The sequence below is a fragment of the Sulfurimonas sp. genome (assembly GCF_041563035.1).
Classification (GTDB): domain Bacteria; phylum Campylobacterota; class Campylobacteria; order Campylobacterales; family Sulfurimonadaceae; genus Sulfurimonas.
In genome coordinates this window covers 288,358-346,028 of record NZ_JBFFNS010000001.1, presented here as the reverse complement: position 1 = coordinate 346,028, position 57,671 = coordinate 288,358, and the positions used below count along the sequence as shown (strand labels likewise).

The window sequence follows — 57,671 nt, the reverse complement described above, 5'->3', positions numbered from 1 at the left end:
GAGCAAAAAGCATTGACTAATCTCTTTATGCATACAGCAAACTCTGAAATGCAACAAGCATATAACACAACAAAGTCTGACAGTTCATTTGCAGAAGTAAATAAGTTCAGGGAAATAGCCTCTTCAAAAGAGAGTGAGTTTGGTGTAGACGCTACCGTATGGTTTAAAACTATCACTAAAAAAATCAATAAGCTAAAACAGTTTGAAGATACTTTGGCAAACTACACTTTAGATATGGCAGCGTCTATGGTTTCTAATTCAATGATGTCTCTTCTTTTTGTATCGATGATTTCAGCTCTTGTGGTCTTGTTTGCTATGTATCTGACAAGGGATGTATCAAATGGTATAACTAACTCTATAAACAGGGTTAAAAGAATAATTGGCCAGATTACAACTGAAGGTGATTTATCTATTGACGTAGACAGAAGAATGATTGTTAGGAATGAGATGGACGAGATCACCCACCTTCTTGCAACACTAGTAGACTTAATCAAAGATTTAACAGGCAGAATAAACACTTCGGTTCATAAAGCTTCACAAGGGGACTTTAGCTATGAACTCAATGATAATGGGCTTCACGGTGATTTTGCTGAAGCAATTCATAATGTAAAAGATGGCATCTGTGCCATGAAAGAAGCACATGAAAAGCAAAATATTATCAATTTTAATTCAAATGTCAGATCAATCGGTAGCGTTGGAGATGGGCTTGGGCTTATACAAGGTGAAATGTCTAGCGTAATCCAAGAACTAAGTGAAGTTCAAACTACAACTAAACATACAGCTCAAACTTCAAATGATTCAATGAGTGCAGTAGAAAATATTTTAGAAAAACTACAAGTACTTGTGGAACAGATTAATGATAGTAATACATCTATAGAAGGCTTAAATGATAAAACTAATGAGATTACATCCGTAGTTGACCTCATTAAAGATATTGCAGAACAAACTAACCTTCTTGCACTAAATGCGGCTATCGAGGCGGCACGTGCCGGTGAACATGGACGTGGTTTTGCGGTTGTTGCAGATGAAGTCCGTAAACTTGCAGAGAGGACTCAAAAAGCCACTAGTGAGATAACTATCTCAATTAACTCAATGAAACAAGAGTCAAGTATCATCTTGGGAAAATCAGAAACAATGACTACTATTGCAGATGAAGCTTCTACTTCTGTTGACAACTTCAACACTACTATGAGTGAAATGAATACAGATGCTGTAGAGATGGCTAAAGTCATTAATGATATGGAGAACAAAGTATTTATAGTTTTAGCAAAAATCGATCATATTATCTATAAAGCAAATGCTTATGACTCAATTGTAACAGCTGATAATAGCAAATCATTTGGCTCACATGTAGAGTGTAGACTTGGAAAATGGTATGAGGGTAATGGCAAAGAACGTTTCGGAAATACGAATGCTTATAAAGCAGCTCTAGAACCACATAAACAGGTTCACAACAGTGTACATAATTGTATTATTTATTTCAAAGATGAAGATAGCAGAATAGAAAATGAAGATAATATTTTAGATAATTTAAGAACGATGGAAGCAAACAGTGATAAACTATTTGTTCTACTAAATGAGATGCTTAACCAATATCAAGACTAACCGACCACAAGAAGAACTTCTTTATTACAAAGTCATAGAAGTTCTTTCAACCATTATTTTTGAGAAAGCTCTAAAATAATTTCCCTTAGCTCATCTTTATCAAAAAAGATATTTAGTGAAAGCTCATCACTAAACTTTTTTAGCATCTCATTCTTTTTAGCAACTCTTGCTTTCACGTCATCCTCTAATGGTTCTAACGCAGCTTTAAGTTCTCTTTTATATCCATTGATGATGTCTGCTCTCTTTTCTTCTTTGCTTTGAACTATCTCAACCACATTGCTACGCATAGTCATAATAACAATAATGACAAATATAACGACACCAAGAGCGGAGTAAATTATTTCACTATCCACATAAAACCTTTAATAAAAATATTAATCTAAATTTATCACAAGTATATCAAATTTTAACACTATTATGATGGCTTTTACGATACCCTTACAAATATTTTTTGACAAAATGAAATATATTTATAAAAGTTTAAAAAAGTATGTAAAAATATAACAAATATTAAAGGAGTAATATATGTCTCATGCAAATCATTCTGAAACAGACACTTACACATATAATGATTTACAAGTAAAAATAATCACCGTATTTACAGAAGACGGAAAAGCCACTGCCCTTGTTGAAGACGAGAATGGAGAACTGTTTGAAGTAGATAAAGATTCGCTTAGATAAACTTAGTTAAACAAACAGTTCTAATCTCTAAACTTATCTCTTATCTCTAAAAACTGATCTAAATTCTCAAAAAAGATATCAACTAGCTTTGGATCAAAGTGTTTTCCTCTTTCACTTTTAAACAAGTCAAATATTCTTCCATCACTCCAAGCCTGTTTATACACTCTATCACTACCTAATGCATCAAATACATCAGCTAGCGCTGTTATTCGACCATATATGTGTATTTCTTCACCTTTAAGCCCTTTAGGATATCCACTGCCATCATATTTTTCATGGTGCTCATAGGCAACTGTAGCAGCTGCTTTAAGTATTGCTCTATTTGATCCGCTTAAAACATTAAAACCTATCTCGCTATGTGTTCTCATAATGACCCACTCATCAGCATCTAGTTTTCCAGGCTTTTTCAAAACATTATCAGGTATTCCAACTTTTCCTATATCGTGCATAGGGGAAGCATCGTATAGTAACTCTGACTCTTCTTCTGGTAGTCCATATTTACAGGCTAAAAGTCTAGAATATTCAGCAACACGTTTTACATGATTTCCTGTCTCTTTAGAACGAGATTCACCTATCTCCCCCATTTTGTAGATAACTTCACGTTGTGTCTCTTCTATCTCTTTATGTACATTTATAACATCACTAATATCATATTGGATACTCATATACTCGACAATATTATCATTAAGATCTAAAATAGGGACGATAAGAGTATCTAGATATATTATGTCTCCACTTTTTGTTTTATTTGTAATAACACCATTGTAGTTCTTTTTAGAAGTAATAGTCTCCCATAGCTCTTTATATACTTCACTAGAAATATTTTCATCTCTAAGAAGTGGAGTATGTTTCTTTCCTATAAGTTCCTCTTTTAAAAAACCTGTCAATTTTTCATGTGTATCATTTAAGTATGTAATAGCACCATTAGTATCTGTTCTTGTAAATGATGCAGCACTCTCAATGGCTTTTTCATACTGAGAAAGCAAGTTCATCTTCTCTTGCAGACTCTCATTTGAACTACTAAGTTCTTTTTGCAGAATCTCTTTTAACTCTTCAAGTTCTGTAATATCATGTCTAATAGCTATATACTCTACAATAACGTTATTTTCATTTTTAATAGGAAAAATACTCACGTCTACAATATATGAATTACCATCTTTTTTTCTATTTTTTATTTTTCCATGCCAGATATTTCCTGACTTTATAGTCTTCCACATATCTTTGAAAACTTTTGATGAAGTATCACTATGCCTTACTACGGAGTGAGGTTGTCCTAACAATTCTTCTTTAGTATATCCAGAGAGTTGAACAAAGGCTTCATTAACATAAGTGATCTTTCCTTTTAAATCTGTTTTAGAAACCAAAGTCGTTTTATCTATTGCATTTTGCAACTGTTCAATAGTATTAGTTTTTTCTCTACTTTGTCTATAAAAATAAAAGATGAGTAATGTAATCAATATTCCAATTAAATACTTGATTGACTGTAAAATGACAAGATCATATATTGAGTTGTCATTTCTAGCTGAAATAATATATCCGGCAGTATTACCTGATACATTTTTTATAGGTACAAAAATAAATATTTTGTTTATTCCATGATAAAAACTGTCTTGAGCAAACGCCTTATCTTTATCTATATGTTCACGTATATAATCAATGATTTTTTTCATTGGTTCAGAATTATCAGAGTGGGCACTGTTTGACATAAAGTAGTTGTCACTAGCACAAAATTTATGGTAATATTTTTTCAGATGATCTTCTACTACTGTTGCTTCCATAATATCTTTTTTTACTATCATAGAGTAGTCAGCGTCTAAAGACTCTTTCATCTGTTTTAAAACAGAGTTTACGCTTATAGACAGCTCTACACTACCGACATATATCTCATCTTTAAAAATAGGATATACATACCTAAATCCATCAAAAAATTTACCTACTTCAAATCCATATGCAGGTTTTTTGGTATTTATAACTTTCTTGATGCTATCTCTGAAAAGTAGACTGTCTCCACTCTTTTTAAGTTTATGAAACCTTAAGAAACTATCACCATTTGCTAAGTGAAAGTGCAACTGCAATATTCCTGATTTTTTCATTCTTTCATATTTGCTATTTAGCATAGTATAGAGTCTAATTCTATTTGGGACAATATTTGTGTCACTATTAGCTTCATTTAATATATGAGCTATTTGATTGTTTTCTAAAACTTCTCGAAAAAGTGTTTCTGCAACTCTTTTGTTTGATATAACTTTTTCATTGTATTGAAGTTCTAAGTCATATATCTTTTCTTTAAGATAATCATTCTTTTTATATGAGAACTCAAAGTGTAGTAATAAACCAACAGCTAAAATAGTTAAAAGTAAAACTATATTTTCTATATTTAAAATCTTTTTCATAAAATTGTTTCCTTATATTTTTCACACTAAAATTTATTAGTTTCTAAATCATATGCTATTATAATAAAGCTAAGTGAAGAAATAGTGAATATTTTAATAATATCAGATACAATTTCATATGAAATTGTTAATAATAAACTCTAATAAAGTCTTTAACCAAAATTTTAAAGAGTATTTTTCAAAAAAAAGCTTTAGTGTAGATAGTTATGAAAACTGCGATACCTTGCTAAACTATAAAAATATTAACCACATAATCGCTCAATATGATGTTATTTTTTTATCAATAGAAAAAGACAAGCTATTTGCGCTTGATGTACTTGATCATATTAACGTTCTTGGTATTCATGCAGCAGTTATATTTTTGAGTTATGTAGACTCCATAGATCTTATGTCAAAAGCCTTTGCCAGAAACTGCGAAGATTATATACTTCATCCATTCTCACTTAAAGAGATAGAACTACGCGCAATGAAAGCAGTTAGAAAAAAAATGAAATCTGATGAGATATCTCTTGTTGGAGACTACACCTATACACTATCTCAACATGCTGTTTTCAATGACCATCAATATATAAAACTAACAAAAATAGAACTAAGTATTTTATACCTTTTGATTATTCATAAAAATCAAATTGTTTCGCATGAAAAAATTGTAAACTTTGTATGGAAGGGAAAAGATATTTTACAAAACACTCTATCTGTTCATATAAAAAATCTAAAGAAAAAGATAACAGGTCTACCTATAGACTCAATAAAAGGTATTGGATATTCTATTAGACTAGATCATTGATTATTGACTAATAGGTATGATCAGATGCTCTACATCCTCATGTTTACTTAAATAGTGTTTTGCACTCCAGTGAAGTACACACTCAGACGTAATATATAGAGTTTTTTTCTTGTAGTTGTTTGAGTCAAACATAGGGTTATCTTCTAAAAAATCTAAAACTTTTTTTCTTGTTTTTTTAATATGTTCATCTGTAATTTTGCTATTTGAATTTGCATCCCAGTTCTTGCACTGAATAAAAAATATTTCTTTATCTTTAATTGCTATAAGGTCTATAGCACAATCTTTTTTACTATTGTCTTTGCCATGTGAAGCAACTATATAGTTCATTTGCTTATATTTGTTGTATATAAACTCTTCATAAAGATCGCTTTTAGCTTTTTTTTGCTCATCACTCACTATTTGAGATTGGTTTATCTCTTTAAAGTGCTTTATATATTTTATGAGTTCAAAATTATTTTTTATGTTTTCATTCCACATAATATACTTTTGATTACTTTTGTTATTGTACTTTCCTACAGCAGCTTTTGATTTTCCAAGTGTAGTTGGAATCCATCCATTATCTGTTTGCTTAGACCATTTTAATTCTAAAAATATTTTGTTTAGTTCTTTTGATGTAATTTTAAAGTAGTCGGATAAGTTAGCAACACTCATATAAGTTGATCTACTTTTTTTCTTTTCACCAATCATTTTTTTATTTAATAATCCAAACATAAATATTCCTAAAATTGGTTTGCCTTGAGTCTACAAATAGATTATCATAATTTTTAACTATATTATTGTATGTATAATTAATAAATTAATAAAATTATAAATTGTTACTTTTTTACATATTTTACAGACTTATTTAAAAATAAGGCAATGACAAAACAAAAAATAACCGCTATAATATTTAACCAAAATTCTTTATAGTTAAGTCTTTTATTAATATTGGAGAGCTAGATGCAAATAATCGAACAATATTCTCAAGAAATCCAAGAATGTGTACAAGACTTTAATATCAGTCTTGAAAGCCTACAGGATGATTATTCTAAAGATCTCCTCTATACGCATGCATTAAATGAATATAAAAGACTATTTCTAAACCTGCTTTTATCTGTTTCAGATGAAGAGATAGAGCAGAACACGAAGGTATTAGTCAACTTTACTATAGAGCATGAAATATCATACCTATTTTTATATAGTGAACTTATAACCGTTGTGCGCAAGCTTCTTGGGATACTTTTAGAAAAAAATGACTTAGAACATATAAATGAAATAAATATTTTTTTCACAGAACATGAGAACAGAATCACATCTTTGTATCTACACAGGTTTCTAAAAAAACTAAAGCTAAAAAGTGAACTTCGTCTATCTCATATATCTATAATGCCTGACAAGAAATTTATGGTGCATTACGAGAGTCATATCAAATGGATTCTAAATCTTATTCTATACATAGAACGAAGTGTCTATGATGACAACTATCCTGAGCTAAATCCTAACCTGTGTGAGTTTGGAAAGTGGATGCATAGTGCTACTACTTCTTACCTTATCTCTACTACTCACTTTAAGGTCATAGAAAAACTTCATATGAATCTTCATGACTTGGCTTCCAATGTCATAAACCAGTGTCAAAATAGTAATGATCCACGTCCATCAACACTAATACATCTTATGCAGCGTATAGATTACTATTCGCTTGAGATAGGAAATGAAATAGCCTTTCTAAATGAAATTGAAGAGAGTGCAAAAGATCCGCTTACGCATCTGCTAACAAGAAGACTATTTAATAAGATCATGCTAAATAAGTTAGATATTGCAAAGGCTACCGGTAGAGAATTTGCTCTTATGATGTGCGACCTAGACCACTTTAAAAATGTAAATGACACCTATGGTCATGCAGTCGGAGATATTGTACTAAAACACTTCTCTAGTATTTTAGAAAGTGTACTTCGTAAGTCAGATTATATATTTAGATTTGGTGGTGAAGAGTTTATGGTTTTACTACCTATGACAGACAAAGAAGAAGCTGTAATACTGGCTCAAAAAATTTGTGTCGCAATAGCCACATCTGAAGTAATAGTAGATGATATAACAATAAAATATACTGTAAGTATTGGCACAATATCAATAACAATTGACAACACGGTACAAATAAGCCAAGAATCTATAGACAAGTATATAACTCAAGTTGATGAAAGGCTATATCTTGCAAAAGATCGAGGAAGAAACCGCGTAGAATAATGATATATAAATCTTACACAAATCTAACTTCGTATGAACTCAATTGTTATATAATATCTTACAACATCCAAAGAGGCTAAGACAATGATATCTACTAAGTATCTTGCTATTGATAAAGAGATTATTTCAGAGGGAATGAGTTTTGAATTTAATGTATTTGTACAATCTTCAGATAAAAGAATGGACTGCTTTAAAGAAAATGGCAGCTGCATTACAAGTGATGATAAAGTAGTTATCGACACACTTCACGCTTTATATGTAGAAGAAACTGAGCATCCAGAATATGAACTCTTTTACAAAAACTTTTTAGTTACTCAACAAGATCTAAAAAATATCAAACTTGACAATAAACCTTCAGCTGTATATGAAAATGCTTCAAATGTACTAAATGACCTTTTTTCAAACCCTGAAGGGCTAGGCAACTATGAATCTTCAAAAGAAGTAGTACATGATATGATAGATACTATTTTAGACGATAGTTTTACTATTAAATCTTTGATGGATATTGCTACACATGACTACTACACACATACACATTCTATAAATGTTTCCATATATGCACTAAGTTTGGGTTCTTATATGAAGATGCAGCCTGAGACTCTTTCAGAACTTGGCGAAGCAGCTCTTTTGCATGATCTAGGAAAAAGTAAAATGGACCTTGCTATACTAAACAAAAATGGAAAACTTACTGATATAGAGTTTCATGAGATAAAAAAACATCCTGATATTGGCTACAAGATAGGGCTCAAGTTAGGTATAGATAACCAAAATGTGCTAGATGGAATCAGACATCACCATGAGAAGATGGACGGTACAGGTTATCCTGCCAAACTAAAAGGTTCAAACATACCTCTTTTCGCTCGTATCATAGGAGTATGTGATATTTTTGATGCTCTTACAAGTAGAAGAAGTTATAAAGAGGCGATGAGCTCATTTGATGCAATAAAATTAATGAAGTTAAAAATGAATAATCATGTGGATGTTAAAATACTTGATAAAATGATTATGATGTTTAGATAATGAGTAAAGAGAGTTAGACTAACTCTCTTACTTTATAGTCTAAAGAGTTAATTTCCCTCTAGCATTCTTTGACGCGCTAATTTCAGAACTCCGATATCTGGATTTTTAATATATCTTATCGCATAGTGACTATTATTTACAGCAGCTAATTGAACTTCTACCGATGGATTTTTGATATCTTGTATTATCTGATAGCTTTGTTTAACAGCAGCAAGTTGAGCTTCTATATCTGGATTTTTGATGTATTTTATTGCATGATAACTTTGTTCTACAGCAGCAAGTTGAACTTCTTTATCTGGATTTTCGATGTATTGTATTGCATAATAACTCTTGTTTACAGCAGCCAATTGAACTTCTTTGTCTGGATTTTTTATCGTTTGTATAGCACGATAACCACCCTCTACTGCGGCTAGTTGTCCTTCATGATCCAGAGAAGCTCCAGAACATTCAGTTAAACCTAAAATCACCAGTCCTATTACAGCACCATTTATAATATTTTTTTTCATTAACTCACTCCCATATTGTGTTACATAAATTATATATAAATTAAACTTATTTGCAAGTTAAATATAATATAATTTAAACTAATATATCACTTGATTTTCAAGAACTCATTAAAATATTTATTAACCAGTTATATTTAGAAAATCACACTGAAATGTGATATGCATAGCGACTTGGAAAATTAAATAATTAGTAAAAATATAATGAAATATATAATTAACTTGGAAGTTTTTTAAGTATTTGGTAGTAGAAAAAAGTTCTATAACTAGATACTTCCAAAATAAAGAAAGTATCTAATAGTTCTTTGCACTATATCAGTGTTTTACTTACTTTGAGTTATTTATTTTGGATTCTTTTTTGCTTATGACACTAATAGTTAATATACCAATAGATACTACAAACACAGTTATTGATGCGATAAGAGTACCTATATAAAACACAACATTTTCTTGTTCTAGATTCATACCATAGACGCTATATATTATCCCTAGAATAGATAAGATTGTTATTAATTTAGAAAACTGTAACATATTATTTCCTTTTTATTATTCTTAAAATTATTTTTGTATTAACTTTATATTATTAAAATTGGAGGTTTTTCAATATCGATAAAATTATCACGTAGAAAAAAAGATGGGTCATAGACAATTGCATATGAATCAAGAGTGACATATGATAATAAAAAAATGGGTTGTAAAGAATTTCGGTTATCTTCAGTCTCTTCAACCTGTTCTGAAACTTCTACGGATAATTCATAGGCAATAACACTTATATCCGATGATTTCAGAGCACCGCTTTGAGTTCCCAGAAAAAGAAGTGACAAGATAAAAAGGACTAAAAGACTTTTATATTTCATGACAATATTATAGGATTATTACAACAAACAAAAGTAAATGCGACTATCAACTTTTTTATTGTGTATACTTTAACTGCAGAGCATAAATTAACTGGAAAATTCAGAAGGATTATTAATTTAGAGAAACGCTAATATGTATTTATTAGCGTTTTACACTGCTTTTTAAACTTTGGAAGACCATTTCTAATAATCCATTCTACTATGGCTAGATTAACACCTTCATAGTCATGAGCTATGTAGGTTCTAACATCATACATACCTTTGACATCATTATCGTCGAATGCACTTAGAATATCATCTGCATGTTCTTTTTTTAGTTTGTTAAATTGTTCAGCAATTGCAGTAAGATGCATCAATATTGCTGGTCTGTCTGTTACATAATCTTCGAGTGCTCTTGTAATGCTTCCAGAGTTATCTACTATTTGTTCTATATAGTCAATTTTCTCAAGGATGAGATAGACTTTACTAATAGATTCTTTAGACATATATCGCTCTATCTATAATAAACTTCTTACCTGTTTTTCCCATACCTGTACTATCTGCTAGATCAACAGGCAAGCCTAGCGCTAAGCTTAGCTCTGCTTGTATTTCATGGATACGTTTGATAGAACCAAAACCGTATTTACTTGCAAAGGCTGGTGTTGCTTCTACAAGAATATCTACATCACTGTCCGCATTCTCTTCATCACGAGAATAAGAACCGAAAAGTGCTTTAATCAAAAAACCTTCTTTTTGGTATTTAGCTTTAACATTTGTAAGATAATTAAGTATTGATTCTTTATTCATAATTAGGATTATACCATTTTTTTATACCATTAAAAAACTGGTATATCAACTACCTGTGTTGTCTGTGTAATATTCGACATATATACTAAAAGTACTAGTTGACAGCTACAAAAATTTAGTAATACCCTTATAATTAGCTCAGTTGTTAGGTCACGCAAATACACAAATGGTTTTTGATGTTTATGTGAAATATCTAGACAATTTTAATAGTAATTTTGATAGAAGTATAAATATTTATAAATAGATAGTTTAGGGTGTGCAAGAAATTTTCTTAAATTTTAGAAGGTGCTTGAAAGTGCATAAAATAGGTCTTCAGTGGTGGACGAGACCACTCACACATAGCTCTACAGCACCTCAGAATAGGCACTTTAAAGAAAAAATTTCAAAAAAAGGTAACACATAGGTAACACTACGTAAGTTTTAGATACATCCATTCATGCTTATCGGTCATATACTTAAAGTGCATTGACTGATAAAAAGAGATTAAACTTTCATGTTCTTTACCACCGTCAGGACGCAATATTAAATACCTTACTCCAGCAAGTCTTGCTATCTCTTCAGCCGTTTGTATCGCGTAATAAAGAAGTGATGTAGATACCTTTTCTTCTAAATGTTCATATATTTTATTTCTATGTTCATAATCTACAAAAAGGTAATCAATAATTACAGAGGGGAATGACTTTTCATCAAGTTCTAACTTTCCAACAGACAAAGCAACTAAGCCTAACGTTCCTTTAATACTTTTTGTTGAATCAGTAACTTTTGTAACAAGTGTATTTCCTAAAGATGCATCAGATAAAGTTTGCAATAAAATAGCTTTTTCTCTTTGACCTCTAGTCGGATGATAAGAAAAAGAGTCAGATATTATTTGTTTCGATTTTTTGCAACTAGCGGATGTAAGTTGCTTGAACGTGTATTGCAACAATTACTAAACTCTTTGAATATTGAGTTTAATACCCATGACTTTTTTTAAAAACTCTCTCGGAACGTCAGCATTCTCAATTCTTTGAGCATCACCACCTTTAAGCTTAGGTACTTTTACTAATTTAACTTGTTTTTGTTTTTCATCATAAGAATATACCATTTCAGTGAGCCTCCATTCAATTAAATAAATTACAAAACTTTGTAACTTTGTAACTTTGTAACTTTGTAACTTTGTAACTTTGTAACTTTGTAACTTTGTAACTTTGTAACTTTGTAACTTTGTAACTTTGTAACTTTGTAATTGTATCATATTTTTATACCATTTAAAAACTACAATGTCAAGCATTTGCGTTATCTGTGTAGTTTCTGCGTGACTTGTGTAATCACGCAGACTTGAGTTTACACAAGCGTTCGTATGTATCATAAACTAGGGCTCTTACTCCACTCTAAAATATAAAACTTATGATCTGTCTGCGTTACACAAAGAGTAACCGTCTGCGTAATCTGCGTAGTGGTCTGTGTAATATAAAATTAATCTGTACACAATCAAGTTTTATGAGTTTATCTTTGAGTTTTATCTCTCTTCCTCACACCCTACCCTTAAAAAGTGTATAAACGTATCAATCTCATTTTGAAGACTCTTTAAATCCCTATATTTAGGCTTTTTAGTCCATTTTAGATTGATACAACGTTTATACAAGTTATACAAAGGTGTATAAGTGTATTAATACAAAAAAGTTGAGATTGATACAAAACGTATAAGTTGTATCAATCTTGTATCAATCTCAAAGGGGTATAAAGAGGCTATAAAGCCCTATATATAGGAATATATATTTTATTTTTTTATAGACTTATACGTTTATACACTATTTCACTATCTCTCTTTTTAGCACTCCCTACTATATCATCATAAATGAAAAAAATGTTTTGATATAATTGTGAATATTTAGGAGAAAAAATGAATGCACTACTTAATAAAAGTTATATCAAATATCCTCTAGCTGTATTAGTGGGTTTGTCTATTGCAGTTTTTTTTGATTGGATGGATGGCGGACTTCAATTTACATTGAACTAAAATCAAGCCAGTGCATCTATGCACTAGCTTTGAAAATCAACTATTTATATTTATATAGTTGATTATGCGTGCCTATTCTGACAAGTTCTACTTCTTCATCATAGCACTTAAATATTATTCTCAAGTCAAAACTTAAACGAAATGAGCTATAACCTAGCCATTCACCTTTCAACTTTTTAGTTGGGATATTTTTATTATCATTTCTCAATGCATTAATAAATATGTTCAATAATGTCTTATGAGCCAAACTTAATTGTGTATTCTTGAAGTCTTTGATATACTTCTTACTTGTTTTAATAATCATGGTTTTGAACGTCCTTGTTCTTAATCATAATGACTCTCCGAGTCATGATTGTGTTGTCGGACGGCAATCCGACACCTCAATGTTTATCTACTATTCATATTTTTTTTCACCTCCTAAAATTGATTTTTCTCTTTGTCTTTGAGCATTTTTTCTGCATCTTGGACTATTATATTTTTGCCTCCCAGTTAAAACACGCCCACAACCGCAAGCACATCTTTTTTCTTCCCGGACAGTCACAATATTTTCTCCTCGATCAGTCACAGATTTGTTCTGCTGCAAAGTCACATTAGTTTGACCTGGAACAGTCACAGCTTTTACAGACCGTGCAATCACACGTCCCATTGAAAGAGGAACACCGTTACCGACAACTTTCTTTTTACCTTTTACATTGAAATCAGGCAAATCATAATCACTTGGTAAACCTTGAATATGACAAAGCTCTTTAAAACTTCTATCGTCAGATGCCAAAGCACAACCGCCTAAAATGTTTTCACTCATAGTTCCGCGAGGTATATCAAGATATAAATCATTCTTAGAACCAAACTGAATATGACGAAGACGAGAATAATCATCATACCAACCTTGATTAATATCTATTCGTTGATGATTATAAGATTCTAAAGTTATACACATATCATTAATATCGCCTAAGTTTTTTTCATACAGGTAAGTCACAGAACTGTTAAGGAGCTCAGTCACATCTGGAACACCTTTGACGTTTTCCAAAAGATACCAGTCAGGTTCACATTCATTTGCAACTCTAAGAAACTCATAAACCATTTCTAAAGAGTAATCGCCTTTATCACGCTTCAAACCTGAAAAGTCTTGACAAGGAGAACCGCCAATGACACCATTAAATTTATTTTTCATACCTGTAAAGTCACGGATGTCCTGACCTGTAATCAAATCACCTGCACTTACAACACAAAAACCTGCTTCACGAAAAGCTTTATCAAGCAATCCTACACCACTAAAAAGACTTAATACTAATTGCATCTTAAAACTCCTTTTTTATATCCATGGGTACTCCACAACCCGACCCGTAACCCAGTTCATTATCCCGTCCACTAAGAATAAAAACACCATTGGAAGCCCTATGGCACGGTTTTGGGCTATTTATGGCTTACTTAGGTATTCCGTGCGTTCTAGCTTTTGGGAAATGAGCATTCCTGTGCTTATCAGGTAGTCAATTTTCTCTTTATCTATACCTCTGATATTATTTGCCTCTGACCTAGTTATTTTTTTATGTTCTGACCTATCAATCTTTCTATGAACTTTCACTGCTATATCATCTAGTTTGAAATTGAGCTTGTTAGAGTTCTCAAAAAGTTGCAGTAGCTTATGGCTCTCATTACGGAACAGTTCCATAATCTCCAGTGCTTCATAAAAGTACTCATCGCCAATTGTAAGCATGTTATCACTTGCTATTACATCTACTAGATTGTCTGCGTTGTTAAATATGTAGCTAATGAGCATAAACTTCAACACATAAGTACTTAACCTGTACGAAGCTGTAGCCTCTTCATCTGTTTCTGTATCATAAACAGTTTTAGAATACTCATTGAACCATTCTGTATGTTTTTGTCTAGCCTTATCAGACAACTTAAATATAACTGTATCTGCACTACTTTCAAACATTTTTATGATGAATTCTCCGACTGCAGAATATCTTTTAGTATTTATATGAAATGCACTGTTTATCTGTAGAGGTTTAAAGTCATGTCTTGAATTTACACTAAAAAGGTATCTAGCCATAAAACCACTAGCGACATCATTCTTTTGAGCTACATCTAAGAGCCATGGCTTAGTTATTAGGCCTACTTCACTAAGTATGGGACTGTGGAGTATTATAGTTCCGCCATTAACTAGCTCTTTATGGTACGTCTCTCCATCAAAGATAGAAGTCTTCAAGGCTTTATACGCTTGGTTCGCATTTGTAAGCTCTAGCTCTGCTTTCATTTCATCGAAGTAAACTACTCCACCGTTAGGATTATGCTCTAAACTTTTTATCTTTGCCTCTGGTGTTCCACCTGCATGAAATATTATCTGCTCTAGTGTAGGTGGTTCTGGTTCATCTGTTTGTAGCTTTTCTTCTTTTGGTAAAGCCAAGTAACCTTTATGAAGTGTTTTAAAGTCTATCTTTCTTTCTGCATACTCACTATAAAACTCTTTTTGCATATCTCCAAATATACAATCCTTAGCTACTCTATACAAGGTTGATTTAGCAGCCAAAGATGATGGAGCTACTATCATGGACCATATAACCGGTGGAACTGTTAAATTGATACTATTAGTTATTTTTGCTCTAGCTCCGATAAGCCCAGCCATTGATGGAAGCATTACAGACCATACCATAGAGTCTGGAGAATCATTTATACTTTTAAGATCTGCTAACAGACTCTTCATAAATGGAGTAATATATTTATACTCTTGTACAGTGGCTTTTTGTACCTCATCCTTAACATACATATTTTTTGCAGATGCAATGATTGAGTTTAGTTTTTGTAAGTCAATCTTTCCACCTTGGAAATGTAATGTTGCCTCATACACTTCTCTATGAATATGCAGTTCTTGTAGCTCTTTTATATAGTTCATTATATAGTGATGTGGAGCAAAGGAGAGGATAAGTAGCATTACTTCTTCGTTAAATTTACCATCTCTTACAAGAACTCTCTTTATAAGCTCTTCATCCAGTGGCTTTTCTTGCACATTAAGCTCTAACATAGCGTTGTATATATCTCTATGCGTGGGTAAGTAAAATGTACTTATCTCTAACTCTTTTTTATACTCACTAAACTTCTCTGGGGCAAACAACAATCCATTTAGAACTGCTTGTTCTGCTACTATGTTATAATTCTCATTCATGATTCAATTTACAAGAGCAAACTCTCACTGCTCTTGTTTTTCCCCTATATATAAATTTTTCATCTGTTGCACCTCCCTGTGCTTTATCAAGTATGCTTCTGTTTAAACTATAACAAGTTAATTATTTTCACTTTTTTTGTATGTACATGAAACTAAATTCTCTTTTATGAAGTCAATAATCGCTACTTCATGCTCATTTGTTGTCATATTCTCAAACTCTTTTGGATACTCTGTTTTCATGTGAACTTCATACGAAGCCATGATATTAGTTAAGTGATGATTTACCCTCTGGTATGCTCCACTATTTAACAACTCAGTTAAGTGATCACTGTAATCATCTATATCTATTCCATAGAAGTGCTTTTCCATAATGCTTTTAATTACATCACTTACACAACTTTTTTGTATGTCATGGTTAAAGGTATCGTTTATATACTCTACTAATAGCTTCACAACCTCAACATCACTCTTAAATGCATCCATGAGCATTTCATACTCTTTAGTGATGATAAGTTCAGCTTTAGGAGTTCCTAACATACCTCTAGCAATAGAGAAAACACTACTACCTCTTTTTAGACTTCCTTGGATATGAGAAAGAACATCTTCTAAGCTCTCTTGTCCCAGATACATTCTAGAGTTCATAATCAACTCCTGAAGCCATTGGATGACATCTATTTGCAGTTTCTGCCAATTGAGGTTTTTTGATATGGGTATATATCTGTGTGGTTATAAGACTTGAATGTCCTAGTAGTTCAGATACTACGCTTACATCAGAGCCATTTATTATCATGTGTGTAGCGAAATGATGTCTAATACTATGTGGATTAAGACCCATAGATTTTTTAAGTAATTTATATACAGATATTCTAGTTAGTTGATTGCCTTTATAGTTTACAAAAAAGCATTTCTCAAATGGAAAAGGACATACTCTCATATACTCATCAATTGCTTCTATAGCTACTTTAGCTATTGGAACATATCTATCTTTTGAACCTTTACCACTATCTATACGTACCCAATTATTCTCATTTATATCACTTCTATTAAAACTTAATACTTCTGATACTCTCATACCTGTTGCATATAAAAGCAATGCAAGTGCATAGTCTCTCTTAGGTATCCAATCATCTGACATAGCAGATTGTTTTTTTACTACATCAATTCTTCTCATAAACTCATCTTGCTCTAAGATGTTAGGCAGTTTACGACCACCTTTAATATATGGAATATTTATTTGATTCATATCTGGATATACATTTTTAGAAAGATGTCTCATAAAAGCTCTTAACGAGCTACAATGTTGATTCTTAGTAGAACTAGACATATGTGAGTATTTTTTTAAGTACTCCATTACTGTAGGAGTACCTATAGACTCTAAATCATCCACAAACTCAATAAATGACTTAGCTTCTTGCGTATATAGGTCTATTGTAAGTTTAGCAAGACCTTTGATATGTGTGTGTTGTAAGTAGTTGTCATAGATAACTTGTTTTTGGGCTTCCATTACGAAGCCTTTGGTGCAGTTTCTACTTTTGTTTTTTCTATCTCAGCCAATACTTCTGACTCTTTATAAAAAACTTTTTTACCATATTTATAAAAGGGGAAACCTATTTTCCTACTTCTATTATTAGATAATGCTTTTAAACTAAAACCTGTTAAATTTGCCGTTTCTTGTGGTGATAAGAAAATGTTTTTTTTATCAATACTATCCGTATTCATATAACATCCTTTTTATTTAGATGTCATATAGTACCTTATATGAGAATGAAAAGTCAAGTAAATAAATTTAATGTCATATAAAAACGATTAAACTACATGCTTACATATTCTATTTTTTCTTGTGCTTCCTTTTTAGCTCTATATACTTGAGATAGATTGCCATTGTATAAATTATTCGCTAAGTACTGAGATACATCATTCTGAAGTTCATCTAACACACGTTCTTTTTTTTGAATATCTTCAAGGTTATTCATTAATAATATGCTTAAATCATATACAAACAATCTATCTCGTTCTGCACTTCTATGCACTCTTTTGTATCTATGTTTAAAGTTTTCAATTGATTCATCTGTAAATTTTAATTTTGAATGAAACAATGTTAAGAATTCTTGCTCTGATATAGTTCCAATTTTTTCTCTTATCGTAGTATATAATTTCCAGTCAATTCTAGTTCCATCTTTTTTTGTTATTTGCATACTATGGATTGTAAAATGTTCATGAAATGAGTCATATTCATTCATTCTATCTGCATGTTCAATTTCTTCATCAAAAACAACTAAGAACTTGTCACTCCTAAAAAGGTAAAGAATTATAAAATCTACCACATCTAATTTATTGTAGTATTCAAAATATCCTTCATAGAACTTTTTCCAACTATCAACTGAATTACGATTAATACTTCCCAGAAAATTTATAGTATTCAGCAAATGATATTCTGGGTAATCTTTTTCAGTCATAGAGGTTACATAATTATCTGTTTTTAATTTTTCCCATACATTAATTGGAACTAGAGCATATGTCTTGTTTCCATCTTCATCTACTACGTAACTAATCATTTTTAATCCTTGTATCTATTTTCTTTATATATACATTCATTTTACTACTCTTTTTAAGTCCAGTCTCTAAGTTGTTTACATGCTCTTGTACAGCTTCATCTGCTATGTCTATATATCTTTGGGTTGTCTCTATATTTTTATGGTTCATTTGTTCTTTTATTATAGCTACTGGAACTCCGTTCATTGCCATTACTGTACCAACATTATGCCGTAAACTATGTAACGGTCTATAGTCTCTTGGAAGTCCAGCCATGTCTGCCATTCTACGTGCATGGTAACTAAGGTATGGTGCTTTTACAGCCTCATGTGCATGTTCAAATATATACACCTTTGACTTTCCACGCTGTCTCTCTAGTATTTCTATGCTTGAAGTTGAGAGCATTTTCTTTTCATCACGTCCACTCTTTGCGTCACGTAGAGTTAGATAAGTTTCTTCTTTGTTGTAGTCTGTCCATTTGAGTTTCAAAGGCTCTGAGCGTCTCATACCGGTAAAGTAAATCAACTCCACTATATCTGATACAACTCTATACGGATACTGCTCTATCACAGCTAAATAGTTTTCTCTCATCTCGTCAGAATATATCTCTGTTACTTTATGCGCTACTCTTGGTATAGGAACTCTTATAGACTCTTGTGACTTGATAAGGTTTAACTTACTAGCATACTTTACAGCACGATTGTAAAAGCTCTCTACCTTTGTGTATGTGATGTGTTTAACTCCACGACTTCGCATACTTGCATGAACTTTTTTAAGGTCACTTACCGTGATGTTAGATATCTCCATATCATCAAGTATTTTTAGGTCGTTATATCTGTATTTATCTTGTTGGATTGATTTGTTATTTTCATGATCATCTATATATCTTTTAGCAGCTTCTCTAAATGTAAGTTGTTTAGTATTTGGTAGGTCGTTTCCATGTCTTATGGATACTACTCTCTCTGAGCGAATATTTCTTGCGAACTCTGCACTTATGCCATCAGACAACCAACCTATCTTTTCATTTTTAGAACGACCGTTTAACCGATAACGAATCTTAAATGATTTATCTGGTTTACCATTGTGCTTCTTCTTGCGTGAGTAACGGAAATATACACCGTCATACTTTGTGGAATAGTCTTTATCATACTGTATATCTTTATTTATTGCCAAAATTTCGTCCTTGAAAAAAAGGTAACACTGTTTTTATAAAAAAGGTAACAAATAGGTAACAGCGAAATAGTATTAAAAGGATTATAACGGAACTAAAAGGAATATGCAAACTTCTGTAAAGTGCTTAAATAGGGTTAAAAGGAATTAAAAGGATTGTACTTCAAGTGGTGGACGAGGAGAGGTTCGAACTCTCGGTACAGTTACCCGTACGCATCCTTAGCAGGGATGTGGTTTCAGCCGCTCACCCACTCGTCCATTTGAAGACGGGAATTATAATCGTTTTTGTATAACAATTAGCTTAAATCAAAGAAGTTTATATTATAATTTTTTAAAGCACTAAAAGGAAGATATTATCAAACTCTTTATATATTTTTTATTCACTACTTTACTAATGGCAAATCCCTACCCTAACTTTACAAAAAAAGATTTTCTATACATCCAAAAAAAAGCAGGAAAAATAGCAAAGAACAGAGCCCAAGATTACCAAAAGACAATATCTTCATATAAAAAGCTTCCAAAGAAAGAGCAGTTAGCAAAAGTAAACTTCTATTTAAACCAATTACTACCCCAATATGATGATGTAATGCAAAAACAAGAAGATTATTGGGCAACTCCGAAAGAGTTTCTTATTACAGGATATGGAGACTGTGAAGACTATGTAATAATAAAATACTTTTCTCTAATAAAACTAGGGTTTGATAAAAAGAAACTCTATTTGACTACTGTTCATGAAAAGTATATTGGTGGTTATCATATGGTTTTAAGCTATTTTGAAAAAGAAGGCGAATCACCTCTGATTTTAGACAATCTCAGCTTTAGGATACTTAAACTTGAAACTAGAGAAGATTTAGAAGTAGACACTTTTATAAATGCAAGTGGAGTCTATAAGATAGATAAAAACAACAAACTATATAAAGTCCAGAGTTACTCTCCCAAGTTTCAAGAGCTACTTAGAAAAGTAAAAAAAGAGCGTTAAAGTTTTTCTAAGATCTTAGCAACAACTTCTGCAGGATTATTAGCTTGGTATATTGGGCGGCCAACAACTATGAAGTCAACCATAGCGCTCTGAGCAAAGGCTACATCTGCAACTCTCTGTTGATCTCCTGCATCTTCACCAAAAGGACGAATACCAGGAGTTAGAGTCATAAACTTTTTTGAAGTGATACCTTTTATAGATTCACTCTCGTAAGCTGAACATACAACACCGTCAAGTCCACTATCATATGCATCTTTTGCAAACTGATCAGCCTTAGATGCTATTGTCTTTTCATAAACTTCTACAAATTCATCTTCACTAAACGATGTAAGAGCCGTTACAGCCAAAACTATAGGTCTTGAAGGATAAGAGCTTAGTCTATCCATTACACCACTCATAGCACGCTTACCTGCAGATGCGTGAACATTGAACATATCGACGCCAAGTCCCATAATAGACTCAGCAGCATCTGCCATAGTATTTGGGATGTCATATAATTTTAAGTCTAAAAATATTTTAAAATCAGGATTTATCTTTTTAATAGCAAGCAGAAACTCTTCACCATCACGAATATAAGTACGAAGTCCGACTTTAAGCCAGACATCGTACTCTTTAATTTTTTCTATTAAGTCTAAGTTCTCTTCTTTTGTAGGTAAGTCAAGTGCTACACATAACTGCATCTATACTCTCTTTATTTTATTTATGAAAGTATAACAAATATTAAGTTTTAAACAGCTCTAATTGATTGGTTAATTTATGCGTCATATTAGTTAAATGAGCAACTGCATCTGTAATCTCATGAACACTCTCTCCGTTTGAAATAGATATATCATTGATATGATCTATTTTTTTGGAAATATGTTCCATATGTTTTCCGGCTTTCTCAAAGTCTTCAACACTCTTATCACTCGCTATTGTTGCCTTATTTACTATATCTGTTGTTATGTTGATTTTGCTCTCAACATTTGTAGAAACTAAAGCAAGCTCTTCCATCTGTTTTGAGTTTAGATTCATACTGTCACTAGCTGAGTGCGTAGCTTGAACTATCAGATTTATCGTAGCATTTATCTCGGATAATGACTTTTGCGTTCTCTCTGCAAGTTTACGGACTTCATCAGCAACAACAGCGAATCCACGACCATGCTCACCTGCACGGGCAGCTTCAATGGCAGCATTAAGTGCAAGAAGATTTGTTTGATCTGCAATATCTGAAATAACACTAAGTACATCTTTTACCTGTTCACTATCCTGAGAAAGTGCCTCTATCTTATGGGCAAGATCAACTTCTGACTCTGCACTTCTTTGTACTTTTTCTGTAAGGTCTACTATCTCTTTTCTTGCATCGTTTAACATATTACTAGCTTCTAAAATCTCTTCTTTACTAGACTTAGAATCTTCAATAGCTCTCAATATCTCATTTATCATCTCAGCAGTGCTCTGCGTAGTCTCTTTGATGATATCTACTGATGTATGAACATTATTACTAACAACATGAGATGTAGTAGAGAGTTCTTGTGAAACAGATGCATTTTCAATTGCTCCGCTTCTAGCTTCATATATTAGAGAGTTTAGTGATCCCATAAGAGAGTTAAATGCCAAACCTATTTGAGATATCTCTTTTGGTGTATTTGTATCTATTTTAATAGTCAAATCTCTATCTTTTGATATCTTACTCATAACCTCTTCAAGATTTATAATATGCTGTGTGATACCATTTTTAATTAAGAAATATACACTTCCCATAAAGATGATTAAAATTATTAATGCCGAACTCACCACATTAAATATTATCGTGTCAATATTATCCGAAGCATCTTCTTTTATCTTGTCTATTTTTGGTTTTATACTGTCTACTAAGTCCTGTTTGTATGCTCCTGTACCTATAACCCATCCCCATGGCTTAAAGAGTTCAACATAAGATACTTTATCCTCTGCATCTTTTGAACCTGGTTTTGGCCAAACATAATCAACATAACCACTACCCTTTTCGCTCGCTGTCTTAGCAAACTCAGAAAACACCAATACACCATTTTTATCTTGGAGTTTTGAGAGGTCTTTACCGTTTAGTTCAGGATTTACAGGATGTTCTACTATAACAGCTTTTAAATCATTTACCCAGAAATACCCATTATCTCCGTATCGCATCTGAGATACTATTTTTAGAGCATCTTTTTTTATTAGATTAACTCTATCTGATGTATATTCCCCTGTTCCTATTACCCAGTTAAAAGGTTTAAAGAGTTTAACAAAAGATATCTTTTCCTCTGCATCTGTTGAACCTGGTTTTGGCCAAACATAATTTACAAAGCCACTTCCACTATCCTTTGCAACTTTAGCAAACTCACTAAAAAGCTTCACCCCATTTTTATCTGCCAAACTTGACATGTCTTTAGCGTTTAGTGTCGGCTTAATAGGATGATCAATTATCACAGCGTCAAGATCATTTATCCAAAAGTATCCATCGTTCGCATATCTAGTTGTACTGATAATATTTTTAATATGATTTTTGAGTTCACTGTTTGATAGTCTATTTCTATTTTTCTCATATTCACTCTCTACTATGAAAAAAAGAAGCTCCATCTGCTGTGTCAAACCACTTGAAACTTCTTTTTTTACATTTTCAACTGATGTTTTTTCATAAAAAGAGTTTAGTGTTTTTACAACAATAGATGTAAACATCTTTAACTCATTCTTTTTTACATCGTAAGTTTCATTTGTATAGTTTTCTATATTTTTACCTGTAGCAATATTTACTTCATTTACGAACTGTAAAGCAAGTGCTATAGACATAAAAAACATTGCACTAAATATAAGAATCTGTAATCTCAACTGAATAGATAATTTCATAATATGACCTTTGTTATATAATAAAAAGTAGTATAACTATATTATTCTTAATGATAATTGAATGGTTATTCATTTATTTTATATTGATGAGTAGAATGGAAAGTTAGGCGGAATAAGGGCGGAAAAGTAGGAGAACCTACTTAACCATAGCTGCTATTTTATCAACTATACTTGGATCTTCAAGAGTTGAAGTATCCTGTGTAATCTCTTCGCCTTTAGCAATAGCACGAAGAATACGACGCATGATTTTACCTGAACGTGTTTTTGGAAGTCCTGGAGCAAATACCATGTCATCACAAAGAGCAATATTACCGATCTCTTTTTTGATTATGTTATTTATAGCTTTAACTTCTTCAACTTCATCAGCTACACCGTCATCTGATTTAAGAACGATATATGCAAAGATTCCCTCACCTTTTAGTGGGTGTGGTTTACCAACAACTGCAACTTCTGCTACATTTGGATGTTTCTTGATTGCAGCTTCTACTTCAGCTGTTCCCATTCTATGTCCAGAAACATTAATAACGTCATCTGTACGACCAGTGATAGTAATATAGCCATCTTCATCGTAAACAGCACCGTCGCCTGTAAAGTAAACAGGCTTACCATCTTTTACAACATCACCAAAGTATGATTTAACATATCTTTCTTCATCACCCCATACGCCACGGATTTGTGCAGGCCAAGGGCGTGTAACACACATATAACCTTTTTCACCAGCTTCAACTCTTTCACCTGTAGCGGGATCTAAAATCTCAGCCATTATTCCAGGTAATGGGAATGTAGCACAGGCAGGTTTAATAGGAGTAGCACCTGGAAGTGGAGAAACTATATGTCCACCAGTCTCAGTTTGCCAATATGTATCAACGATTGCACATTTACTTTGACCTACTTCTTCGTAGTACCATTTCCATGCAGGAGGATCGATAGGCTCACCAACTGTTCCAAGTACTTTTAATGAACTCATATCATACTTAGCCGGTTCGTGTTCACCCATTTTATGTAAAACACGGATAGCAGTTGGAGCTGTATAGAATTGGTTAATTCTATGGTTCTCAACCATTGACCATGGACGACCAGCATCTGGGAAAGTAATAACACCCTCAAACATTACTGTCGTTGCCCCCATTGCAAGTGGACCATAAACGATGTATGTATGACCTGTAATCCAACCAACATCAGCTGTACACCAGTATGTATCGTTTTCTTTAACGTCAAACACCCATTCCATAGTCATCTGCGCCCAAAGAATATATCCGGCAGAGTTATGCTGAACACCTTTTGGTTTACCAGTTGAGCCTGAAGTATAAAGTAGGAAAAGCGGATCTTCACTATCCATAACTTCAGGTTCACATTTTGAACTTTTGTTATCAATCATCTCATTGTATGAGTAATCTCTACCAGCTACCCATTCAACATCTTCATGGTTTCTTTGAACAACAATAACTTTCTTAACTGGCGTTTTACCTACAAGAGCAGCATCAACAACTGGTTTTAGCATATATGGCTTCTCTTTTCTAAAAGCACCATCTGCAGTAATAACTACTTTTGCCTCAGCATCTTCGATTCTATCACGTAGTGCTTCAGAAGAGAACCCACCAAATACGATAGAGTGAATAGCACCGATTCTAGCACATGCTAACATTGCATAAGCAGCTTCAGGAATCATTGGCATATAGATGATTACTCTATCACCTTTTTTTACATTAAAGTCTTCTTTTAAAAGATTAGCAAATCTGTTTACATGTTTATATAGATCTAAATAAGTAATAGTCTGAACATCACCTCTATCACCTTCAAAAATGATAGCAGCTTTATTTTTACGAGTATCTAAATGACGATCTATACACTGAGCAGAAACATTTAATTTACCACCATCAAACCATTTTACAAATGGAGCTTTACTTTCATCTAAAACATTATCAAATGGCTCAATCCAATCAATCTTTTCTTTAGCGAAATCACCCCAAAAACCTTCATAATCTTCCATTGCTCTATCTTGAAGATCATGGTACTCACACATATTTTTAATATTTGCGTTTTTAGCGAACTCTTTGTTTGGTTTAAAAACTGGCTTTTTGTCTGACATTATTTTTCCTTTGTTAATTTTAAATATATCATTGCTGTCATAATAGCATCATTTACAGCATTATGCGCTCCCATGTCTGGAACGCCACACTTCTTTAAGATTGTATCAAATCGTAAATCAATATTTCCTTGAGGAATCAAAGAAATTGTTTTATCAAAGTATATTTCAGATACTTCAATCTTTTCATTTGGAAGAGTTACTCCCAACATTGGTTTTATATACTTGTTAATCATGTTTACATCAAATTCTAAATAATACCCTATTAATGGGCGTGAACCTATAAAATGTAAAAACTCTCGTATAGCTGATTCCATTGATTTAGCATTTTCTAAATCAATCGGACGGATTCTATGTATTTCTATACTTTTAAAGCTGATCTCACCAGTATTTTTTATAAAAACTTCAAAAGTTTGTGAAGTAATAATTTTATTATCTTTTATCTTAACGGCACCAATAGAAAGAATATCGTCCTTCTTTGGATTTAAACCCGTTGTCTCTGTATCAAAAACAACATATTCTCCGCTTGTATCTTCTTCAAACAAGAACTCAAATTCTTCTTCTTTAAGCCTTGAACGATTTGCTTTTGCTTTTAAATCGTTAATAAAAGAAAAAAACATTATGCAACCATATTTAGATGAAAGTGGAAACTCATAAACTTTTTAAACTTGTTTATGATTTTAAAACTGTCTTTTAGTAAATCTCTCTGTATCTTTTCAAGATTTTGAGGATTTATATAGTTACTTTCATCAATAGATTTTGCTTCTAACATAGCCGTTAGACGAATAGCACTAAGAGTATCAAAACTCTCAATCAGTTCAGTTGCAAAATTCTTATCAATGACCCCTTTATTGTTCAGTTCTTTAATTCTTTCTATTGTATTTGTTTGAGTAATTTCATATTGCAGACACAGAGTTCTAACCCCATGAACTAGTGCGAATGCACCTCCTTTTTTTAGATCTAATTTGTTTTGATGTTCTTTCTCCAGTACAAAACCTGAAAATAGAGAAAGAGGTGTATCAAAATTTAGTACAGCTTTCGCCACATGTGCTAGGACATCATCTCTTTGATGAAAATGATGATGAAGATAAGCAGTCAGCTCATTCAGAAGCTCTGCATCTCCTCCAACACACTTAGCATCTACAAATATACTAAGATTTTGTACATCTGCATCACTCATACTGGTAGTCCACTCATTAATTAACTCTTTATATCCAGCTACATTTCTTCGCCAAAACTCATTGCTTACCATGACATTTCCAAGACATTTTGGAAAACCTAATTCTAGCAGATAAGAGTTAAGTTTCATCATAGGCTCTGTAAAAATATCAACATCTACACCATCTCTTACAATAAGTGCATTGTCTTGATCAGACTTAACAGTCTGTTCATCTCTACCTTCACTCCCCATAACAATAAGAGCACAATCTTTTTGTAAATCTTCTTCTACACACATATCAAACACTTTTTTATATACTTTTAAATTAAGAGTAGAAACAAGTTTAGTGATATATCTAACTTTAACACCTTTTACTCTAAGTGTAATAATTAGGTTTTTAAGATCATCTTGAAGAATTTTCAGATCATCAATAGTTACTGCTTTATCAATTTGAACAGCAACCAGATGCGAATGGTTTGCAAAATAACTAAGCAGATCTAACTGTTCTAGAACACCTAGTATTTCGTTATTTTTCATTACGACGACTCTTTTTATCTCGCTTTGTGTCATTTTCAAAAGAGCATTAAATAAAAAATCTTCTACATCAATACTAATAAGTCCTTTTGTAGCTATCTTACTGATGTCATCTTTTATATCTACACCACCAAGAAGTACATGATTTCTCAGATCACTATCCGTTACTATACAGTATGCGTCATCATGCTTAACAATAATAACATGAGCTTTAAGGTCTTGCTGTTTTATTAATGCACTGTGGATGCTCTCATTATGCTCAACAATACAAGCTTCGTGTAAAAATATATCTGATACTTTTGCGATTAAAAATCCTGATAAATCACTTTGCATATCATAATTTTTAAGATGCTGATGGCGTGTCACAAAATCTTGTAAGAAGTAGCTTTGTACCTTTTTGTTCTGCATCAATTCTAAGAAATCATCTTTTTTTATTTCATAACATATTAGATCTTCATCAACAACAAATTTTCCTTCACATTTACCGTATATCAAGGCATCTGCATCAAATGTATCTCCATGAGAATATACATTGTGTACTTCATCATCAATTAGCTCAGTAACAGAACCTTTAATAATAATGTAAAAAGCGATTGAAGGGAGGTTTTTAGAGATGAGTAGAGTGTCTTTTGGGTAGTAGGCTATATCTATTTTTTTCATAAGATTATCGAGCGTAGTAGTACTTAAGAGCTCGAATGGGTGTATTGACTCAATAAGTTTTCGCTGATCTAAAATACTCAACTTTGTTACTCCTTAGTATATTTCACAAAATGAAGAAAACCTTTTTGCTTGTCTCAAACAATAGGGTTTTCTTCAACACAAAGAATTAGATTTTTATCGTTTTAATTAAGATGAAGATAAAACTTCTTCATCTTAAAAAAATTAGTGCTCAGAAGCACCTTCTGCACCGATACCCGTTTGGCTTCTAATATATTGAGCTTCAAACGCTTCGATCTCAGCTGCAGCGTCATGACTCTTATCAGTTATAGAGAAGAACCAAATACCAATAAATGATACCGTTACAGAGAATAATGCTGGATATTTATAAGGGAAAATTGCTTCTGCATTTCCTAAAATTTGTACCCATACAATCGGACCTAAGATAACTAGTAATACAGCAGTTGCAAGACCTAAAGATCCACCTATTACCGCACCGCGAGTTGTAAGTTTTTTCCAATACATTGAAAGGAAAAGAATCGGGAAGTTAGCAGATGCTGCAATAGCAAAAGCAAGACCAACAACAAACGCGATATTTTGTTTCTCGAACATAATACCCATGATAATAGCAACGATACCTAAAACAACAGTAGCAATTTTAGAAACTCTCATCTCAGCCATACCATCAGCTTTACCTTTTTTGATTACTGAAGCATAAAGGTCATGCGAAATTGCAGACGCACCAGCTAGAGTAAGACCAGATACAACAGCCAAGATAGTTGCAAACGCAACAGCTGAAATAAATCCTAGGAAGAAGTCACCACCAACAGCATGTGATAAGTGAATTGCAGCCATATTGTTTCCACCAAGAATTGGAGAACCACCGCTAATAGCTTGTTTAGCCATATCTAAATACTGTGGATTTTTAAATACCATAACGATCGCACCGAAACCGATGATGAAAGTAAGAATATAGAAATAACCGATAAAACCTGTTGCATAGAAAACTGATTTACGAGCTTCTTTTGCATCACTTACTGTAAAAAATCTCATAAGAATGTGTGGAAGACCAGCTGTACCAAACATAAGAGCTACTGCAAGCGAGATTGCCGAAATTGGATCAGAAACAAGACCACCCGGGCTCATTACTTCAATACCTTTCATTTCAACAGCTTCTGCGAAAAGTGCACCAAAACTAAAATCATAGTGTGCCATAACAGCAAGAGCCATAAATGTTGCACCTGAAAGTAATAAGAAAGCTTTAATGATCTGTACCCATGTAGTAGCAAGCATACCACCAAATGTTACGTAAAGAATCATAAGAACACCAACAAGGATTACCGCTACTTCATATTGAAGGCCGAATAATAATTGAATAAGCTTACCAGAACCAACCATTTGAGCGATTAGGTAAAGAATAACTGTTGCAATTGATCCAGATGCCGCTAATGAACGAATAGGAGTTTGTTTAAGTCTATAAGATGCAACGTCAGCAAAAGTATATTTACCTAAGTTTCTCAGAGGCTCAGCGATCATGAAAAGAATAATCGGCCAACCAACTAGAAAACCAATCGAATAGATAAGACCATCATAACCTTTTAAATAAACAAGACCAGAAATACCAAGGAATGAAGCAGCTGACATATAGTCACCAGCGATAGCCATACCATTTTGGAAACCTGTGATTCCACCACCAGCAGTGTAGAAATCTTTTGCAGACTTAGTTCTCTTTGCAGCCCAGTAAGTAATACCTAAAGTACCACCAACAAATAGCAAGAACATAACGATAGCAGACATATTAAGTGATTGTTTCTCAACTTCACCTTCTATTGCTCCACCTGCAAATACGGCAACTGTTCCAAGTATTAAAAATAAAAATATTCTATTCATATTCATTTAGTCTTCCTTTAAAGATTGTTTGATTTTATTACTCAAATCATCAAACTCACCGTTTGCACGTTTAGTGTATATACCTGTAAGAATAAATGCAAAAATAATAATTGCTATCCCGATAGGAATACCAATAGTTGTAACTGAATCAGCAGATAGAGGAGTCCCTAATGCTGATGGATTGAATGCTATAGTTAGGATGAATGTAAAATACACAACTAACATAGCAATTGACAGTTTAATCGCAAAACCAGATCTTTTAGATACTAGTTCGTGATAATCCGGATTCGCATTGATTTTATCAACGAGTTCTTTTCTCATATTGTTTCCTTATTACTTTCTATTAAAATGTATAGTTAGCTATAAATCTATACTCATCCCAACCAACAGTAGCACCAGTTCCACTTGCTACGTTAAAGTCGTTTGCATAGTTTCCACGAAGACGTAGTTGTAAACCTTTTGCAAAACCTGTATTATAAATCAAGTCGAATCCTGTTTCACTAGCATCTCCATATGTATAACCATTGTTGTTATCCATATCATAGCTTCCATAATAAAGAACTGCTTTTAAATCTGGTCCCATATCTTTAAAATTATAAGATGCTGCAACTTTTGTAGCTTTAGTACCAGCCAAGAATTGGTGACGAGTTACCATACCTTGAGTATATGCCGGCATTCCACCCCACATAGAAACAATAGCATTAGTTGCTGTACCTTCACTTGTTACATCTGAAGCACTATTTGCACTTGTTGAAGAATATGCAACATAAGCTGTAAAGTTTGCCACTGATAATCCAGCTTTAAGACCATAGTACATACTATCTAGTTTACCATTAGTGCTGATAGAAGTATTTTTCAGTAACTTATCACCAACCTCATTTTGTTTCATAAACTGAGCAGCTACGAATGGTGTAACAGAGTCTAATTTCATTTTATATGATATATCAGCATATATAGTATTCATAATGTCATGAGCATAGAAATCCCAAAGTTGAACTTTAAGACCTTTAACACCGCTATATATTGCAGAAACAGAAGTAATACCAGCAGTCTCTTTACCAACAGCATAATCACCCATATTTACAAAATCACCAACTTGATTTGAAGGGTCAACTGCCGAGTAACCTGAAGTAGCAGCTAAAATACCACCAGCACCATATGCACGACCAAATGTACCTTGAGCAAATTTAGTTGTATGTGCGATTGCTAAAGTTGTACCTGGAAGGTTTTTGTTTGTTAATGAAAATGTCTCAACTAAGTTGGGAACCATTCTTGCATCATCAGAACTGATCATAGCATTCTTGACTTTTTGACGACCACCAACAAATACAGTTTTATCCATTTCATATTTGATGAATGCTTCACCAAGAATAGAGTAACCTTCATTGTTCACACCAAGTAGAGTTGGATCTACCTTAGTAGAATCAGTTCTCGCTTCATCATTTGCGAAGCCATTAGTTGTATAAAATGCAGTTCCAAAACTTAAACCTTTATAATCTGCTGTTACATACTTTAAATGACCACCGATTGCGTTTGCTTTACGAGTGTAATCAGTAGACGCTGATCTTTTTACCGCTCTAGAGATACTAAATTCTCTAATTTGACCGCTTACTTTACCTTCACTAAACATTGAGCTTAAGTCTTCAGCTGCTTGAACGCTTGCTGAGCTTAAAAGTCCTATAACCATTGCACTAAGTGCTATATGCTTTTTCATGTATCTTCCCTCTGAATGTATTTAACACTTCAATCATAAAATAGAAAAATAGCATGAACGTAGCAATAGCGAAATTTAAAGATTTGTTAAGAATTATTTTCAAAAGCGTGAAGATAAGTAACATTTACAATTTATTGTAAATGTTACAAATGTAACTAAATACCCCATAAGAAAGACTTATGGAAGCATTCTGTAAAGATGATGAAATCCCGAAAAATTCGGGGAAAAGACTAGTACAAGTAATACAATAATTTGAATTATAATAAAAGCAACTACATCTTTTAAAGTGATGAGAAAATGGTTATAAGTTTCTTAGAAGAACAATACAAAAACGGTACAAACGGAATTTAAACCCCATAAACAAGCGCTTATGGTTTGTCTATCATATAACCCATACCTCTAACATTTATAACTACATCTTCTTGTAAAAATTTCTTCAATCTGTTTATTTCAGCCCTGATTGTGGCATTGTCAATGATTTGCTCATCCCAAACATATATTCTGAACTGTTCAAAATCAACTACCATTCCTCTATTTCTTGCGAGCAGATCAATTATTTGCGACTGTTTTTTTGTAAGTACTTGAGGTTCATTATTAAATAAAAGAAGACTATGTTCCTGATCGTAACTATAATTCTTAGAAAGTCTTAGATGGACCCTTGGTGTTTCTTTTTCCAGTTTTACTCTATCTATGCGAAGAGCCAACTCTTTTAAATGAAACGGTTTTTTCAGATAATCATAGCATCCTAAGTTGTAAGCACGGGAGATATCTTCTATATCTACTAATGCACTTATATAGATAGCAGGAACATGAATTTTAAGTTCATGAATCTGCTCTAAAAAATCAAGTCCATCAATACCGGGAACATTAATATCCAAGATCAAAAGATCATAAGCGTTCTCTTTTATTACTTCAAATGCCTTCATGCCATCAAAAAAAGTCTCCACCTGATGTCCATCAGCTTCTAAGTATTCACAAATAGACTCATTTAACATTACTTCATCTTCAAGCAGTAAGATCTTCATTATTCACCCATCAATTTAAATCTATATTTAAATACCGTCTGATCATCATCAGAGGATACTGAAATCATAACATCTTCTTCATCACATATAGTCCTGACAAGTCTTAGACCAATTCCAAAACCGTCTCTATTTTCTTCTTCTCTATAATACTCATCAAAAACTCTATCAGTATCTTTAATAATTTTTGATTTGGAGCCCATAGAAAATTCTATATATGCACCGATTTGTTCTAGGTTAATATTTACAACTTCATTTGCAAGTGTGTACTTAATTGCATTTGTAATCGTGTTATCTACTATACGTTGTAGTTTTGTCTCATTAAAATATATATGCATATTACTTGCTTCAGGAATGTAGTTAAATGTAATTCTTGAGTGTTGAGCGACTTCTGTAAAAAAATCTATTCTACTACTGATATAGTTTCCAAGGTTAAGTACAATTTTTGGATATTCAACCTGATCTTTTTTAACCAGATAACTAAGATCATCATAGATGCTAAATATATTTTTTACAGCTGCTTCTATTTTAGAGAGTTGTCTATCTCTTGGATGATTCATTACATATAATTCTATTGAAGTAAGTATTACACTAAGAGGTGTATTTGTCTCATGTACGGTATATCGTAAAAACTCTTTTTGTGATTTTAATAAGTCTTGAGAGAACTTTTTTTCTTTTTCTAGGTTTTTGTTTATTAACTGAAGTGCTGCTGTTTTATTTTTAACTCTGTCTTCTAGACCTAAGTTCATCTCTTTGAGTGAATTCTTTTGTGCATTAATCTTGCCAACCATCTCATTTGCATATCCAACCATAATCTTAAAATCTTTAAAAAACATGGCTTTAGGATTTATAACTTTATCTTTATGTGCGGCCTGCTCAAAGAAATCCAAAAATGCCTGTGTATCTCTGTGAAGAAGTTTATTGAAAAGGTTGTGTAGTCCCAAAAATAGTGCAAAAAGTATAAAAGAGAGGGTAACTATCACTAAAACAGTCTTTATCATAAGTGATTTTAGTTTTTTATGCTTTTTCTCTAATATTTCACTCTGAGAATTTAACTCACCATTAGTCACGTAACTCTGTTCTAATGCTCTTTCATAATCCTCGTACATCTCTTCAACTAAAAGACCGACAAAAATCATAGTAAAGAAGAATATAACCAATATAGTAAAAATATTTGCTTGTTTTATGGTTACGTTTTTAAAGAGTGATCTTATTTTCATGGGTACGATTATACAATAATTACTATATTAATATAAACTAAAGTGATATTTTTCTAATACTCTAAGATTAAATCATTATAATTTCAAAAATACATATTTATAAGGATTCAAATGTTTGGAAGAACTGAATTAAAGAACTACGATTTAAGTGCTGATGAGTTAAGCAAATTACAATGGGCAAAAATATCAACAAGCAAAGGTGTTATCTGGATAAAACTATTTCCAGAAGAAGCTCCAAATACAGTTGCAAATTTTGCGCACCTGTCAAACACTGGTTTTTATAACGGCCTTAACTTTCACCGTGTAATCCCTGGTTTCATGGCTCAAGGTGGTTGTCCTACTGGAACTGGAACTGGTGGACCTGACTGGGCTATTCCATGTGAGACTGCTCTTAACACTTCTCGTCATACAAGAGGAACTCTTTCTATGGCTCATGCTGGACCAAACACAGGTGGAAGCCAATTTTTCATAACTTTTGTTCCAACTCCACACTTAGATGGTGTTCACACTGTTTTTGGTGCAATCGAAGAAGATGATGCAGATAGCTTTGCAGTTCTAGACTCTATCCAAGGTCAAGATGCTATTAACTCGATTGAAGTTGTAGAGTCTAAATAGGAAAATCACATTTTAGTCCATATATGTTGTAGCGTAGATTCACATTTTTTCTTAGAAAAACTACAAAAGGACTATCCTCAGGAGAAGCTAACAGGCTTCTTCTATGATCCCAACATCCACCCATACTCTGAATACCAACTCCGTCTTTTAGATGTACAACGCTCTTGTAAAAAACTCGGCATTGAAGTCCTTGAAGGCGACTATGACTTTGAAGCTTGGATGCAGGCTGTACGTGGTTTAGAGAAAGAGCCTGAGAAAGGTGCTAGATGCGAAGTATGTTTTGATAAACGTTTCGATGTCAGTGCTAAAAAAGCGCTAGAACTCGGTGAAAATAAAATCACTACAACTCTACTTGTAAGTCCTCTAAAATCTCAAGAACAACTAAAACGAAGCGGCGATGCCTTTTATGAAAAGTACGGTGTTGAGTTTGTAGCAGTTGATTACCGTGCCAATGGTGGGACTCAAGACCAAAGCAGAGTAACAAAAGAAGAACAACTCTACCGTCAAGACTATTGTGGTTGCATCTATGGTTTAACTATGCAAAGAGAACAGCAAGAACGTCTTATGGATGAGATGTTCTCACCAGTATCAAATCAAACACTTCCTGCATCTATAGAAGAGCGCTTAGAGATGTATAAACACAGAATGGAACTTGAAGATAAAAATATAGAATATAAAATCATCAAAGAGAAGTTTTTAAACTATAGACAATTGAACTTCAAGCTAATCAAGGGTAAAAAAGAAGTCATTGAGGCTTATGCTTTGGTTTACTCCAGCTTAGCACGTAAACGCGCGCAGGGTCGTATAGAATTTGAAGATAAAAACATTCACTATTTTAACCGTGAAGAGATTAAATTTATAGATTTAGAATATTTCAATTCCTTATATAATTCTAATTATATAAATATAAAAGAGTTGATTTTCAATCCTCCAAGTTTTAGTGAAGAACTAAAGATAAGAGCCTCTATTGAGCCTAATAACTACGCCCTATCCCCAATCATAGTTGTCCAAACAATTATAGATGCCAAACTTACTGTGACTCTAGATGCAAAAACTTACGAAGACACCAGAGAAAAACTAATCAAATTATAATCTTTATTTAGCTAAAATATCCAAAATTATTTATAAGGCTTCTTCATTATGATTATGGATGTTATGGAAATTCAAAAAATTATACCTCACCGTTACCCTTTTTTACTTTTAGATCGTGTTACTGATCTTGTGAAAAATGAGACTCTTACAGGTTATAAAAATGTAACTATCGGTGATAATATTTTTCAAGGTCACTTCCCAGGTCACCCAATCTACCCAGGTGTTATGATATTAGAAGGAATGGCTCAAGCTGGTGGAATCTTAGCATTCAAAAGTATGGATGACATGACGGAAGAAGAAGCAGCGAATAAAGTTGTTTACTTCATGAGTATCGATAAAGCTAAATTTCGTGCTCCCGTAAAGCCAGGAGATAGACTTGAATACCGTATTAGTGTTATCAAGCATAAAGGTTCTATCTGGATGCTAGACGGTAAAGCTTATGTTGATGATACTTTAGTTTCTCAGGCTGAATTAAAAGCCATGATTGTTGATAAGTAGTCAAGTAGATTATGCGTAAAATTTCCCCACAGGCCATCATTGAAGATGGTGCAGTTATAGGCGAAGATGTTGAGATAGGCGCTTTTTGTTTTATCTCAGGTGAAGCTATTATTGGTGATGGTACTAAGATAGCTCAAAACTCTTGTGTTTATGGCAAAACAACTATCGGGAAGAATAACACTATTTTTTCACATGCTGTTATTGGTTCAATTCCGCAAGATTTAAAATTTGCCGGTGAAGAAGTTGAACTTATCATCGGAGATAACAACAAGATAAGAGAGTTCACACTTTTTAATCCTGGAACAAAAGGTGGTGGCGGAAAAACTATCATCGGTAATCATAACCTTTTTATGGGTTATGTTCACCTTGGTCACGATGTTATCATTGGTAATCACTGTATCTTAGCAAATGCTGCAACTTTAGCCGGTCATGTTGAAGTTGGAGACTATGCTGTTATCGGTGGGATGACACCTATTCATCAGTTTGTACATATTGGTGATTACGCAATGGTTGGAGGGGCTTCAGCACTTGCTCAAGACGTGCCTCCATTTTGTATGGCTGAGGGTAACCGTGCATCTCTTAGAGGTCTAAATCTTACAGGACTTAGAAGAAACCTAAATAGAAACGATATAAATGAACTTAAATCTGCTTATAGAGAACTTTTCGAATCTGGAAAACCTCTAAAAGAAAGTGCAAGTGAGCTTTTAGAAAATACTAATAATCATTATGTAAATGATCTTTGTGACTTTGTTCTAAAAACAAAAAGAGGAATACCATTTGAAAGGAAAAGCATATGATTCATAGACACTGTAGTTTTTGTGATGCAAGCGAGAGTGAAGAGAACCCACTTATAGCCGGGAATGGTGTATATATCTGTAAAAATTGTGTAATTTCAGCATATAAGATCATGTTTGGTGATGAGAAAGAGAGTGAGATTGCAAATGAAGATGAACTTCTTGAAGCAGTAAACAATCTTATGACTCCAAAAGAGTTGAATAACTTCTTAGGTGATTATATAATTGGTCAAGAACGTGCTAGAAAACTTCTTAGTGTAGCTGTATATAACCACTACAAAAGAATCTTTAAAACAAAAAACATTACTGATGATGATACAGAGATTGCAAAATCAAACGTTTTACTAATCGGACCTACAGGAAGTGGTAAAACACTTATGGCTCAAACTATTGCAAGGGTTCTAAATGTTCCTATTGCCATCGCAGATGCTACTAGTCTGACAGAAGCTGGTTATGTAGGTGAAGATGTTGAAAATATTCTTACTAAACTCATCCAAGCTGCTGATGGAGATGTTGAGAGAGCACAACAAGGTATAGTTTTTATTGATGAAGTAGATAAAGTTTCACGCATGAGTGAAAACCGCTCTATCACTAGAGATGTGTCAGGTGAAGGTGTTCAACAAGCTCTACTTAAAATAGTAGAAGGTGCAGAAGTAAATATACCGCCAAAAGGCGGAAGAAAACATCCAAACCAGGAGTTTACTACTATTGACACTACAAATATATTATTTATATGTGGTGGAGCGTTTGATGGTCTTGATGATATTCTAAAGAGAAAACAAGGTGATAATGTTTTAGGTTTTGGTCATGAGAAGAAAAGTAAAGATGAGCAAAAGATGACTTACGATATGGTAGAACCTGACGACTTGGTCTCATATGGTCTTATTCCTGAGTTAGTTGGTAGACTACCAATTATTGCTTCATTAAATGAGATCAGTGAAGAAGATATGGTTCGCATTTTAACTGAGCCAAAGAATTCTCTTATTAACCAGTATAAAAAACTATTTTCTATTGATGATGTTGAACTTAATTTTGAGAGTGATGCACTAAAAGCTATTGCGACTAAATCAATTAAAAGAAAAACAGGTGCTCGCGGTCTTCGTGCAATATTAGAAGAGAATATGATAGACATTATGTATGAACTTCCTGAATACGCCGGTTATGAAGTTTTAATTACAAAAGAAGTAATTGAAGGTAATGAAAGTCCGGTATATATAAAAAAATCAACAAAAAAAATAGCATAAGGTGAAAGAATGATATTTAACAAATTAATAGGGCTTTTTTCAAATGATCTATCGATCGACTTAGGAACAGCAAATACAATTGTAATTGCAAAAGGTCGTGGAATTATTATTAATGAACCGTCTGTTGTTGCTGTAAAAACTGAAAAATATGGTCATCAAAGAGTTCTTGCAGTTGGAAAAGAAGCTAAAGAGATGGTTGGTAAAACACCAGGAAACATCAAAGCTATTCGTCCTATGAGAGATGGTGTTATCGCTGACTTTGACATGACAGAGAAGATGATCAGAAAGTTTATTGAAAAAGCACACGGAAGAAGCTCTCTGATTAGTCCTAGAATCATTATCTGTGTACCTTATGGTCTAACTCAGGTTGAGAGAAAAGCGGTTCGTGAATCTGCTTTAAGTGCCGGTGCTCGTGAAGTTTTTCTTATTGAAGAGCCAATGGCTGCAGCAATAGGTGCAGGAATAGATATTCGTGAACCTCAAGGAAACTTGGTTGTTGATATCGGTGGTGGTACTACAGAGATAGGTGTTGTTTCACTTGGTGGACTTGTTTTATCTAAATCTATTAGAACAGCCGGAGATAAACTTGATAAGGGCATAGTTGATTATGTAAAGAAAAAATATAATCTTCTTATTGGAGAAAGAACAGCGGAAGAGATTAAGATAAACATCGGAACTGCTGTTGCATTAGCTGAAGAAATAACTATGGTCGTAAATGGTAGAGATCAGGTTGAAGGTCTTTTAAGCTCAGTTGAATTAACAAGTGAAGATGCAAGAGAGGCTATGAAAGAGCCATTAAAAGAAATTGCTGAAGCACTTCGTGATGTATTAGAAAAAATGCCGCCTGACCTTTCAGGTGACATTGTTAACCACGGTATTATATTAACTGGTGGTGGCGCTCTTATTCGTCAACTTGACAAATACTTAGCAGATATTGTTAAAGTTCCTGTGTACGTTGCTGATGAGCCACTTCTTGCCGTAGCTCGTGGAACTGGTCGCGCACTGGAAGAAATAGACCTACTACAAGAACTTTTCGAAAATGAATAAAGAGCTACTTAGCTTTTTTTCACTTTTCATTGCACTCTTTGTGGGTGCATTATACTATACAAACAATATTCAAGGGCCGATAATATCAGCTCTAAACTACTTAAAAACCAACTATCATAACTCTACAGAATTTATACAAGACAATATTGACAAACATATATTTCAAGCTGACTCTATCTCACTACTAAAAGAAAAACTGCAAAAATATGAAAACAATCACCTTGTTATGCAACAAATGGCTTCTGAGATTAATGATCTTTTTAAAGCTAATAATTCTAAACTACAAACAGATCCAAAAGTAGCACTCGTTAGAACTATATCTTATGAAAAGTTTGGAGATTTAAACAGAGTTTGGATAGATGCCAAAGACTATAACTCATCTAAAATCTATGGACTTACCTACAATGAACTTGTAGCAGGTATTGTCGTTCCTCAAAATGGGAAAGCACTGGGACTGTTAAATAGAGATATTCAAAGTTCATACGCAGTTTTTGTCGGGAAAAAAAGAGCTCCAGGAATTGCTCATGGAAACAATGCTAAAAATCTAGTTGTAAAATTCATTCCAGCCTGGTTTAAAATCGAAGAAGGTGATGAAGTTATTACATCTGGACTTGATGAGATATTTTTTAAGGGTCTAAAAGTAGGTCGCGTATTATCAGTAAAAAAATCTCAAGGTTATCAAAATGCTGTTATAGAACCTTACTATGAATCAAATGATCCAAATTATTTTCATATGATAAAGAGAGTAAAATGAAGTATATACTAATATTTATATTAATTTTTTCAAGCCTTCAAGCTGAAGAAAAAAAACAAAAAGTCACAATTGGTGCAGGTCCATATATTCAGACTCAACCATATAAAAATGTTGATGACATAGTTATCCCATCCCCTGTAATCTTCTTTGACAATGGAATTGCATATGTAAGATGGTCAAGAGCCGGTCTTTACTTTTTTGGAGACAAACAAGAAGATTATGCTTGGGGTTTCTCTCTTACAATACAACCAAGACTATACGGATACAAAGCTTCAGATATCCAAGGAATGGATGAGAGAAAAACTACTTGGGAAGGTGGTTTAGCATTTAGTGCCAAGACTGGCAAAGCCTATATAGAGATTATGGCTTTAACAGATATGCTCGACAGATATGAGTCTTTTATTGTAAAAACAGAAGCCGGTTATGACTTTGAATTTGCCAATTTTTCACTTTATCCAAGTCTAATTCTAATCTACCAATCTAGTGATTTTTTAAACTACTACTATGGAGTTAAAAAGAGTGAAGAGTTAGGGTCTAGAAAAGAGTATATTCCAAATGACGGATTACAGATTGGAGCACAAACATATATAAAATATCCTTTTACAGAAAAATTTTCTGCACTTATAAATCTTAGAGTAGATAAAATCTCTAAAGAAGCTACACAAAGTCCTATTGTAAATGATGATTATATCTACTCAGGATTATTATCTCTTATCTATACTTTCGAATATTAAAAATACGTACACATAGCTTCATTCACTTTAATTTTTAGGTTTACACATTTTCTTTGAAAATTTGTACTCCTACAAATTAAAAATCTACTGCATCTCATCAAATATTAAGTGCTTTTTGTCTATAATAAAAAAAATTATTTTATACATATTTCAGAAGGTAAAAAATGCCAAAACGCACCGACATTAAAACTATTTTACTTATAGGTTCAGGTCCAATTATTATTGGTCAAGCTTGTGAATTCGACTACTCAGGAACTCAAGCTGTAAAAACTCTAAAAGAGCAAGGCTATCGCGTAGTCCTTATCAACTCTAACCCTGCGACTATTATGACAGACCCTGAGTTTGCTGATAGAACTTACATAGAGCCTATCAAAGAAGATGTAATCGCTGAGATTATAAAAAAAGAAAACGTAGATGCAATTCTTCCAACGATGGGTGGACAGACTGCACTAAATGTAGCTACTAGCATGTATGAAAAAGGTATGCTAAAAGGAATAGAATTTTTAGGTGCAACTCCAGAAGCTATTCATAAAGGTGAAGACCGTTCAGCTTTTAATGAAGCTATGATAAAGATTGGTATGGATTTACCAAAAAGTGAAAATGCTTACAGTGTTGAAGAAGCAATTGAAGTAGTTAAAAAGATTGGTTTTCCCGTAATTAGTAGAGCTTCATTTACACTTGCCGGTGGTGGCTCTGGTGTAGCATATAATATGGAAGAGTTTAAAAAACTAGCAGAAGAAGGCATCTCAGCTTCTCCTGTAAACGAAATCGAAATTATGGAATCTATGCTTGGTTGGAAAGAGTATGAGATGGAAGTTATTCGTGACAAAGCGGACAACTGTATCATCGTCTGTGCTATTGAAAATTTTGACCCTATGGGTGTTCACACAGGTGATTCTATTACAGTAGCACCTGCCCTTACTTTAACTGACAAAGAGTACCAAAGAATGCGTAATGCTTCTTTTGATATCTTAAGAGAGATTGGTGTTGATACTGGTGGATCCAATGTTCAATTCTCAATAGACCCAAAAACAGGTAGAATGATTGTTATCGAAATGAACCCTCGTGTATCTCGTTCTTCTGCTCTAGCTTCTAAAGCTACAGGTTATCCTATCGCAAAGGTAGCAACACTTTTAGCTATTGGTTATACACTTGATGAGATTACAAATGACATTACAGGAACTCCTGCATCTTTTGAGCCTGTAATCGACTACGTTGTAACAAAGATACCTCGTTTTACGTTTGAAAAATTCCCTGAAGCACAAAGCACACTAAGCACTAGTATGAAGTCTGTCGGTGAAGTAATGGCCATAGGTAGAACATTTAAAGAGTCCCTGCAAAAAGCTCTTTGTTCACTTGAAACAGGTCTATGTGGTTTTGAACCCATAGATGCTGATGATGCATTTGTCAAACATGAAATCCGTCGTCCAAATGCTGACCGTATTCTTTATGTAGCTGAAGGTTTCCGTCGTGGTATGAGTGTCCAAGAGATGTTTGATACTTGTCAAATCGATCCATGGTTCCTTTACCAACTAGAGGAAATTCTTCAAGCTGAGACAACGATTACGGATAAAATTCTTTTTGATGCAGATTTTATGAGAAGAATCAAAGTTGACGGTTTTTCAGATAAAAGAATCTCTCAATTAATAGCTAAAAACTCAAATCAAAATGTCAGTGAAAATGAAGTTTACGATAAAAGAAAATCTTTAGGTGTATCTTTAGAGTTCAATGAAGTTGATACTTGTGCAGCTGAATTTGAAGCTCTTACGCCATACCTTTACTCTACAACAAATATTACAGCTTCTCCAACTGCTAAAAATAGAGTTAGTGATAAGAAAAAAGTTCTAATCCTAGGTGGTGGTCCAAATAGAATCGGTCAAGGTATCGAGTTTGATTACTGTTGTGTTCACGCTGCCTTTGCTCTTCAAGAGATGGATATTGAGTGTATTATGTACAACTGTAATCCTGAGACAGTTTCTACTGACTATGATACTTCTGATGTACTTTACTTTGAACCGATTGACTTTGAACATGTTAGAGAAGTTATTGAAAATGAGGAGCCAGATGGAATCATTGTTCACTTTGGTGGACAGACTCCTCTAAAACTTGCAGACGGGCTTACTAAAATAGGTGCTAATATCATAGGAACTACTTCTGCCGTAATCGATCTTGCTGAAGATAGAGAACAGTTTTCTAACTTTGTAAACTCTCACGGGCTTAAGCAGCCTGCTAATGGTTTAGCTCGTAAAAAAGAAGAGGCTGGACCTATTGCTGAGAAACTTGGTTTTCCAGTTCTGGTTCGTCCATCTTTTGTTCTTGGCGGTCGTGGTATGAAAATCGTTTATAGTCATGAAGAGTTAAACGAGTATATGGCATTAGCAATAAGCGTTTCAAACGAAGCTCCTGTTTTAATAGACAAGTTCTTAGATCAGGCTATTGAGCTAGATGTTGATGCTATTTCTGACGGTAAAGAAGTTTATATCGGTTCAGTAATGCAACATATTGAAGAAGCCGGAATTCATTCTGGAGACAGTGCTTGTTCACTTCCTCCTGTAAACTTATCTGATGAAATGATTGAAAAAGTAGAACAGCAGACTAAAACTATAGCACTTGGTCTTGGTGTTATTGGTCTTATGAATGTTCAATATGCAATCTTTCAAGATGAAATATATCTAATCGAAGTTAATCCTAGAGCTTCTAGAACTGTTCCTTTTGTATCTAAAGCAACTGGTATGCCTTTAGCAAAAGTTGCAACTCGCGTAATGGTTGGGGAAACTCTTAGAAGTGCACTAGAGTATTATGACAAATATGACATAGTTCAAGAAGTAAACGGTCTGCTAAAACCAAAACTTAAAGGTCATGTTTCTGTTAAAGAAGCAGTTTTCCCTTTCCATAAACTTTACGGTGCAGACTTGGTTCTTTCTCCTGAGATGAAATCAACTGGTGAAGTTATGGGAATCAGTTCAAACTTTGGTGTAAGTTTTGCAAAAGCTCAACTATCTGCTGGAAACAATATCCCTACAGAAGGAATATGTTTCCTATCTTTTGTAGATACAGACAAAGTTCATGCAGCAGAGATAGCTTCTGGTCTTCACAGGCATGGCTTTAAACTTGTAGCGACTAAAGGTACACAACTGATTATTGAAGAAGCCGGCATCCCTTGTGAACGTGTTCTTAAGATATCTGAAGGTCGTCCAAATATAGAAGACAGTATGAAAAATGATGAGATTGCAATGGCTATCAACACTTCAGACAACAATACTTCTAAGAAAGATGCGGTAGTAATTCGTCAAGAAGTTTTAAGAAAAAGTATTCCATACTTTACAACACTTAGTGCAGCAAGAGCTCTTATCTTGGCACTAGATGAAATGGGTGATGGCTCATGGACAGCTTCTCAAGCTATACAAGACTTTCTCGCTTAAGCGTGAAAGTCATTCTAACTCAAACCGACACAACTGTCGGTTTCTTATCTCAAGATGATAAAAAATTACAAGAGGTAAAGTCTAGAAAACCTTCCAAAGCATTTATAAAAGTCTATAAAAACTTCAAAACACTTTTAGCATCCGGGCATAGAATTCCAGACAAATATAAAAACAGTGTACGTAGATCAAAGAAAACTACTTTCATAGTAAAAAACAAAGCTTTTAGAGTAGCAGACACTTCTCTTGATTCTCAAATATTAAGAGATAAGCTTTGGCACTACTCTACTTCTGCAAATGAATCTGGTAAAAATTTCGATAGAGACTTTTGTATAGAAAAAGCTGATATAATAGTAGAAAATAAAGATGGGCTAAACGAGAATAGCTCGTCTTCTCTTTATATACTCAATCATACAAAAAGGAAAAAGATAAGATGACAAAATTCTTCCAAGCATTTTTAACCGGTATTTTTTTCACATTTCTTTTAGATTTTTTTATATTTTTAGGGATAAAACAAAACTATATAGATTTTTATGAGATAGACCTATACTACAATATATTATTTGCAGATCATCAAAATATATATATTTATATGCTTGTAAGTGCTCTAATTGGATTTATAGTTACATATATAAATAATACAAAGCTTAGTCTAATAGTTATTGGTTTTTTATCTGTCCTATCTCTATCTACTCTAATACCTACTATTGGTCATGGTCTTGGAGAGATGCTATTGATGAAGAAAAATATTACATATAAAGATAGTAAATATACTTATATAGGTGATGTTTACTACGATGGAAGAGCTAAAATAACATTTTATGACTATGAGCTTAAAAAAACAATATTTCTAAATAAAAAGGATTTAATTAAATGAGACATATTTCAAGCGTAGCAGGTGGCGTCGCGCTAGGTAGTGCCGGTGTAATTATGATGAGTGTTCTAAGTGGATGTGAAGCTCCACAAGAAAAGCAACAAAACCGTTATTTAGTAATAGAGCAACAGACTAACGGTAAATACATCGTAGTTGAAGAGATGCCAACTGAAGGTCCTAGTAGAGCTATCATACGTGAAAAAGATGCTAACGGCAATACAACTGAACGTTTTATGAATGAAGCTGAGATGAAAGCTTTGGCAGAACAAGAGTACCAAAAAGTTCAAAACGGGACATCTGAAACTGTTCAAGACGGTGCAGGCAGTGCAGGAATGGGCTTAGCAGGAACAATTTTAGCAGTAGCAGCAGGTTCTTTACTTGGAAATATGATCGGTAATGCACTTATGAACAATAAAAACTTCTCAAAAAATTCTGCTAGTACAAATAAAAGTGCATATAGTCGCTCAGCCGCTTCAAGAGCATCTAAAAGTTCAACTTCAAAAAAAAGCTTTTTTGGCACTAACTCAAAAAGTTCATCTTATGGAAGCAGAAGTTACGGCGGATGATAAAACTTCAAAAATTAAATGCACTTGATGATAGTACACTTGAAGAGCTAGGCTTTACTTGGCACACTGATAGTGACGGCACTAAATATATAAATGATGAGCTAGTAGAGGTTACTCAGACTGAAGCTGAAGCATACTATGAAGCTGGAAATAATATATATGATATGTTTGTAGAGGCTGCCGAATATGTTATTGAAAACAACCTATTTTTTGAATTAGGAATTCCTTTTAATCTAATAGAGACAATCAAAAAAAGCTGGGAGAATGATGTTCACTGGCATATATATGGTCGTTTTGATTTAGCAGGTGGAGTTGATGGTCAAGATATTAAACTTATAGAGTTTAATGCAGACACTCCCACATCTCTTTTTGAGACTACTCTTCTTCAATGGGCACTTCTTAAGCAAAACAATATGGATGAAGAGAAGCAGTTTAATAATGTATATGAAGCAATCAGTCAAAACTTTAAAAGACTGATTACCTTAGATGAAGATATATCATCTTTTGAAGATCGTTATGATGGATGGAAGATACTTTTCTCATCTGTAGAGGGTAATGATGAAGAGGAAGCGACAACAAGACTTCTTCAGCAGATGGCTACAGATGCAGGTTTTAACACAGGCTTTGAATATTTACAAAATGTAAAGTTTGATGAAAATGGAATTTTTGATGCTAATGACAATCAATATGAATATTGGTTCAAGATGTTCCCATGGGAAGATATAGGGAGTGATGAACCTGAACTGGCAACTACACTTAGCACAATCATGCAAAACCAAAAAGCTATCATACTAAATCCTGCATATACCCTACTCTTTCAGTCAAAAGGTATAATGAAAATTATGAGTGATCTATTTCCGCACTCACCATATCTCTTAAAAACATCTTTCGAGCCCTTAGAGGGTACTAAACAGGTTGAGAAAGCTGTATTTGGCAGAGAAGGTGCAAATACTAAAATTATAGATGCTAATGGTAAAGTAGTTGAGCAAATTGACGGACCTTATGATAACTACAAAAAAGTCTATCAAGAGTATGTAGATTTTAATAAAGATGAAAAAGGAACTAAATACCAAGCCGGTGTTTTCTTCGCTTATGAGTCTTGTGGACTTAGTTTTAGAAAAGGTTCTGAAATCATGGATAATATGAGTAAATTTGTGGGTCATGTCTTAGTATAACTTAGAAAAACTCTAAGCTATACTAACAATTATTTAGTCTTACACTCACTTGCAGTTAAATTATCTCTATTTTTTTCAATAAATTTTTTGCCAATACCTTTTACCTTTGTAATGCCTTCAACACTCTCAAAACAATTTTTAGCCCTGTACTCAATAACAGCAGCCGCTTTCTTATCCCCTAAACCTTTTAGAGACATCAACTCTTCTTTATCCGCGGTATTAATATCTACTGCACCAAATAATATACTAAATCCTAAAATAACCATTGCTAAAATTTTCATTTCAACTCCTTTTTTAATTTAAAGTAGTATATAATAAAAATAAATATTTTTCAATAATTATGACAGATTGTCATATATTTGCAAGAAAAACTACTCTTTCACTTCTTTTCTATTAGAATTAATAAACTCCATAAAAAAAACAAAGAAGATAGATAAAATCAAACCTGTCACAAAAGCAACAGTTACAATTAATTTTTTCTTTGGTTGAATTGAATAATTATTTGTAGTTATATTTCCCAAAAGTTTTGTTTCATTTATATTTAGAGGTGATATTTGAAGGTTCAAATCATTTATTTTACTTAATAACTCATACTCAATTTGCTTACTGCCTTCAAATTTTATTTTGCCATCTTCAAGCTCTTTTTTTTGTGATTTTAAATTCTCTATATTTGCTACAATTAATGCTCTATAATCATTTATTATCTTTTTATGATCTTCTTGTAAGGCTGTAACTATTTCATCTAGGCGTTTTTTTGCTTCTTTATTGGAACTAGAGTTAACAACAATTTCTACTAATCCCTCTGTATTTCTCACCAAAGAAATATTTTTAGGAGAATTTTCAATATATTTTATTTGTAATCTTTTAACTAAATTATTAGGATTTTCTAATGTAAAATTACCATTACCATTATTACTATATTTAATGCTTCCTACACTTACTACTGCTTTTGCCTCATATCTCTTTGGCGCAGTATAAGCATAAAGAACAGCTCCTATAGTAATTATAGATGTTATTAATGCTATCTTCATTTTATTCTTCATAAGAGTTTTAAATAGTTCTTTTAAGTCAATCTCTTCTTCTTCATATCTTTGTGTGTTTTGTTGATTTTTTTGCATTTTAATCCTTTATTATATACTTAATTAAGCTGATGATTGAACTCCGGTACTATCTCTTTTAGTTTTACTATTTTATTTTCTGATGACAAAAGTTTTTCAATATCAGCATTGAGTTTATTAATGTCATAATAAGTCGGAGTAGCAACCGTTATGGAATCATAATCAGTTTTAGCATCGCTATCGTCAATTAAAAGCTCTTCGTAGAGCTTTTCTCCTCGACGAAGTCCTGTAAATTCTATTTTTATGTCTTTGTTACCACTTAGTTCAATCATCTTTTTAGCTAAATTTACTATCTTTATAGGTTCACCCATATCTAAAATAAATATCTCTCCGCCTGTTCCTATAGCTCCGGCTTGAAGTACCAATTCACAAGCTTCCGGAATAAGCATAAAGTACCTTGTAATATCCGGATGCGTTACGGTAATATTTTGCCCATTAGCAATTTGAGATTTAAACTTAGGAATAACACTTCCACTACTTCCAAGAACATTTCCAAATCTCACAGCAACTATATCCGTACCCCTACCATTAGAATTTTGTGCATAAAGCTCACATATACGTTTCGTAGTACCCATAACATTAGTAGGTCTTACAGCCTTATCTGTAGATATCATAACAAACTTCTCAACACCATACTTTATAGATGTATCTATAACATTTTTAGTACCTATTATATTATTTACAATACCTTCTTGAATATTTGCTTCAACCAATGGCACATGCTTATAAGCAGCAGCATGGATTACAATATCAGGATTATGCGCTTTAAATGTAGCATCTAAATAATCTATATTTACAACGCTCTGCATTACACAAATAGTATCTGTGTTGTTAATCTCTTCGGAAATTGAATAAAGATTATATTCACTATGATCAAGCAGTATAAGTTTTTTAGCACCAAACTTTTCACACTGTCTACATATCTCGCTACCTATACTTCCACCGGCACCTGTAACTAGAATAATCTTATCTTTTATAAAATCCTCTATTTTTTCTTTGTCTAAATCTTGAGGATGACGGGCAAGTAAATCTTCAACTGATATATCTTTTAGTTGAGTAGAGAGATCTTTACTCTCAAGTATCTCATCCATAGAAGGCAGAATTTTTATCTCTTTAAAATATTTACTTAAATCATTATATATTTCTTTTGTTACTTCTTTAGAAACCGATGGCATCGCTATAACTAGTAAATCAAGTTTATTTTCACCTATACTATTTTTTAATCTTTTTTTTGAAATTACTTTAATTGCATCTATAGATTGGTTTTGTATTTTTTTGTTATCATCAACAAAATATTTAACTCTATATTCACTGTGTGAAAATTCTGATTCTAACTTAACACCAGCCCTCCCTGCCCCATAGATAACAACTGACTTTGTTTTTTCAATACGACTTTTATTTATTACGTAGTAGTAAAAATACATAGTGAAATTTATGGTGAAAAGGTATAAAAATAGTTCAGACACCATAAATGAAAATCTGATTTCACCGTAAAATACGGGTAAGTAAATAAAAAATGCCACTATATATACGAAACTTTTTATAAGGAAAGACTTTTGAGAAGCTTTAGACCATGAGAGAGAATAATCATCAAAAATAAATCTAGAAGCTATCATACGGATGATAATAACACTAACTACTATGTACAATTCAAATGGCTGATGAAATATAAAAAATGTCCACCAAAATGTAATAAATGTAAATACTATAATTACTAAAAAGTTTAATATTCGCTTATCAATATTCATAATTCTCCGAGTGTGTTTTTACAAGCAAATAATACAACATAAGATACTTGATGTCAATTAAAAGACTTTTTCTTATCAATATACTTAATTACAACGTATAAAAGGCTAATAGATAATAAAAATGCAATGAAAACATTTGATATATAATAAATAAAACAGAAAAGTAAAAAGTTCACCAATATTGAAAATATAACAACTTTATTATGAGACCAACCACTTTGAACAAGTCTTTGATAAGCATGTTTTTTATGTGCTTTACTTAATTTACCACCATTTATATATCTTTTCAATAGTGTTATCGTAGCATCGAACCAAAACAATCCGAACAATGTTATCCATATCCATAAATTTAAACTATCTATATTTGCATAATAAATAGTAAAAACAGCAATATTATACCCCAGTAATGTACTACCAACATCACCCATAAATATTTTAGCTTTATGCCAGTTCCAAATCAAAAAACCTAATACTGCAAAAATAAGGACAAGAAAATGGCTTCCACCAAAAAGTAAAAAAGCTGCAAGTCCTAAAAAAATAGCTTCACTGCCTGCATACCCATCTATACCGTCTAAAAAGTTATATAGGTTAATAAACCAAACTATAGTAAAAAGTGCAAAAACATTTGTAATTATCTGGTTTTCAATAGAAAAAAACAACAAATCAATTTGCTGTAATCCATCTAAGAGCCACAGACCTAACATCGCTACAAAAAATTGTGTGACTAATCTAACTTTAGCACTTAATTCATATAAATCATCTAAATAAGACACTACAGAAATTATCACGCCAACAAGTAATGAAAAATATAAAGAATTATTTATATCGTTAATGTAATACAAATATGATATTCCAATAAACCAGGTTATAGCTATAGCAATTCCACCACCGTGTGGTGTTGGTGTTGTATGAGAACTTCTTTCATTTGGTATGTCTACCAAAGATTTTTTAATGGCTACTTTTCTTATGTAGTAAGTAAATGCATATGAAAATATAAATAAAATTACATATATCATTTACTTGTACCCTTAATCATAAATCTAATCCCATCGTCCACACTGTATAAATTTCCATATTCTAAAACTTCTTTAGTAATAATATTATCCACTTCTAAACTACCATAAAGTCTTTTATAAAAAGATGGCTTAACTAACTTCAACAAACTCTCAAAAAATGAAATTTTAACCAGATATACCTTTTGATCTAACTCCCTTGCTATCAATTCAATTAATCTTGTTGTACTCAAAGGCTTATCATCAGAAGCTAAAAACACACCACTCACTTGCTTTTGAATAATTACGTCAATCATATGACACAAATTACCAACATACACCATACTTCTCTTATTCTCTATTTCCCCAAAAGGTAAAACAGGAATCTTGTTTACTAAATTTATAAGATTTTTTATATTTGCATTTACACCATATCCGTAAACTATTGGTGTTCTTATGATAGAAATTTTAAAATTTTTATCTTCTAATTTTTTCAATTCTAACTCTGCCGTTAGTTTAGTTTTTCCATAATCATCTTGTGGCTTACATATAGTATTTTCAGTATAAGCTTTATTCGTCTCTTCACCATATACTTTTACTGTACTCATAAAAACAAAATGCTTAACACCGCTATTTTTAGCTTTTTGAGCTAAGTCTAAAGTTTGAGTTACATTTATTTTTTTGTATTCTTTCATACTTGCACCACCCATTTGATGAACTAATGCTGACAAATGAACAATTGTATCTATATTAGATAAATCTAATTCTTTAAAAATACCATTTAAAAACGAAAAAGTATTTATGTTATGTATATTATTGTATTTATTTGTGAAATAACTTCCAACAAAGCCAGATGCACCTGTAAGTAAAATTTTCATTAGATTATCTTTCCAATAACTCAAGTAAAGAGTTAATAATATTTTCTTTATTAAATATGGTATTTGTGAGATTCTCACTATTTTTTGTGAATTCTTTTATCTCTTTTTCATCTGTTTCTATACATTTTACAAAAGCTTTTTTTATTTCTGAGATACTATTAGGCTTAGCACAGTAACCCAAATTATTATCTTTTATAATATCCGCAGCATCTCCATTAATTATAGCTATTATTGGTCTCTTTGCAGCTATATATGTTTGTACTTTTGCTGGAACAGTCAGTGAAAATATTGGTTTATCTACTAGAGATACTATTAAAAAATCACTTGCACTAAAATATTTATACATCTCATCTCTTGGCTTTCTTCCCCAGAAAATTATATTTTTAAAACTATTTGTATCAACTAAATCATTCAAACATTGTAAATGTGAGCCATCACCAATTATATTTAATTGCACTTTTTGAACATATTCACTTTGTAATTTACCAAATGCCTTTATTATATTGTCAAGGTTTTGCACTTTTCCAATATTACCGGCAAAAGTAAAATGAATTTTATTCTCTTTGGAGAACTCAAATGGTACTAAGTCTGTATTTAATTCGTCAGCCCAGTTTGGCAAATATTTTATCTCTTTATTACTCTGAATATACGGTTTAACTCTTTTTATAAATCCTTTTCCAGACACTGCAAAATTTGAACTATTTTTATATACAAATTTCACAAAACCGTCGAGTAAGTATCCTAGCACTTTTCTTTTTTTAAACCCGTAAGCATAAACACTATCTGGCCATACATCCTGTATCCATAGAGTAACATTTTTATCATAAAATTTTTTTAATAAAATTGCTGGGACCATACCTGTTAATGCACCTATATCAAATCCAAAAATATAGTCATATCTTTTACCAATTCTAAGACTAATCATACTTCCTAGAAACATAAAAGTAAAATACTTTAGTAACTTTTTAAATATACTTTCCCTGTACCCTGTAACAGCCTTGACCCTGTATATATTTATACCTTGATATGTATCTTTAGAATACCAACTATTCCTATAAGCATTAGAAAGTTTTCCTAGTGGATATGTAGGGTTTTGAGTTAAAACGTCTACTACGTAACCTTTTTCTTTCCATCCTAAAGCAATCTCATTTATTTTAAATTCTTCTGGATAAAAATACTCAGTTACAATTAGAATTTTTTTATTTTTCACAGGCACTTTCTTCATTATATTGTGAATAAAGTTTTTTATTATTTAATATTAAATTTACCATCTCTTTTACCATCTCATCATAACTCGGAATAACATAGTTAATCTCTTTTCTAGTATCTATAAAACTTTTGTCAATGTTCTTACCATCTACAGCAATAATTTCAATATCTTTTTTAGTATGTTTCTTAAACAGCTTAAGAAGGTCATTTTTACTTAAAGATGTATTATTTGTCACATGATATAAACCTATTATCTCATTTTCTATTACCAACTTTACTACTTTAGCCAGTTCTACAGTTGTAACACCAGACCAGATTGCTTTTGTATAGCCATTGATACATCCAGATTGCTTCATAAACCAGTGAAATAAACCCTTGCCATTAGTTTTTAACTCTAGTCCAATAATAGATGTTCTCAATGTAATATTAGTATCATCAATTATTTCACCTAACGCTTTAGTTTTTGAGTATGTATCTTTGCCATCTTTATCATCTGTTTCAATATACTTTCCTTTTTCACCTGAAAATACGCAATCTGTTGATATATGAATTAATTTAGCATTGATACTTTTAGCAATATTTTTCAGCTGATACGGTAAATATGCATTAATATAAATAGCATTAGAAACATTACTATTTGCGTCACTTATTAATATACCAATACAGTTAATAATATAGTCTGGATTAATTTTAACAATAGTGTCAGAAAATAAAGCTTGATTTGTAACGTCTAAAATAATTGTTTCTTCTCTAAATTTATTTTTGAATGAAATATCAATAACTTCATACTCATTAAATTGTAAAAAATAATTTACTACCTGGTGCCCAAGCATCCCTGTAGAACCAAGTACTAAAACTCTTTTTTTCATATTAATATTTTTTCCAAACAGTTCTATTTATATAATCAATATAGCTCACAATTATTCGTACTACTTTTTTTGAAACATTTTTGGTATTATAATCCTCGATTAAATTCATACTACTTTCATTATTTTGATTTGTAACAATATTTATAGAAGTTATTATATTATCACTTGTAAGTCCAGACATTATTAATGTTCCCTCATCCATCCCTTCTGGTCTCTCATGAGCTTGTCTTATTGTAATTGCCGGAAACCCTAATATTGAAGATTCTTCAGTTATCGTTCCACTATCAGATATGGCGCAATAAGAGTTCATTTGTAGTGCAATATAATCAAAGAAACCTAATGGTTTCATAAATTCTATGAGTGGATTAAACTTTTTTTTGTTTAATCCTTCAAGTTTCTTTCTAGTACGAGGGTGTGTTGATACAATTACTCTCTTGTTGTATGTTCTTGCTATGACATTTAAAGAATCTAATAAATCATTAAAATTCTGTTCGCTATCTATATTTTCTTCCCTATGAGCACTAACTATGAAAAAAAATTTTTCTTTTAAAGCCAACGTCTCCAATACTTTAGAATTTTCTATATCTTTTTTATAATACTCTAGAACCTCAAGCATTGAAGAACCTGTTTTAATTATAGTCTCAGGTCTTATACCTTCATCAATTAAGTATCTTCTAGCATGCTCAGTTAAAGTCATATTAATATCACTAAGCTGATCCACAATTTTTCTATTTATCTCCTCTGGTACCCTTTGATCAAAACATCTATTTCCTGCTTCCATATGAAAGATAGGTATCTTTCTACGTTTTGCAGATATAACAGATAAACAACTGTTTGTATCACCATAGAGCAAAATTGCATCAGGATTAACTTCTTCAAGTAATTTATCAGACTCTCTGATAACATTAGCAATCGTTTCAGCTGGATTATCTGCTGCCGCATTTAAAAAAAAATCTGGTTTCTTTATTCCCATCTCATTAAAAAAAACCTCATTAAGCTCGTAGTCATAATTTTGCCCGCTATGAACTAAGATATGATCAGTGTATTTTTCAAGCTCTGCAAGAACCCTACTCAACTTAATAATCTCAGGACGAGTTCCTACTATAGTCATCACTTTTTTCATAAATAAATTCCGAACTCTTTTAAATCACTTTGAATTTCTCTAAGGGAAAGCAACATATTTTTCATCTCATTTTCACTTAGTCTGTGCGTATTGTGTGAATGATAATCTTCTGATTCAGTTATTATTTCGCCCTCTTCAAAATATTGATTATAATTCAAGTCCCTAGTGTCAGATGGTATTCTATAATACTGTTCCATATCAACTGCATTTAGCATCTCTTCCCTGGTCAGAAGCGTTTCATAAAGTTTTTCTCCATGTCTTGTACCAATAATTTTAATAATATGCTTTGGACGATTAAGCAAATTTTTCAGAGTATTTGCCAAAAGTTCAATTGTCGCCGCTGGTGCTTTTTGAACAAAAATATCACCATTTTCACCATTTTTAAAAGCGAACATAACTAAATCAACTGCATCGTCTAAGCTCATCATAAATCTAGTCATATTTGGATCGGTTATTGTAATGTTTTCATTATTTTTAATTTGATTAATAAATAGTGGAATTACTGAACCGCGACTTGCCATAACATTTCCATACCTTGTACAACAAATAGTAATTTCGTCACCAAGGTTTCTAGATTTTGCAACTGCCACTTTTTCCATCATAGCTTTACTAATTCCCATGGCATTTATAGGATAAACAGCTTTGTCAGTACTTAAAACTATCACTTTTTTTACACCATACTTAATTGCAGTATTAAGAACATTTTCGGTACCTACTACATTTGTTTTAACTGCTTGCATAGGATAAAATTCACATGATGGCACCTGTTTTAATGCTGCTGCATGAAATATAAAGTCAACTCCTTTTATAGAATCTTCTAGTGAATTAACATCTCTGACATCACCAATATAAAATTTTAATTTATCATTATCATATTTTTTTCTCATATCATCTTGTTTTAATTCATCACGAGAAAAAATTCTTATTTCTTTTATCTCAGTATCTAAAAAATTACGAAGAACGGCATTTCCAAAAGAACCCGTTCCTCCAGTAATTAGTAGTTTCTTATTTCTAAACATTATTTCCACCTTCTTATACAGTTCATTATACTAAAAATTGAATTTAAACTAGATTTATTTATCAGTCAATATATACTTTATCAATTGAAAAAAGTCATCCCATGATTCTTTAAAATCTGCTTTATAATTTTTAAAACTATTCCTTTCTTTAAATTCTTTTAATAAATTTTCACCCCATAACTGAGGTGAATTTATTTTTAACATATTAGCACCTTTATAGTCTCCTATTACCTCTATCGCATAGTCTTCATTAGTACATAATATTGGTTTTCCAAATGATGCTGCTTCAAGCAAAGGCAGTCCAAATGTTTCTAAATAACTAGGAAAAACAACCAGGTCGCATCCATTATAATATGTTAATATTACATCATAAGAGATTCTACCAATAAAATTAAAATTACTTTCTAAGTTATTTTTCATTATTATTTTATAAAGTTCTATATCATTATCTTTTTCAAAAGTAATATAAATACTAAATCTTGAAATATCTTGATTTTTAGATTTTAAATATATTAAGGCATTTACTATCTCAATATTATTTTTATATACAAAAGCTGATGATGGGCAAAAAACAATAAATTTTTCTTCATCAAAAACTTTTTTATTTGATGTTTTATTTATATTTATAATTGGTCTGATAGGAAATATTTTTTCCAATGGAAAATTAAACTTATTTGCAAACTTAGATTTGATCCACTTTGACTGCGTGACAACATAATGTTTTTCACCTAAATTAATTGACATAAATAAAGGATAAATATTTTTATAAAACCATAAAGTTCTTTCTTTTTTATCAAAAAAATTCCATTTTTTATTTACAAATGGTATAGCTTGCATTATATAAGATATTTGTGGAATATTATCGTTTTTAAATCTTATAGTTGTATTTTGTAGTGAAATCACTAGCTCTGGTTTTATACTATTTTTTTGAGACCACCTTTGTAATCCAAACATATCCCAATATATTCTACTTAATCCAGTTCTATACTTTGGATATATATACACTATATTATTCTGAAAATACTTATCTTTTAATGTAACATCAGAACAAAAAATATAAAAAATATATTTATCATCTAACGGTATATTATCCAAGAATTGTTCTAACGTTACTAATCCACCACCTGATGTCAAAGCTGTCGCATTTACTAAAATTATCATATTATTGGGTAACCTCTTATAGAATTTATAAAGTTTACAAACAATCCACTAACATCTGCCTATATATAAGAATCTGAACCATCGAACAGTTGTAATATAAAAAATAAAACACTATTCTACTACCAAACAAAGTAGCAACACTAAGAATTATACTTACTGCCTTTCTATTCGGAGCTAACATATTTATTAGGCAAAATAATGTAACCCCATACAAATAGTATTGGAACTATATACCTAAAATGGGCTATTGGACCCACACTAATCACCAATATAATAAATAAAAACATAAAGGAACGAGAACTAAACATACGAGAAAAGTTCATTATTATACCAATAAAGCTAACAAACCAAGCTGACAGAAGAATAGAGTTCTGTACATTACCAATTATTTCAGCAAAAAATATATCCAAGTAAACCTTTGCAACTGCAATAACATTTCCAACTATTGATAGAATCGGAAAATATAATCTCAATGTGTTTTCATAGTTTAAATATCGATCAGCATAAAATGAGTTAACAAATATTGATTGCAGTATCCAAAAATACACAGGGGTCAGTGTAACGGCCAGAAATAACATTATCTTAATATTATTCCGAAATGTAGAAATAAGTAAAGGTAGTATAGCGATGGCAAAAAATGGTCTAGCTATTAATATTAAAACAAAACTAAACAAAGCTAATTTCAAATCATTCATTAAAATATGTCGATTTAAAATTGTAATTCCTAGAATTAACAAAGCTTCTTTTGTAAATCCTATTGAAAAATAAAAAATTATTGGAAATAATAAAACAAAATATAGTATAGAATACCTTTTCTTTTCCATCAACATGTAATCAACAGCTAATGCAAAAATAATAGAATTTATTAAAATTGACCAAACAATAAATTCAGAAAAAACACTATACATT

The 57,671-nt window shown here is 32.2% G+C and carries 58 protein-coding genes and 1 tRNA gene (2 of these 59 only partly in view); 19 read left to right on the top strand and 40 right to left on the bottom strand.

The features are described from left to right. Positions 1 to 1,605, top strand: the 3' portion of a protein-coding gene (locus ABZC13_RS01665; protein WP_372999048.1) for a nitrate- and nitrite sensing domain-containing protein. The gene continues 630 nt to the left of window position 1, outside the view; only the last 1,605 of its 2,235 coding nucleotides appear in the window; its start codon lies off the left edge, out of view; the stop codon is at positions 1,603 to 1,605. A 53-nt stretch (positions 1,606 to 1,658) separates the two neighbouring features. Here the strand turns inward: ABZC13_RS01665 and ABZC13_RS01660 are convergent, their stop codons facing one another. Further along, positions 1,659 to 1,958 carry a hypothetical protein gene (locus tag ABZC13_RS01660; protein WP_372999045.1) on the bottom strand — a complete coding sequence of 100 codons (300 nt, stop codon included), beginning with the start codon at positions 1,956 to 1,958 and terminating at the stop codon, positions 1,659 to 1,661. Between the two features lie 172 nt (positions 1,959 to 2,130). On the opposite strand from ABZC13_RS01660, the gene ABZC13_RS01655 reads away from it, so the two are divergent. Continuing rightward, positions 2,131 to 2,286 carry a hypothetical protein gene (locus tag ABZC13_RS01655; RefSeq protein ID WP_372999042.1) on the top strand — a complete coding sequence of 52 codons (156 nt, stop codon included), beginning with the start codon at positions 2,131 to 2,133 and terminating at the stop codon, positions 2,284 to 2,286. A 20-nt stretch (positions 2,287 to 2,306) separates the two neighbouring features. On the opposite strand, the gene ABZC13_RS01650 is transcribed toward ABZC13_RS01655, so the two are convergent. Further along, entirely contained in the window at positions 2,307 to 4,679 is a 2,373-nt protein-coding gene (locus ABZC13_RS01650) for a PAS domain S-box protein (RefSeq protein WP_372999039.1), read from the bottom strand. 118 nt (positions 4,680 to 4,797) lie between these two features. Between ABZC13_RS01650 and ABZC13_RS01645 the strand changes: the two genes are divergently transcribed. Next, on the top strand, positions 4,798 to 5,466 hold the full coding sequence (locus ABZC13_RS01645; protein ID WP_372999037.1) for a response regulator transcription factor: 669 nt from the start codon (positions 4,798 to 4,800) through the stop codon (positions 5,464 to 5,466). On the opposite strand, the gene ABZC13_RS01640 is transcribed toward ABZC13_RS01645, so the two are convergent. Then, positions 5,467 to 6,177: a hypothetical protein gene (locus ABZC13_RS01640; protein WP_372999035.1), complete on the bottom strand. Its 711-nt coding sequence runs from the start codon at positions 6,175 to 6,177 to the stop codon at positions 5,467 to 5,469. 228 nt (positions 6,178 to 6,405) lie between these two features. Here ABZC13_RS01640 and ABZC13_RS01635 point away from each other — a divergent pair, with 228 nt between their 5' ends. Then, positions 6,406 to 7,689, top strand: coding sequence for a sensor domain-containing diguanylate cyclase (locus ABZC13_RS01635; protein ID WP_372999032.1), 1,284 nt, complete (start codon positions 6,406 to 6,408; stop codon positions 7,687 to 7,689). A gap of 84 nt (positions 7,690 to 7,773) precedes the next feature. Then, entirely contained in the window at positions 7,774 to 8,709 is a 936-nt protein-coding gene (locus ABZC13_RS01630) for an HD-GYP domain-containing protein (protein WP_372999029.1), read from the top strand. 47 nt (positions 8,710 to 8,756) lie between these two features. Here the strand turns inward: ABZC13_RS01630 and ABZC13_RS01625 are convergent, their stop codons facing one another. From ABZC13_RS01625 to ABZC13_RS01550, 16 genes are all read right to left on the bottom strand, one after another. Beyond that, on the bottom strand, positions 8,757 to 9,215 hold the full coding sequence (locus tag ABZC13_RS01625) for a DUF4116 domain-containing protein (RefSeq protein WP_372999025.1): 459 nt from the start codon (positions 9,213 to 9,215) through the stop codon (positions 8,757 to 8,759). A 324-nt stretch (positions 9,216 to 9,539) separates the two neighbouring features. Further along, positions 9,540 to 9,743, bottom strand: a complete 204-nt coding sequence (locus ABZC13_RS01620; RefSeq protein WP_372999021.1) for a hypothetical protein — start codon at positions 9,741 to 9,743, stop codon at positions 9,540 to 9,542. 44 nt (positions 9,744 to 9,787) lie between these two features. After that, positions 9,788 to 10,069 carry a hypothetical protein gene (locus ABZC13_RS01615; protein WP_372999018.1) on the bottom strand — a complete coding sequence of 94 codons (282 nt, stop codon included), beginning with the start codon at positions 10,067 to 10,069 and terminating at the stop codon, positions 9,788 to 9,790. A 128-nt stretch (positions 10,070 to 10,197) separates the two neighbouring features. Continuing rightward, positions 10,198 to 10,554: a DUF86 domain-containing protein gene (locus tag ABZC13_RS01610; RefSeq protein ID WP_372999015.1), complete on the bottom strand. Its 357-nt coding sequence runs from the start codon at positions 10,552 to 10,554 to the stop codon at positions 10,198 to 10,200. Further along, positions 10,547 to 10,855 (bottom strand): nucleotidyltransferase family protein, encoded by a 309-nt coding sequence (locus ABZC13_RS01605; RefSeq protein WP_372999012.1) that lies wholly within the window; start codon positions 10,853 to 10,855, stop codon positions 10,547 to 10,549. The genes ABZC13_RS01610 and ABZC13_RS01605 overlap by 8 nt, the downstream gene beginning before the upstream one ends. 409 nt (positions 10,856 to 11,264) lie before the next feature. Beyond that, on the bottom strand, positions 11,265 to 11,663 hold the full coding sequence (locus ABZC13_RS01600) for a hypothetical protein (RefSeq protein ID WP_372999009.1): 399 nt from the start codon (positions 11,661 to 11,663) through the stop codon (positions 11,265 to 11,267). A 120-nt stretch (positions 11,664 to 11,783) separates the two neighbouring features. After that, positions 11,784 to 12,203, bottom strand: a complete 420-nt coding sequence (locus ABZC13_RS01595; RefSeq protein ID WP_372999006.1) for a hypothetical protein — start codon at positions 12,201 to 12,203, stop codon at positions 11,784 to 11,786. 691 nt (positions 12,204 to 12,894) lie between these two features. Then, complete coding sequence (locus ABZC13_RS01590) at positions 12,895 to 13,158, bottom strand: type II toxin-antitoxin system YafQ family toxin (protein WP_372999003.1); 264 nt, start codon at positions 13,156 to 13,158, stop codon at positions 12,895 to 12,897. 90 nt (positions 13,159 to 13,248) lie between these two features. Continuing rightward, on the bottom strand, positions 13,249 to 14,118 hold the full coding sequence (locus ABZC13_RS01585) for a DNA cytosine methyltransferase (RefSeq protein WP_372999000.1): 870 nt from the start codon (positions 14,116 to 14,118) through the stop codon (positions 13,249 to 13,251). Positions 14,119 to 14,274: 156 nt separating this feature from the next. Next, complete coding sequence (locus ABZC13_RS01580) at positions 14,275 to 16,023, bottom strand: DUF3987 domain-containing protein (RefSeq protein ID WP_372998997.1); 1,749 nt, start codon at positions 16,021 to 16,023, stop codon at positions 14,275 to 14,277. 117 nt (positions 16,024 to 16,140) lie between these two features. After that, entirely contained in the window at positions 16,141 to 16,665 is a 525-nt protein-coding gene (locus tag ABZC13_RS01575; protein ID WP_372998993.1) for a hypothetical protein, read from the bottom strand. Then, positions 16,655 to 17,527: a tyrosine-type recombinase/integrase gene (locus ABZC13_RS01570; protein ID WP_372998990.1), complete on the bottom strand. Its 873-nt coding sequence runs from the start codon at positions 17,525 to 17,527 to the stop codon at positions 16,655 to 16,657. Before ABZC13_RS01570 ends, ABZC13_RS01575 begins: the two co-directional genes overlap by 11 nt. Continuing rightward, positions 17,527 to 17,742, bottom strand: coding sequence for a hypothetical protein (locus ABZC13_RS01565; protein ID WP_372998987.1), 216 nt, complete (start codon positions 17,740 to 17,742; stop codon positions 17,527 to 17,529). Before ABZC13_RS01565 ends, ABZC13_RS01570 begins: the two co-directional genes overlap by 1 nt. Before the next feature lie 92 nt (positions 17,743 to 17,834). Continuing rightward, complete coding sequence (locus tag ABZC13_RS01560; protein WP_372998984.1) at positions 17,835 to 18,578, bottom strand: hypothetical protein; 744 nt, start codon at positions 18,576 to 18,578, stop codon at positions 17,835 to 17,837. Continuing rightward, positions 18,571 to 19,728, bottom strand: coding sequence for a tyrosine-type recombinase/integrase (locus ABZC13_RS01555; protein ID WP_372998981.1), 1,158 nt, complete (start codon positions 19,726 to 19,728; stop codon positions 18,571 to 18,573). Before ABZC13_RS01555 ends, ABZC13_RS01560 begins: the two co-directional genes overlap by 8 nt. 165 nt (positions 19,729 to 19,893) lie before the next feature. Further along, a tRNA-Ser gene (locus ABZC13_RS01550) sits at positions 19,894 to 19,983 on the bottom strand. A gap of 136 nt (positions 19,984 to 20,119) precedes the next feature. Between ABZC13_RS01550 and ABZC13_RS01545 the strand changes: the two genes are divergently transcribed. Then, complete coding sequence (locus ABZC13_RS01545; RefSeq protein WP_372998978.1) at positions 20,120 to 20,704, top strand: transglutaminase-like cysteine peptidase; 585 nt, start codon at positions 20,120 to 20,122, stop codon at positions 20,702 to 20,704. On the opposite strand, the gene pyrF is transcribed toward ABZC13_RS01545, so the two are convergent. The 10 genes from pyrF to ABZC13_RS01495 form a co-directional block, all read right to left on the bottom strand. Next, positions 20,701 to 21,384 carry an orotidine-5'-phosphate decarboxylase gene (gene pyrF, locus ABZC13_RS01540; RefSeq protein ID WP_372998975.1) on the bottom strand — a complete coding sequence of 228 codons (684 nt, stop codon included), beginning with the start codon at positions 21,382 to 21,384 and terminating at the stop codon, positions 20,701 to 20,703. The two genes, ABZC13_RS01545 and pyrF, sit on opposite strands and share 4 nt — an antisense overlap. Before the next feature lie 40 nt (positions 21,385 to 21,424). After that, positions 21,425 to 23,551 carry a methyl-accepting chemotaxis protein gene (locus ABZC13_RS01535; RefSeq protein ID WP_372998972.1) on the bottom strand — a complete coding sequence of 709 codons (2,127 nt, stop codon included), beginning with the start codon at positions 23,549 to 23,551 and terminating at the stop codon, positions 21,425 to 21,427. Between the two features lie 136 nt (positions 23,552 to 23,687). Further along, entirely contained in the window at positions 23,688 to 25,640 is a 1,953-nt protein-coding gene (acs, locus tag ABZC13_RS01530) for an acetate--CoA ligase (protein WP_372998969.1), read from the bottom strand. After that, positions 25,640 to 26,257: a 3'-5' exonuclease gene (locus tag ABZC13_RS01525; protein WP_372998966.1), complete on the bottom strand. Its 618-nt coding sequence runs from the start codon at positions 26,255 to 26,257 to the stop codon at positions 25,640 to 25,642. Before ABZC13_RS01525 ends, acs begins: the two co-directional genes overlap by 1 nt. Further along, positions 26,257 to 28,071: a putative nucleotidyltransferase substrate binding domain-containing protein gene (locus ABZC13_RS01520; protein ID WP_372998964.1), complete on the bottom strand. Its 1,815-nt coding sequence runs from the start codon at positions 28,069 to 28,071 to the stop codon at positions 26,257 to 26,259. Before ABZC13_RS01520 ends, ABZC13_RS01525 begins: the two co-directional genes overlap by 1 nt. A gap of 141 nt (positions 28,072 to 28,212) precedes the next feature. After that, positions 28,213 to 29,883: a cation acetate symporter gene (locus ABZC13_RS01515; RefSeq protein ID WP_372998961.1), complete on the bottom strand. Its 1,671-nt coding sequence runs from the start codon at positions 29,881 to 29,883 to the stop codon at positions 28,213 to 28,215. Further along, the gene (locus ABZC13_RS01510) at positions 29,884 to 30,198 is read right to left on the bottom strand and encodes a DUF485 domain-containing protein (RefSeq protein ID WP_372998958.1); all 315 of its coding nucleotides are present in this window, start codon (positions 30,196 to 30,198) and stop codon (positions 29,884 to 29,886) included. A 22-nt stretch (positions 30,199 to 30,220) separates the two neighbouring features. Further along, positions 30,221 to 31,591: an OprD family outer membrane porin gene (locus tag ABZC13_RS01505; RefSeq protein ID WP_372998955.1), complete on the bottom strand. Its 1,371-nt coding sequence runs from the start codon at positions 31,589 to 31,591 to the stop codon at positions 30,221 to 30,223. Positions 31,592 to 31,959: 368 nt separating this feature from the next. Further along, positions 31,960 to 32,616: a response regulator transcription factor gene (locus ABZC13_RS01500; RefSeq protein ID WP_372998952.1), complete on the bottom strand. Its 657-nt coding sequence runs from the start codon at positions 32,614 to 32,616 to the stop codon at positions 31,960 to 31,962. Further along, complete coding sequence (locus tag ABZC13_RS01495; RefSeq protein ID WP_372998949.1) at positions 32,616 to 33,833, bottom strand: sensor histidine kinase; 1,218 nt, start codon at positions 33,831 to 33,833, stop codon at positions 32,616 to 32,618. Before ABZC13_RS01495 ends, ABZC13_RS01500 begins: the two co-directional genes overlap by 1 nt. A gap of 111 nt (positions 33,834 to 33,944) precedes the next feature. Here ABZC13_RS01495 and ABZC13_RS01490 point away from each other — a divergent pair, with 111 nt between their 5' ends. The 13 genes from ABZC13_RS01490 to ABZC13_RS01430 all read left to right on the top strand — a co-directional run bounded on the left by ABZC13_RS01490 (position 33,945) and on the right by ABZC13_RS01430 (position 46,645). After that, positions 33,945 to 34,448: a peptidylprolyl isomerase gene (locus ABZC13_RS01490; RefSeq protein ID WP_372998946.1), complete on the top strand. Its 504-nt coding sequence runs from the start codon at positions 33,945 to 33,947 to the stop codon at positions 34,446 to 34,448. Between the two features lie 9 nt (positions 34,449 to 34,457). After that, the gene (locus ABZC13_RS01485) at positions 34,458 to 35,540 is read left to right on the top strand and encodes an epoxyqueuosine reductase QueH (RefSeq protein ID WP_372999436.1); all 1,083 of its coding nucleotides are present in this window, start codon (positions 34,458 to 34,460) and stop codon (positions 35,538 to 35,540) included. Positions 35,541 to 35,591: 51 nt separating this feature from the next. Beyond that, a complete protein-coding gene (gene fabZ / locus ABZC13_RS01480; RefSeq protein ID WP_372999433.1) occupies positions 35,592 to 36,038 on the top strand; it encodes a 3-hydroxyacyl-ACP dehydratase FabZ in 447 nt (148 codons plus the stop codon). 11 nt (positions 36,039 to 36,049) lie between these two features. Beyond that, positions 36,050 to 36,835: an acyl-ACP--UDP-N-acetylglucosamine O-acyltransferase gene (lpxA, locus tag ABZC13_RS01475; RefSeq protein WP_372998943.1), complete on the top strand. Its 786-nt coding sequence runs from the start codon at positions 36,050 to 36,052 to the stop codon at positions 36,833 to 36,835. Then, complete coding sequence (gene clpX / locus ABZC13_RS01470; RefSeq protein ID WP_372998940.1) at positions 36,832 to 38,076, top strand: ATP-dependent Clp protease ATP-binding subunit ClpX; 1,245 nt, start codon at positions 36,832 to 36,834, stop codon at positions 38,074 to 38,076. The genes lpxA and clpX overlap by 4 nt, the downstream gene beginning before the upstream one ends. A 9-nt stretch (positions 38,077 to 38,085) precedes the next feature. Then, positions 38,086 to 39,123 carry a rod shape-determining protein gene (locus ABZC13_RS01465; protein ID WP_372998937.1) on the top strand — a complete coding sequence of 346 codons (1,038 nt, stop codon included), beginning with the start codon at positions 38,086 to 38,088 and terminating at the stop codon, positions 39,121 to 39,123. Further along, on the top strand, positions 39,116 to 39,877 hold the full coding sequence (mreC, locus tag ABZC13_RS01460) for a rod shape-determining protein MreC (protein WP_372998934.1): 762 nt from the start codon (positions 39,116 to 39,118) through the stop codon (positions 39,875 to 39,877). The genes ABZC13_RS01465 and mreC overlap by 8 nt, the downstream gene beginning before the upstream one ends. Then, positions 39,874 to 40,611 carry a MipA/OmpV family protein gene (locus ABZC13_RS01455; protein ID WP_372998930.1) on the top strand — a complete coding sequence of 246 codons (738 nt, stop codon included), beginning with the start codon at positions 39,874 to 39,876 and terminating at the stop codon, positions 40,609 to 40,611. Before mreC ends, ABZC13_RS01455 begins: the two co-directional genes overlap by 4 nt. Positions 40,612 to 40,775: 164 nt before the next feature. After that, positions 40,776 to 44,033 (top strand): carbamoyl-phosphate synthase large subunit, encoded by a 3,258-nt coding sequence (gene carB / locus ABZC13_RS01450; RefSeq protein WP_372998927.1) that lies wholly within the window; start codon positions 40,776 to 40,778, stop codon positions 44,031 to 44,033. Continuing rightward, a complete protein-coding gene (locus ABZC13_RS01445; RefSeq protein ID WP_372998924.1) occupies positions 43,994 to 44,467 on the top strand; it encodes a hypothetical protein in 474 nt (157 codons plus the stop codon). The genes carB and ABZC13_RS01445 overlap by 40 nt, the downstream gene beginning before the upstream one ends. Continuing rightward, positions 44,464 to 44,907 carry a hypothetical protein gene (locus tag ABZC13_RS01440; RefSeq protein ID WP_372998921.1) on the top strand — a complete coding sequence of 148 codons (444 nt, stop codon included), beginning with the start codon at positions 44,464 to 44,466 and terminating at the stop codon, positions 44,905 to 44,907. Before ABZC13_RS01445 ends, ABZC13_RS01440 begins: the two co-directional genes overlap by 4 nt. Further along, a complete protein-coding gene (locus ABZC13_RS01435; protein ID WP_372998918.1) occupies positions 44,904 to 45,470 on the top strand; it encodes a hypothetical protein in 567 nt (188 codons plus the stop codon). Before ABZC13_RS01440 ends, ABZC13_RS01435 begins: the two co-directional genes overlap by 4 nt. Next, positions 45,467 to 46,645, top strand: a complete 1,179-nt coding sequence (locus ABZC13_RS01430; protein WP_372998915.1) for a glutathionylspermidine synthase family protein — start codon at positions 45,467 to 45,469, stop codon at positions 46,643 to 46,645. The genes ABZC13_RS01435 and ABZC13_RS01430 overlap by 4 nt, the downstream gene beginning before the upstream one ends. A 29-nt stretch (positions 46,646 to 46,674) precedes the next feature. Here ABZC13_RS01430 and ABZC13_RS01425 read toward each other — a convergent pair whose 3' ends face one another. The 11 genes from ABZC13_RS01425 to ABZC13_RS01375 form a co-directional block, all read right to left on the bottom strand. Further along, positions 46,675 to 46,926, bottom strand: coding sequence for a ComEA family DNA-binding protein (locus ABZC13_RS01425; protein WP_372998912.1), 252 nt, complete (start codon positions 46,924 to 46,926; stop codon positions 46,675 to 46,677). A gap of 90 nt (positions 46,927 to 47,016) precedes the next feature. Further along, positions 47,017 to 47,763, bottom strand: coding sequence for a Wzz/FepE/Etk N-terminal domain-containing protein (locus ABZC13_RS01420; protein ID WP_372998909.1), 747 nt, complete (start codon positions 47,761 to 47,763; stop codon positions 47,017 to 47,019). A 20-nt stretch (positions 47,764 to 47,783) separates the two neighbouring features. Further along, entirely contained in the window at positions 47,784 to 49,511 is a 1,728-nt protein-coding gene (pglF, locus tag ABZC13_RS01415; protein WP_372998906.1) for a UDP-N-acetylglucosamine 4,6-dehydratase (configuration-retaining), read from the bottom strand. A gap of 53 nt (positions 49,512 to 49,564) precedes the next feature. After that, positions 49,565 to 50,527: a glycosyltransferase family 4 protein gene (locus ABZC13_RS01410; protein WP_372998903.1), complete on the bottom strand. Its 963-nt coding sequence runs from the start codon at positions 50,525 to 50,527 to the stop codon at positions 49,565 to 49,567. Then, the gene (locus tag ABZC13_RS01405) at positions 50,524 to 51,381 is read right to left on the bottom strand and encodes an NAD-dependent epimerase/dehydratase family protein (protein WP_372998900.1); all 858 of its coding nucleotides are present in this window, start codon (positions 51,379 to 51,381) and stop codon (positions 50,524 to 50,526) included. Before ABZC13_RS01405 ends, ABZC13_RS01410 begins: the two co-directional genes overlap by 4 nt. Positions 51,382 to 51,385: 4 nt before the next feature. Beyond that, a complete protein-coding gene (locus ABZC13_RS01400; RefSeq protein WP_372998897.1) occupies positions 51,386 to 52,591 on the bottom strand; it encodes a glycosyltransferase family 4 protein in 1,206 nt (401 codons plus the stop codon). Further along, complete coding sequence (locus ABZC13_RS01395) at positions 52,581 to 53,459, bottom strand: dTDP-4-dehydrorhamnose reductase family protein (protein ID WP_372998894.1); 879 nt, start codon at positions 53,457 to 53,459, stop codon at positions 52,581 to 52,583. The genes ABZC13_RS01400 and ABZC13_RS01395 overlap by 11 nt, the downstream gene beginning before the upstream one ends. Before the next feature lies 1 nt (position 53,460). Next, positions 53,461 to 54,582, bottom strand: a complete 1,122-nt coding sequence (gene wecB / locus ABZC13_RS01390; protein ID WP_372998891.1) for a non-hydrolyzing UDP-N-acetylglucosamine 2-epimerase — start codon at positions 54,580 to 54,582, stop codon at positions 53,461 to 53,463. Continuing rightward, positions 54,579 to 55,601 carry a polysaccharide biosynthesis protein gene (locus ABZC13_RS01385; protein WP_372998889.1) on the bottom strand — a complete coding sequence of 341 codons (1,023 nt, stop codon included), beginning with the start codon at positions 55,599 to 55,601 and terminating at the stop codon, positions 54,579 to 54,581. Before ABZC13_RS01385 ends, wecB begins: the two co-directional genes overlap by 4 nt. A 54-nt stretch (positions 55,602 to 55,655) precedes the next feature. Next, positions 55,656 to 56,762, bottom strand: coding sequence for a glycosyltransferase (locus ABZC13_RS01380; protein WP_372998886.1), 1,107 nt, complete (start codon positions 56,760 to 56,762; stop codon positions 55,656 to 55,658). A gap of 164 nt (positions 56,763 to 56,926) precedes the next feature. Continuing rightward, a protein-coding gene (locus ABZC13_RS01375) for a hypothetical protein (RefSeq protein WP_372998883.1) crosses the window boundary here: on the bottom strand, positions 56,927 to 57,671 show its 3' portion. It continues 215 nt past the right edge of the window; 745 of the gene's 960 nt are visible here — the last part of the coding sequence; its start codon lies beyond the right edge, outside the window; its stop codon occupies positions 56,927 to 56,929.

What these genes read in the sequence shown, in the direction of transcription:
- ABZC13_RS01655 (WP_372999042.1), top strand. Translation starts at nt 2,131, where the DNA reads ATGTCTCATGCAAATCATTCTGAAACAGACACTTACACATATAATGAT.
- ABZC13_RS01650 (WP_372999039.1), bottom strand. Translation starts at nt 4,679, where the DNA reads ATGAAAAAGATTTTAAATATAGAAAATATAGTTTTACTTTTAACTATT.
- ABZC13_RS01645 (WP_372999037.1), top strand. Translation starts at nt 4,798, where the DNA reads ATGAAATTGTTAATAATAAACTCTAATAAAGTCTTTAACCAAAATTTT.
- ABZC13_RS01640 (WP_372999035.1), bottom strand. Translation starts at nt 6,177, where the DNA reads ATGTTTGGATTATTAAATAAAAAAATGATTGGTGAAAAGAAAAAAAGT.
- ABZC13_RS01635 (WP_372999032.1), top strand. Translation starts at nt 6,406, where the DNA reads ATGCAAATAATCGAACAATATTCTCAAGAAATCCAAGAATGTGTACAA.
- ABZC13_RS01630 (WP_372999029.1), top strand. Translation starts at nt 7,774, where the DNA reads ATGATATCTACTAAGTATCTTGCTATTGATAAAGAGATTATTTCAGAG.
- ABZC13_RS01625 (WP_372999025.1), bottom strand. Translation starts at nt 9,215, where the DNA reads ATGAAAAAAAATATTATAAATGGTGCTGTAATAGGACTGGTGATTTTA.
- ABZC13_RS01620 (WP_372999021.1), bottom strand. Translation starts at nt 9,743, where the DNA reads ATGTTACAGTTTTCTAAATTAATAACAATCTTATCTATTCTAGGGATA.
- ABZC13_RS01615 (WP_372999018.1), bottom strand. Translation starts at nt 10,069, where the DNA reads ATGAAATATAAAAGTCTTTTAGTCCTTTTTATCTTGTCACTTCTTTTT.
- ABZC13_RS01610 (WP_372999015.1), bottom strand. Translation starts at nt 10,554, where the DNA reads ATGTCTAAAGAATCTATTAGTAAAGTCTATCTCATCCTTGAGAAAATT.
- ABZC13_RS01605 (WP_372999012.1), bottom strand. Translation starts at nt 10,855, where the DNA reads ATGAATAAAGAATCAATACTTAATTATCTTACAAATGTTAAAGCTAAA.
- ABZC13_RS01595 (WP_372999006.1), bottom strand. Translation starts at nt 12,203, where the DNA reads ATGATACATACGAACGCTTGTGTAAACTCAAGTCTGCGTGATTACACA.
- ABZC13_RS01590 (WP_372999003.1), bottom strand. Translation starts at nt 13,158, where the DNA reads ATGATTATTAAAACAAGTAAGAAGTATATCAAAGACTTCAAGAATACA.
- ABZC13_RS01580 (WP_372998997.1), bottom strand. Translation starts at nt 16,023, where the DNA reads ATGAATGAGAATTATAACATAGTAGCAGAACAAGCAGTTCTAAATGGA.
- ABZC13_RS01575 (WP_372998993.1), bottom strand. Translation starts at nt 16,665, where the DNA reads ATGAACTCTAGAATGTATCTGGGACAAGAGAGCTTAGAAGATGTTCTT.
- ABZC13_RS01570 (WP_372998990.1), bottom strand. Translation starts at nt 17,527, where the DNA reads ATGGAAGCCCAAAAACAAGTTATCTATGACAACTACTTACAACACACA.
- ABZC13_RS01565 (WP_372998987.1), bottom strand. Translation starts at nt 17,742, where the DNA reads ATGAATACGGATAGTATTGATAAAAAAAACATTTTCTTATCACCACAA.
- ABZC13_RS01560 (WP_372998984.1), bottom strand. Translation starts at nt 18,578, where the DNA reads ATGATTAGTTACGTAGTAGATGAAGATGGAAACAAGACATATGCTCTA.
- ABZC13_RS01545 (WP_372998978.1), top strand. Translation starts at nt 20,120, where the DNA reads ATGGCAAATCCCTACCCTAACTTTACAAAAAAAGATTTTCTATACATC.
- pyrF (WP_372998975.1), bottom strand. Translation starts at nt 21,384, where the DNA reads ATGCAGTTATGTGTAGCACTTGACTTACCTACAAAAGAAGAGAACTTA.
- ABZC13_RS01535 (WP_372998972.1), bottom strand. Translation starts at nt 23,551, where the DNA reads ATGAAATTATCTATTCAGTTGAGATTACAGATTCTTATATTTAGTGCA.
- acs (WP_372998969.1), bottom strand. Translation starts at nt 25,640, where the DNA reads ATGTCAGACAAAAAGCCAGTTTTTAAACCAAACAAAGAGTTCGCTAAA.
- ABZC13_RS01525 (WP_372998966.1), bottom strand. Translation starts at nt 26,257, where the DNA reads ATGTTTTTTTCTTTTATTAACGATTTAAAAGCAAAAGCAAATCGTTCA.
- ABZC13_RS01515 (WP_372998961.1), bottom strand. Translation starts at nt 29,883, where the DNA reads ATGAATATGAATAGAATATTTTTATTTTTAATACTTGGAACAGTTGCC.
- ABZC13_RS01510 (WP_372998958.1), bottom strand. Translation starts at nt 30,198, where the DNA reads ATGAGAAAAGAACTCGTTGATAAAATCAATGCGAATCCGGATTATCAC.
- ABZC13_RS01505 (WP_372998955.1), bottom strand. Translation starts at nt 31,591, where the DNA reads ATGAAAAAGCATATAGCACTTAGTGCAATGGTTATAGGACTTTTAAGC.
- ABZC13_RS01500 (WP_372998952.1), bottom strand. Translation starts at nt 32,616, where the DNA reads ATGAAGATCTTACTGCTTGAAGATGAAGTAATGTTAAATGAGTCTATT.
- ABZC13_RS01495 (WP_372998949.1), bottom strand. Translation starts at nt 33,833, where the DNA reads ATGAAAATAAGATCACTCTTTAAAAACGTAACCATAAAACAAGCAAAT.
- ABZC13_RS01490 (WP_372998946.1), top strand. Translation starts at nt 33,945, where the DNA reads ATGTTTGGAAGAACTGAATTAAAGAACTACGATTTAAGTGCTGATGAG.
- lpxA (WP_372998943.1), top strand. Translation starts at nt 36,050, where the DNA reads ATGCGTAAAATTTCCCCACAGGCCATCATTGAAGATGGTGCAGTTATA.
- clpX (WP_372998940.1), top strand. Translation starts at nt 36,832, where the DNA reads ATGATTCATAGACACTGTAGTTTTTGTGATGCAAGCGAGAGTGAAGAG.
- ABZC13_RS01465 (WP_372998937.1), top strand. Translation starts at nt 38,086, where the DNA reads ATGATATTTAACAAATTAATAGGGCTTTTTTCAAATGATCTATCGATC.
- mreC (WP_372998934.1), top strand. Translation starts at nt 39,116, where the DNA reads ATGAATAAAGAGCTACTTAGCTTTTTTTCACTTTTCATTGCACTCTTT.
- ABZC13_RS01455 (WP_372998930.1), top strand. Translation starts at nt 39,874, where the DNA reads ATGAAGTATATACTAATATTTATATTAATTTTTTCAAGCCTTCAAGCT.
- carB (WP_372998927.1), top strand. Translation starts at nt 40,776, where the DNA reads ATGCCAAAACGCACCGACATTAAAACTATTTTACTTATAGGTTCAGGT.
- ABZC13_RS01445 (WP_372998924.1), top strand. Translation starts at nt 43,994, where the DNA reads ATGGACAGCTTCTCAAGCTATACAAGACTTTCTCGCTTAAGCGTGAAA.
- ABZC13_RS01440 (WP_372998921.1), top strand. Translation starts at nt 44,464, where the DNA reads ATGACAAAATTCTTCCAAGCATTTTTAACCGGTATTTTTTTCACATTT.
- ABZC13_RS01435 (WP_372998918.1), top strand. Translation starts at nt 44,904, where the DNA reads ATGAGACATATTTCAAGCGTAGCAGGTGGCGTCGCGCTAGGTAGTGCC.
- ABZC13_RS01430 (WP_372998915.1), top strand. Translation starts at nt 45,467, where the DNA reads ATGATAAAACTTCAAAAATTAAATGCACTTGATGATAGTACACTTGAA.
- ABZC13_RS01425 (WP_372998912.1), bottom strand. Translation starts at nt 46,926, where the DNA reads ATGAAAATTTTAGCAATGGTTATTTTAGGATTTAGTATATTATTTGGT.
- ABZC13_RS01420 (WP_372998909.1), bottom strand. Translation starts at nt 47,763, where the DNA reads ATGCAAAAAAATCAACAAAACACACAAAGATATGAAGAAGAAGAGATT.
- pglF (WP_372998906.1), bottom strand. Translation starts at nt 49,511, where the DNA reads ATGAATATTGATAAGCGAATATTAAACTTTTTAGTAATTATAGTATTT.
- ABZC13_RS01410 (WP_372998903.1), bottom strand. Translation starts at nt 50,527, where the DNA reads ATGATATATGTAATTTTATTTATATTTTCATATGCATTTACTTACTAC.
- ABZC13_RS01405 (WP_372998900.1), bottom strand. Translation starts at nt 51,381, where the DNA reads ATGAAAATTTTACTTACAGGTGCATCTGGCTTTGTTGGAAGTTATTTC.
- ABZC13_RS01395 (WP_372998894.1), bottom strand. Translation starts at nt 53,459, where the DNA reads ATGAAAAAAAGAGTTTTAGTACTTGGTTCTACAGGGATGCTTGGGCAC.
- wecB (WP_372998891.1), bottom strand. Translation starts at nt 54,582, where the DNA reads ATGAAAAAAGTGATGACTATAGTAGGAACTCGTCCTGAGATTATTAAG.
- ABZC13_RS01385 (WP_372998889.1), bottom strand. Translation starts at nt 55,601, where the DNA reads ATGTTTAGAAATAAGAAACTACTAATTACTGGAGGAACGGGTTCTTTT.
- ABZC13_RS01380 (WP_372998886.1), bottom strand. Translation starts at nt 56,762, where the DNA reads ATGATAATTTTAGTAAATGCGACAGCTTTGACATCAGGTGGTGGATTA.